This window comes from Corallococcus carmarthensis (assembly GCF_003611695.1).
Lineage (GTDB): Bacteria > Myxococcota > Myxococcia > Myxococcales > Myxococcaceae > Corallococcus > Corallococcus carmarthensis.
Genome location: NZ_RAWE01000068.1, coordinates 1 through 44,254, shown reverse-complemented (window position 1 = coordinate 44,254; position 44,254 = coordinate 1). Strand labels below are relative to the sequence as shown.

At 68.4% G+C, this 44,254-nt stretch carries 27 protein-coding genes; 7 read left to right on the top strand and 20 right to left on the bottom strand.

Annotated features, from left to right (window positions below; translation table 11 throughout):
• From D7X32_RS47565 to D7X32_RS19720, 3 genes are all read right to left on the bottom strand, one after another.
• Nucleotides 1-3,198 (bottom strand): GspE/PulE/PilB domain-containing protein (locus tag D7X32_RS47565; protein ID WP_208752479.1); only part of this gene is annotated, 3,198 nt, incomplete at its 3' end.
• A gap of 99 nt (nucleotides 3,199-3,297) precedes the next feature.
• The gene (locus D7X32_RS19725; protein WP_120604112.1) at nucleotides 3,298-4,692 is read right to left on the bottom strand and encodes an undecaprenyl-phosphate glucose phosphotransferase; all 1,395 of its coding nucleotides are present in this window, start codon (nucleotides 4,690-4,692) and stop codon (nucleotides 3,298-3,300) included.
• Nucleotides 4,693-4,910: 218 nt separating this feature from the next.
• Nucleotides 4,911-6,041: a glycosyltransferase gene (locus tag D7X32_RS19720; RefSeq protein WP_120604111.1), complete on the bottom strand. Its 1,131-nt coding sequence runs from the start codon at nucleotides 6,039-6,041 to the stop codon at nucleotides 4,911-4,913.
• Between the two features lie 95 nt (nucleotides 6,042-6,136).
• Between D7X32_RS19720 and D7X32_RS19715 the strand changes: the two genes are divergently transcribed.
• From D7X32_RS19715 to D7X32_RS19705, 3 genes are read left to right on the top strand one after another with little or no spacing between them, the layout of a single operon-like run.
• Nucleotides 6,137-7,207, top strand: coding sequence for a glycosyltransferase family 4 protein (locus D7X32_RS19715; protein ID WP_244239093.1), 1,071 nt, complete (start codon nucleotides 6,137-6,139; stop codon nucleotides 7,205-7,207).
• A complete protein-coding gene (locus D7X32_RS19710) occupies nucleotides 7,204-7,461 on the top strand; it encodes a hypothetical protein (RefSeq protein ID WP_120604109.1) in 258 nt (85 codons plus the stop codon). Before D7X32_RS19715 ends, D7X32_RS19710 begins: the two co-directional genes overlap by 4 nt.
• A gap of 41 nt (nucleotides 7,462-7,502) precedes the next feature.
• The gene (locus tag D7X32_RS19705; protein ID WP_120604108.1) at nucleotides 7,503-9,809 is read left to right on the top strand and encodes a patatin-like phospholipase family protein; all 2,307 of its coding nucleotides are present in this window, start codon (nucleotides 7,503-7,505) and stop codon (nucleotides 9,807-9,809) included.
• Nucleotides 9,810-10,332: 523 nt separating this feature from the next.
• Here the strand turns inward: D7X32_RS19705 and D7X32_RS19700 are convergent.
• On the bottom strand, nucleotides 10,333-14,430 hold the full coding sequence (locus tag D7X32_RS19700) for a CHAT domain-containing protein (RefSeq protein ID WP_120604118.1): 4,098 nt from the start codon (nucleotides 14,428-14,430) through the stop codon (nucleotides 10,333-10,335).
• Nucleotides 14,431-14,997: 567 nt separating this feature from the next.
• On the opposite strand from D7X32_RS19700, the gene D7X32_RS19695 reads away from it, so the two are divergent.
• Nucleotides 14,998-16,086 carry a hypothetical protein gene (locus D7X32_RS19695; protein ID WP_120604107.1) on the top strand — a complete coding sequence of 363 codons (1,089 nt, stop codon included), beginning with the start codon at nucleotides 14,998-15,000 and terminating at the stop codon, nucleotides 16,084-16,086.
• A gap of 40 nt (nucleotides 16,087-16,126) precedes the next feature.
• Here D7X32_RS19695 and D7X32_RS19690 read toward each other — a convergent pair whose 3' ends face one another.
• The 4 genes from D7X32_RS19690 to D7X32_RS19675 form a co-directional block, all read right to left on the bottom strand.
• The gene (locus D7X32_RS19690; RefSeq protein WP_120604106.1) at nucleotides 16,127-16,993 is read right to left on the bottom strand and encodes a GNAT family N-acetyltransferase; all 867 of its coding nucleotides are present in this window, start codon (nucleotides 16,991-16,993) and stop codon (nucleotides 16,127-16,129) included.
• Between the two features lie 44 nt (nucleotides 16,994-17,037).
• A complete protein-coding gene (locus D7X32_RS19685) occupies nucleotides 17,038-17,220 on the bottom strand; it encodes a hypothetical protein (protein ID WP_120604105.1) in 183 nt (60 codons plus the stop codon).
• A 72-nt stretch (nucleotides 17,221-17,292) separates the two neighbouring features.
• Nucleotides 17,293-18,222 carry a DUF4238 domain-containing protein gene (locus tag D7X32_RS19680; protein WP_158625718.1) on the bottom strand — a complete coding sequence of 310 codons (930 nt, stop codon included), beginning with the start codon at nucleotides 18,220-18,222 and terminating at the stop codon, nucleotides 17,293-17,295.
• A gap of 19 nt (nucleotides 18,223-18,241) precedes the next feature.
• Nucleotides 18,242-19,540, bottom strand: a complete 1,299-nt coding sequence (locus D7X32_RS19675) for an O-antigen ligase family protein (protein ID WP_120604103.1) — start codon at nucleotides 19,538-19,540, stop codon at nucleotides 18,242-18,244.
• Between the two features lie 180 nt (nucleotides 19,541-19,720).
• Here D7X32_RS19675 and D7X32_RS19670 point away from each other — a divergent pair, with 180 nt between their 5' ends.
• The gene (locus D7X32_RS19670) at nucleotides 19,721-21,190 is read left to right on the top strand and encodes an MDR family MFS transporter (protein WP_120604102.1); all 1,470 of its coding nucleotides are present in this window, start codon (nucleotides 19,721-19,723) and stop codon (nucleotides 21,188-21,190) included.
• A 56-nt stretch (nucleotides 21,191-21,246) separates the two neighbouring features.
• Here D7X32_RS19670 and D7X32_RS19665 read toward each other — a convergent pair whose 3' ends face one another.
• Entirely contained in the window at nucleotides 21,247-22,716 is a 1,470-nt protein-coding gene (locus D7X32_RS19665; RefSeq protein WP_120604101.1) for an ELWxxDGT repeat protein, read from the bottom strand.
• Nucleotides 22,717-22,940: 224 nt separating this feature from the next.
• On the opposite strand from D7X32_RS19665, the gene D7X32_RS19660 reads away from it, so the two are divergent.
• The gene (locus D7X32_RS19660) at nucleotides 22,941-25,304 is read left to right on the top strand and encodes a phosphoketolase family protein (RefSeq protein WP_244239092.1); all 2,364 of its coding nucleotides are present in this window, start codon (nucleotides 22,941-22,943) and stop codon (nucleotides 25,302-25,304) included.
• Nucleotides 25,301-26,476, top strand: coding sequence for an acetate/propionate family kinase (locus D7X32_RS19655; protein ID WP_120604117.1), 1,176 nt, complete (start codon nucleotides 25,301-25,303; stop codon nucleotides 26,474-26,476). The genes D7X32_RS19660 and D7X32_RS19655 overlap by 4 nt, the downstream gene beginning before the upstream one ends.
• Before the next feature lie 5 nt (nucleotides 26,477-26,481).
• Here D7X32_RS19655 and D7X32_RS19650 read toward each other — a convergent pair whose 3' ends face one another.
• From D7X32_RS19650 to D7X32_RS19600, 11 genes are all read right to left on the bottom strand, one after another.
• On the bottom strand, nucleotides 26,482-27,600 hold the full coding sequence (locus D7X32_RS19650; protein WP_120604099.1) for an LptF/LptG family permease: 1,119 nt from the start codon (nucleotides 27,598-27,600) through the stop codon (nucleotides 26,482-26,484).
• The gene (locus D7X32_RS19645) at nucleotides 27,597-28,709 is read right to left on the bottom strand and encodes an LptF/LptG family permease (RefSeq protein ID WP_120604098.1); all 1,113 of its coding nucleotides are present in this window, start codon (nucleotides 28,707-28,709) and stop codon (nucleotides 27,597-27,599) included. Before D7X32_RS19645 ends, D7X32_RS19650 begins: the two co-directional genes overlap by 4 nt.
• A complete protein-coding gene (gene purD, locus D7X32_RS19640) occupies nucleotides 28,706-29,965 on the bottom strand; it encodes a phosphoribosylamine--glycine ligase (protein WP_120604097.1) in 1,260 nt (419 codons plus the stop codon). Before purD ends, D7X32_RS19645 begins: the two co-directional genes overlap by 4 nt.
• A gap of 1 nt (nucleotide 29,966) precedes the next feature.
• Nucleotides 29,967-33,005 carry a zinc-ribbon domain-containing protein gene (locus tag D7X32_RS19635; RefSeq protein WP_120604096.1) on the bottom strand — a complete coding sequence of 1,013 codons (3,039 nt, stop codon included), beginning with the start codon at nucleotides 33,003-33,005 and terminating at the stop codon, nucleotides 29,967-29,969.
• Nucleotides 33,006-33,009: 4 nt separating this feature from the next.
• Nucleotides 33,010-34,554, bottom strand: coding sequence for a bifunctional phosphoribosylaminoimidazolecarboxamide formyltransferase/IMP cyclohydrolase (gene purH, locus D7X32_RS19630; RefSeq protein ID WP_120604095.1), 1,545 nt, complete (start codon nucleotides 34,552-34,554; stop codon nucleotides 33,010-33,012).
• A 106-nt stretch (nucleotides 34,555-34,660) separates the two neighbouring features.
• The gene (locus tag D7X32_RS19625) at nucleotides 34,661-35,152 is read right to left on the bottom strand and encodes a sigma factor-like helix-turn-helix DNA-binding protein (protein ID WP_120604094.1); all 492 of its coding nucleotides are present in this window, start codon (nucleotides 35,150-35,152) and stop codon (nucleotides 34,661-34,663) included.
• 57 nt (nucleotides 35,153-35,209) lie between these two features.
• Nucleotides 35,210-35,734: a MerR family transcriptional regulator gene (locus D7X32_RS19620; RefSeq protein WP_120525521.1), complete on the bottom strand. Its 525-nt coding sequence runs from the start codon at nucleotides 35,732-35,734 to the stop codon at nucleotides 35,210-35,212.
• A gap of 151 nt (nucleotides 35,735-35,885) precedes the next feature.
• Nucleotides 35,886-37,805, bottom strand: a complete 1,920-nt coding sequence (locus D7X32_RS19615) for a serine/threonine protein kinase (protein ID WP_244239091.1) — start codon at nucleotides 37,803-37,805, stop codon at nucleotides 35,886-35,888.
• 8 nt (nucleotides 37,806-37,813) lie between these two features.
• Entirely contained in the window at nucleotides 37,814-40,678 is a 2,865-nt protein-coding gene (locus D7X32_RS19610; protein WP_120604093.1) for a protein kinase domain-containing protein, read from the bottom strand.
• 102 nt (nucleotides 40,679-40,780) lie between these two features.
• Nucleotides 40,781-41,104 carry a hypothetical protein gene (locus D7X32_RS19605; RefSeq protein WP_120604115.1) on the bottom strand — a complete coding sequence of 108 codons (324 nt, stop codon included), beginning with the start codon at nucleotides 41,102-41,104 and terminating at the stop codon, nucleotides 40,781-40,783.
• Between the two features lie 190 nt (nucleotides 41,105-41,294).
• Nucleotides 41,295-44,249 (bottom strand): choice-of-anchor D domain-containing protein, encoded by a 2,955-nt coding sequence (locus tag D7X32_RS19600; protein WP_120604114.1) that lies wholly within the window; start codon nucleotides 44,247-44,249, stop codon nucleotides 41,295-41,297.
• Between the last annotated feature and the right edge of the window lie 5 nt (nucleotides 44,250-44,254).

The following is a 44,254-nucleotide window of genomic DNA, read 5'->3' as shown; positions in this document are numbered from 1 at the left end:
ACGCTCTTCGGTGGGCGCGGGGCTGGGCTCTTCCGCCGGAGGGGCGGGGGTCACGGCATCGGCCTTCGGCGCGGCGGCGATCTGCCAGGACTCGGCTTCGGGAGGAGGCGCGGAGGGCTTGGGCGAGTCTCCGGCCAGGCTGAATTCGAGCGCGTCCGCTTCCGCGTCCTGCGTGGCTGGGGCGACAATGACAGACGCCTCTGGAGCATCCGTCGAGTCGAGCCGCGCGGGTTGATCCGCTTCAGGCGGAGGCGCCGTGGTGACGGACGGCTCGGCGGGGAGGGTCTCCGGCTTCGCTGCTTCGACAGCGGCGGGCGCTTCCGGAAGGTCCTCGAACTCCATCGCCTCCAGCAGCCCTTCGTCCTTCGGGGCGTCAGCGACGGCGGGTGCCGGGACGGGCTCCGGCGGAGGGGCTTCCTTCGCTTCAGCCGTGATGGCGGGCGCGGCGTCCCAGACCGGTTCCGCCTCGGGAATCGGTTGGGCCTCGTGCGGCTCGGCGGACATCACGTCCACGTCTTCGAGGACGTCCGTGGCCTCGGATGCCTTGGCCGCTTCGTGCGGCTCGGCGGACATCACGTCCACGTCTTCCAGGACGTCCGTGGCCTCGGATGCCTTGGCCGCTTCGTGCGGCTCGGCGGACATCACGTCCACGTCTTCCAGGACGTCCGTGGCTTCGGCAGCGGCGGCCTTGGGCGGTGCCGCGGACACGGCATCCACGTCTTCGAGGATGTCGTCGTTGGAGAGATCATCTCCGGGCAGGACCGCCGCGGGCTCGGGGGCCGTCTCGGCTGCGGCTGCGACAGGCGCCGCGACGGGCGCGGAGTTGAACGACTCGGGGCTCAGGCTGACTTCTGCGTCTTCGGCGAACTCGGCGTCCAGGACCAGTTCGGACAACGAAGAGCTCTGGGCGGGCCGGGCGGCGGCGTCCTTCGCATTCGAAGGCGCTTCCGCGACGACAGCCGGAGCCGCCTGCTTCGCGGGCGGGGCGTCCGCGAAGGCGTCCGCCCACTCTCCTCCGAGCTCCGCCGCCAGTCCGCTGGCAACCGGGACGGCCACGGCCGAGGCGGCTGCGGGAGGCAGGCCTGGAGAGGCCGCCGTGATGGCTTGGGTGACCCCTGACGGACGTCGGGCCACGGGCGGCGGGGCTCCAGCGGAGGCCAGCTCGACGACAGGCTTTGAGGCCTCCGCCACCGTCGTCGCGGCCTTGGCAATCCCTACCACTGGCTCGGACGAAGCCTGGGCCAACGGCACGCTGTCTGGAGTGAGCCCCACGGCGGCATTCGTTCCAGCAGACAGGCCCTGGGGCACGCTGCCATGAGAGGCATTCGCCGTCCCGGCCGGGCCTTCAGCCATGGCGGGCGGCACGCTCCCGGGAACGGCGGTCGTGGGGGCAGGCTGCCCTTGGACAGACGTGGGCGGCACGCTTCCGGGCGCGGCATTCGTGGGGACAGGCTGCCCTTGGACAGACGCGGGAGGCAGGCTTCCCACCGGGGGATTCGCCGCAACATGGGGCATCGCGGCCGGGCTCGCCGACGGAGGCCCCGCGACGGGACGTGCCTGCGAAACGGGCGCCGGCCCCCCCGGAGGAGGCACGGCACCCGTTGCGCCGACGGCAACCGGCGGCACTGCTCCAGACGGAGGCCCCTGACGCAGCGGTGCGCCCGGAGGAGGCGGCTGGCCTCCCGCGACGACAGGCCTTCCCTGCGCGGCATTCGGCGGTACGGCGCCCGGCGCACCGGGAGGTCCCATGGGACGCGCACCCGGAGGAGCCCCGGCACCCGGAACCCCAGGAGCGGTCGGAGGACGCTGTCCCGGAGGCACAGGCCCCGCACCAGCAGGCGCCATCATCACGGGCGGGGGCATGCCCGGAGCGGGCCGAGGCACCGCGCCCGGAGGCATGCCCGGCGCTCCCGGCGGCGGTCCTGCGCGGACCATCCCCGGAGGCATCGGCGCCCCCGGCGGCCCCACCGGACGTGGCCCTGGCCCCGGCACACCGGGCGCACCAGGAGCACCCGGCATCCCCGGCGCCGCGGGACGCATGCCCGGAGGCGGCGTCTTCGGCACGGTGGGGATCCCCGTCCCTGAAGGCCGGCCCCCCGGCGGCACGGGCCCACCCCGCCCGATCATCCCAGGAGGCTGCGCTCCCGGAGCACCCGGCGGAGGCGCCGCGCGCGCAGGTACTCCCGCTTCAGGAGGAGGCACGCCAGGAGGCTGCGCTCCCGGAGCACCCGGAGGAGGCGCCGCGCGCACAGGCACTCCCGCTCCAGGAGGAGGCACGCCGGGCACAGCGCCCAACGGCGCGGGCATACCCGGAGCCACGGGCACACCCGCGGGCGGAGGCACGGTCCCGGGAGGCACCCCGCCCTGCCGGGCCACCATGCCCGGAGGCTGTGCCGCCATGGGCGACCGGGGCGGCGCGGCGGGAGGACTCCCACCGGGCCGAGCCATCTCAACGACAGGCGGAGCCCGCATCGGCTCGCCCATCACGATGTCCGGAAGCTCCTCGCCGACGATGGCCGCTTCAGCCAGGTCGTCGTCGGCATCCTGCTCCTCCGACTCATCACTGAGGAACTGGCCCGGCGCGAGCCCTCCGAACATCCCCGCCACCTCGGGCTCCGCGCGCACGGGCGCGGGCGGAGGAGGCGCGGCCGGAGGCGGCACCACTACCGGCGCCACCGGCGCCATCGAGGCGGCAGGCGCCACCGCCGCCATGGACACCGAGCGGCGCGCGGGCACGGGAATGGCCGCCTTCAAGGGACGCGTCGGCCGGTCGATGCCGTAGCGCAGGTTCAGGTAGTGGAACAGCCGCAGCTCCGGCACCACGTACGGGACGATGCGCATCCCGGTGATGAACCCGAGCGCATCCGTGGTCTGCAGGTCCAGCGGGTTGGCCATCGCGACCTTCAGCCGCCGGCCCTCCACCGCGAGCGGGAACGCCTGGTGCTTCTCCGCCTGATCGTCCGTCAGCAGCTTGAGCGTCGCCTCGGTGACGGCGTCGAAGTCCGCCTCCATCGCGACAGGCAGCCGGGTCAGCTCGCCCAGCACCATGCCCACCGTCTCGATGTCCAGGAACCCCAGCTCCACGAGCCGGGAGCCCAACCGGCCCCCATGCACGAGCTGCGCGCTCATGCCCTGGTCGAGCTGCGCCTGCGTCAGGAGGCCCTTTCGGACCAGCGTCAATCCCAGCTTGTCGGCCATGTCGGCCCGCAGTCTAGAAGACTTCGCGGTGCCAATGAGAGGGTGCGCATGAATACGACCTGCGCGCCCGTCCTGCCCGCCTGCCTGCCGCCGCCCGGCTCAGTACGCGTTCTTCGACAGGAAGCCGCCCAGCGCGGTGCGCAGGAGGATCTTCAGGTCCATCAGCAGCGACCAGTTCTCGATGTAGTAGAGGTCGTACTCGATGCGCTTCTGGATGGACGTCTGGCCGCGCAGGCCGTTGATCTGCGCCCAGCCGGTGATGCCCGCCTTCACCTTGTGGCGCAGGTGGTAGCGCGGAATCTGGCGCTTGAACTCCTCGATGAAGACGGGCCGCTCCGGACGCGGGCCCACGAGGCTCATGTCGCCCCGGAGCACGTTGAAGAACTGTGGCAGCTCATCCAGCGAGTACTTGCGCAGGAACGTCCCCACCGGCGTGCGGCGCGCATCCACCGCGCTGGCCATGGTGGCGCCCTGGACCTCCGCGTCCACGCGCATGGTGCGGAACTTGAGGATGGCGAAGGTCCGCCCATCCATGCCCATCCGCTCCTGGCGGTAGAGGATGGGGCCCTTGCTGGTGAGGCGCACGAGCAGGGCCGTGAACACCATCATCGGCGCGCTCACGGCGATGGCCACCAGCGAGAACAGCACGTCGAACACGCGCTTGGCCACGCGGCTCCAGCCGTCCATGGGGTCGCCCTGGAGGCTGATGATGGGCAGGCCGCCGAACTCCTCCAGGCCGCCGTACAGGGTGATGTACTGGTACAGGTCCGGCACCACCTTGACGTCCACGGTGCGCAGCGCCAGCTGTTCCATCAGCGGCTTCACGCGCGCTTGGTCCTCCAGCGGCACGGCGATGATGACCTGATCCACGGGGTGGGCATCCAGGTAGGACTCCACCTCGCCCACGTGGCCCACGACGCGCACGCCGCCCACCCACTGGCCGACCTTCTCCTCCTTCAGCGACAGGACGCCCATCACGCGGAAGCCCAGCTCGCGGTGGCTCTCCACGGTCTCGATGGTGCGCAGCCCCAGCTCCGCCTCGCCGATGACGAGGATGGACTTGAGGTTGTAGCCGCGCCGGCGCACCTCGCTGAGCAGGTGGCGCATGAACATGCGCGAGAACGCGATGAGCGTGAAGGCGTAGACGACGAAGATGGCCAGCGTGAGGCGCGAATAGCGCTCGCGGATGAAGTACGTCACCGCCACCAGGACCAGCGTCGCGGTGATGGTGGCCTTGAAGAGCTCGAACAGCTCCCCCATGTGCGAGCGCGCGCGGTTGGTCGCGTACAGCCGCGCCCGCTGGAACGTCACCGGGAAGATGACCAGCACCATCACCAGGGAGACGAAGGTCTCGGCCGGGGGCGGGATGCCCTCGGTGATGGGGAACACGCCGCTGAAGCGGGTGAAGTACGCGAGCACGAACGCCACCGCGAGCATCCCCGCGTCGGCGGCGACCTTGATGGACGTGTAGAAGCGCTGCAGGCGACCGAACACCGCGATGACTCCTGTCGGGGGACGAAGACGGTCCGTCGGATGCAAGACACGCACCCTTCGCCCCGGGCCCCGTCAGGCGCCCGGACCCCTCCCCCGGCGCGGGGTCCTAGCACGGGTTTTCCCGTGAATCCAACCGGTTGGACCGCAGGGCAGCCGACACAATCCGACACACCGAGCGGGCAGGCCTCGGGAAAGTGGGGAGGGGGCGGACAGCGCTGTCACACCGCTGGGGAGGCCGGGGACAGGCCCAAAAGGGCGTCCACTTCCGCCTGGATGGCCTGCTGGAAGCGGGCGCGGCCGAAGCGCTCGGCCTGGGCGCGGGCGTCCTCGGGGCGGAAGGAGGCCTCCCACGCGTCGAACTGGCGCACGGCGGCGGCGAGGGACGCGGGGGTCTGCTCCGGGAAGAAGAGGCCCGTCTTGGAAGTGACGGTCTCCAGGGCGCCGCCCTTGCCGAAGGCGATGACGGGGCGGCCGGTGGCCTGGGCCTCCAGGGGGGTGATGCCGAAGTCCTCCTCGGGGGTGAAGAGGAGCGCGCGCGCGTCGCGGTAGAGGGCGGGGAGCGCGCTGTCGGGCACGTTGCCGAGGAAGCGGATGTGGGGCGGGAGCGGGCCCGACGTGAGGCGCGCGGCCTCCTGTCCCGTGCCCACGACCCACAGCGGGGTGTCCAGGGTGCGGAAGGCCTCCAGGGCGACATCGAGGCGCTTGTAGGGGGCGAAGGCGCCGAGCCACAGGAAGTAGCCGCCCTGCCCTCCTCCTTCGAGCGGCACCTGGGTGAAGCGTTCCAGCTCCACGGGGGGCGGGACGACGGAGGCGTCACGGCCCCAGAAGCGGCGGATCTTCCCGGCGATGTGCTGGGAGTTGGCGACGATGCGGTCCACGCCGTCGGTGGAGGCGCGGTCCCAGTGCTGGAGGTAGGGGCGCACGGCGAGGGCGGCGGCGCGGACGGGGAGGCGCGTGCGGCCGGGGCCGAAGTACTCGTCGAACAGGTCCCACATGTACCGCATGGGAGCGTGGACGTAGCTCAGGTGGGGCACGCCGGGAGGGGCGTGGATGCCCTTGGCGACGCAGTGGCTGGAGGACAGGACCAGGTCGTAGTCGCCGGTGATGCGCAGGGCTTCGATGGCGCGGGGGAACAGCGGCAGGAAGTGCCGGTAGCGCGAGTGGATGCCGGGGATGTGCTGGAGGAACGACGTGGTGATGCGCCGGTCCTCGATGCGCGGGGGCTGGCTGCCCGGCTGGTGGATGAGGGTGTAGAGGTCCGCGCTGGGGAACAGTTCGCAGAGGGCGTCGAGGACGCGCTCTCCGCCGCGGTGGGTGACGAGCCAGTCGTGGACGAGGGCGACCTTCACGGGGAGGGCCTTGTAGCACCGAGGCGCGGCGGTGCGGGGGGAAGGCCGCGTGTGGTAGGCCAGGGAGCGTGCCTTCTGTCCTCCTCGACCTGAGAATGGTGCGCGGTCAGCTCCACGGCATCGCGAGGTACGCGCTGGAGCTGGCGCGCCGGCTGCCCGCCCTGGCCCCGGACCTGGAGTTCTCCGCGCTGGTCCCCGCGAAGGGGCTGCCGGACGACCTGGGTGAACTGACGCCGACGATTCCGATGCACCGTTCCCGGGCGGGGTACCTGTCCCCGACGGAGCAGCCGCTGCTGGCGTACGAGCTGACGAAGTTGAAGCCGGACCTGTTCCACGCGACGTCGTTCTCGTTGCCGCTGTTCTGGCCGGGGAAGCTGGTGGCGACGTTGCATGACGCGAACCACCTGGCGCTGGCGGACCAGTACACGCCGGTGCAGGCGATTTATTACAAGGCCGTGGTGGGTCCTCGGGCGCGGCTGGCGACTGCGCTGATCACGGTGTCTGACTTTTCCCGGGAGGAGCTGGGGAAGTATCTGAAGATGTCGCCGTACCGGTTCCAGGTGATCCACAACGGTGTGGATTCGCGGTTCCAGCCGCCCACGGCCAGTGAGGCGAAGGCATTCCGGGAGCGGCATGAGTTGCCAGAGCGGTATGTGGCGGTTGTCGGCAATGCCAAGCCGTTCAAGAACCTGGCGATGCTGGGGAAGTTCGCGCCGGACCTGCCGGTACCGCTGGTGCTGCTGGCGGGCAAGGGCGCGGTGGCGCATGAGACGGGCCTGCATGAGAACGTCATCGACCTGGAGCAACTGCCTGAGTCGGAAATGGCGTTGTTCTATGGGGCAGCTACGGCATTGCTCTTGCCGTCGAAGTACGAGGGGTTTGGATTGCCGGCGCTGGAAGCCATGGCGGCCGGGTGTCCCGTCATCGTCTCGGATGCGACAGCACTTCCGGAGGTCGTGGGCGATGCGGCGATGCGAGTCCCGCCCGACGATGCGAAGTCCTGGCATGAAACAACGCTGCGAGTTCTCAGGGACGAGAATCTGCGCCGGAGCCTGATTGAGTTGGGTCGAGAGCGAGCGGCCCGGTTCACCTGGGACCGATGCGCCCAACAGACCCTCGGCGTTTTCAGGCGAGCCCTCCAGGGAAGACAGCAGGTACGGCCGTGACACTGCGGCGCAAGGGGACGCGGCGCATCGTCGTCAGGGAGATGTCCTTCCGATGGACGGTCGCGCCCAACGATGAGCCAGGCCTCGCCATCGTCGTTGAGCATGAAGGGGCGCGCGGACGGCCCATGGTGACCTGGGTTGAGCACGGAACGATCATCGCGCCGGGCCTCGTCAAAGAAGTCATTCACCACGCGCTCGACGCAGGTTGGCAGCCAGATCAACCTGGGGTCGAGTGGGTCTTCCGGCGCAAATGACCCTGGCCTCCCATAGCCATCAGCAGAGTGAGAAGCGTTCCATGATCAGCACCGCGAAATCACGCGTCCGTGGACTGCTGACCCGCGCCTTCGCCTGCGTGCTGTTCCTGGTTGCTTCGACCGCGAGTGCCCAGGCGCTCGACTCGCTCCAGACCGCATCCCCGAAGGCCGTGTCGCTGACCGTGAGTGGAGGCGTGTCCCTGGGCACGTACGAGGCAGGGTTCCTGTACTACTCGGGGACGTCCTCCCAGGGAGAACGGGCCGTGGACCTCCGGCTCGTAACAGGCGCCTCCGCGGGAAGCCTCAACGCCCTGCTGGCGGTCATGGCCACCTGCGGCGTGGATGCCTCCACGCCGGCCCAATCGCTGTTCTGGGATATCTGGGTTCCCATTGGTTTCAACGACCTCTTCATCCCGTCCTCGACGACGCCGCTCGGTGTCTTCTCGCGGGAGTCACTGGAACGCCGCGCCGTCCACATTGAACAGGCTTGGAATCGAGGTCTGGATTCATCCTGCGACGTGGTGCTTGGAGTCTCGACAACGCGTGTCGCCCCCCGCGCGCTCCAGGCCGCGAATGGACGGCTCGACCTACCCCGGCTCGAAGAGAAGTTCGCCATCCGCATCCAGGGACGTGGGAAGGGACGGCCTCCCCGTGCGACCAACTACACCACTCGCGAGGGCCGGCGTCTGGAGCTGATGCTCGAGACGGACGAACACGGGGAGATCCCCTTCGCGAACCTGCGCGAGCTTCTCCTCGCGTCCATGTCCTTCCCCATCGCGTTCCCGCCACAGCCGCTGCGCACCTGCGCGGCGAATGCGTCCGCCAAGCCTGGGGTGTGCCTGCCAGCGGAGGCACGGCGCGAGCTCTTCATCGACGGCGGCGTCTTCGACAACACCCCACTCCGCCTGGCCGTAGGACTCGCTCGCGATGGTCTGCGCGAAACAGCGGATGGCAAGCTGGAGTGGCGCCCGGTTCCACAGCCCGACGCACGCACGACTCCCCCAGGCATCGCATTCGCGTTCATTGATCCAGACGCCACTGAGTACCCGGTAGCGCCACCGGCTCAAGCCAGCACTGGACCGGCCTCACTGCCGGGGACACTCGCGGAGATCCTGGCTGCCTTCGTGGACACGGCGCGCTCGAAAGAACTGGCCATGCTCCTGGAGGAAGAGCCGGAGATCGCCAAGCGGCTCACCCTTCCTCGACGGCACTTCCCCGCAGCCGGGGCCCCCCTCTTCGCGTTCCTGGGCTTCTTCGAGACCAGCTTCCGTGTCTTTGATTTCTATCTCGGCATGTATGACGCCCGCCGGATGATGGATGACGCATTCCGGGAAGGGCGGACGAAGTCGGAGGGGCCTCGCGCGGCAGCGATGGATGGACCCGGAGGATGGCAGCCCTTCGCCTGCATGAGCGCCGTCTACGACTCCTCGCCGGACGCGGACCAGAGCTGTCAGGGCGAAGCGCTGGCGGACTTCCGGGCGCTGTTGCAGATGTCTTTGGATCAGCTCTACGACGCATGCAACAAGTCCGCTGGGACGGCCCCCGCTGGTACCTGGCGCAACGCGCACTGTGACCGCGCCATCGCGGGGCAGTCTCCGCCGAGGGTCCCCGGCCTTCATCCCAGCGAGTGGCCGGACTGGAAGCGGAGCGACAAGGAATCAGAGCTGGCGTATTCGATGCGGCTGCTCGGTGCCTATGGCTTCGCGTTTCGAGACCTCGGCGTGCCGAAGGGCCGTGGCGATCTCGCCGTCCTGCGCATCCGCCATTCGCTCGGAGATGCAGCCCACCGGCTCGCGGCGGTGCAGCCCGCTTCCGACAAGCCCACGGTCCGCTTCGCCAGCAAGCTCGCGGTGGACAACATCAGCTACGAGCCCCAGCGCCTGTCGCTGCACATCACCATGGGGCCCACCGAGAGCGAGCTGGGCTTGAGCGTCGGGGCCTCCGAGATGCCGCTGACCTCCGGACTCCGGTTCGCCGGTGCGCTCGGGTTCCGCGGACTCGAGGACGTCCTTTCCTCCGGCAGCAGCAGCGATCCCTTTGGCGTGGCACTCACGGGAGGGCTGGAGTTCCAGCCTCGCGCAGAGCAGACCTTCCTCTCCCAGAGTCGCCTCGCGCTTCGCGCCGGCTGGTTGTTCAGCGCGAACGACGACTACGGGACGAACGTCTGCAGGGACGGAGGCGCCAGCCACGTGACCGCGTGCTCACGGCCCGTCGTCCAGGCGCTCGTAGGCATCACCTTCCTGGAGTTCCTCCGGGCCCAGGTCGTCGGTGAGTGGTTCCCGGGGAGCAGTTCCCGGAAGTCGCTTTGGTCCGTGGCCCCGGGCATTGGCTTGGAGCTGGGGCTCTAACGACTCCAATAGAAGAAGGAGGAGACGGGGTGAAGGCACATGCCGCAGTTGCCTAAGACTAGAGTTCCGGAGTGTGCGCTCCATCTTTGCCCTAGCTGCAGGGTCAAAGCAGCTGCGGCCGGTTCTTTCTGACAAGCACACCCCAACAACACCCTATGTTCATTGAACCGCAAACCAATCCACCGAACCTCTATTCGGAGGCGTAAGCTCTCATCGCATTTGTCATAGTCGGCCGAGGCGGAGGCAACAGGGGTGCCACGCGCTGCCAGAAGGCGTCGGGAACGAGTTCACGGACCATGCACTTCAACCTGAGGATGCACCTTGCCGACGACCAGTCCAGTCCTGACTTTCGTTAGGTGCCATTAGAGGCACAAAACTAACAAAACCAGGGCCGACGTATTGCACCTCACAACAACACATGGCCGGCAATCATATTCAAGCCGCTCCACATCTACTGTCGCACCTCAGAAATCGGAAACCGCACAAAGCCGGCCCGCCTAAAAGTCGAATTCTCATCTACAAATTAACTTCTCGCCTCCCTGCGCCTGACTGCCATCTGAAGGAACGGATCGCCGTACACATGCATTGCCACTTGGACGCTCGGATGCCAGCTCAAACGTGCACCCACTTCACGATTGGCAATAAAATTTGCCTGAATAATAGGCATCCCATCTTCCAGAGCCGTAAGGAACGCCGGCAGCCAACTCCGCATTACTCGCACATCCAGAGGCCAAGGCGGAGCAATCACCGCACGGCAACCATGATCAAGCAGAGCCCTAGCGAGCCCATAGGCCGCCCCACTATAGGGATCCACGTCATGCCTGCCAGAATTGCACACAGCAAGCACGACCACTCCGGCGCCTGAGCACTGCCGCGCAAGCGTCCTCGCAGACAGGCGAGTTTGCGCCTCATCAGAAACAACTCGGAAGTAGCGCCCTTCTTGACCAATGCCTCCATGTGCTCCCACAAAGGCGATATCTGCGTCCATCAACGACTCTGGAGGCTTGGCACCACCTTCGATTTGGAACCCGAAATCTTCCAGTTCCTGCCGAGTAAACTCACGCAACTGCGTTAGGGCTGAAACCACCCCTATTTCGACTACTGACTCCTCAGAAATCCACGCAACAAATCGCCCTGTTGATTGGCGCGGAATTGAATGAGCTGCGTGCACCCAAGTCAGCGATGGCGCCATAGCCACCGGCCTCAAGGTACCGACGAGACGCCCCTCAGTTAGCAATAGATTTCCCGGAAGGGTCTGAAGAGCCGCTTCCGGCAGAAGCAGCAGAGGCCTTTCGCAGGCTTCTGCCGACATCCCGATCCGTCGCATCACATGCTCCACGGCTTGCGCCCCAAATGGATCGCGTGAATCCATTAGCGAAAAGCCACTCGGGTACATCTTCGACCAAGCTTCCATTGCGCCGACATCAAAGACTTCAACAGACTCATCAACCGTCGCAACTTTCCCGTTCGAGAAGCACGCATGAACAAGCCGTCCTTGTTCACTCAATCCCAAGAGATGAACATCAATTCCTTGCACCCCCACCAATGCGAGTCGTCTGGCCGTCACAGCTGGATCGCCGGGAAGCTCAACCTGGCCGCCCTGCATTGTGCTTCCGAGGACATGACCCGTCCTGTCCAGTCGCTTCACCAAATCAACTAGCTGCTCCGGCCTCAATGCAATTCCCTGCCTTGATGCCCAAGCAATCAGCGCTGCATCGTCCTGCGAACCAAGTTCTTTCTTCCCCCCGGCATCATCACGAGGGATACGAACAGAATGATCACCAAGCCAATCCAGGAAGAAACAGACCTTCTCGGGCGACGGCAGTGGATTTTGGCTGATGGCTCTATGCGCAACAACCCTTCCCTCTGCAATATCGGTCCCTATATCCTGCGCAAACCGAGTTGAAGCAAGCGTTCGCGCCATACCACTTAGCGCCAACTGCCCCACGTCCGCGCCCATCAGCGCACGCACGCGCGTTTCGATACTTGGCCCCAGCGTCCGAGTCCCCTCTTCAAATACTTGCTGAACCGATGGGGCAAATGCCACGTGCAAATCGTGCCCCACAGCAAGAACTTGCGCCAAAACAATCAACAACGGCGACAATGGCGCATTGATCTCACGCGCACGCACCAGAAGGCGCTCCAAGTCCATTGCAAGCTTTTCGATCCGACTTGCGGCCTCATCATCTACTCCACGCCCCAGATCCGAAAAAACGGCTCGCATTTCAATTGTCGCGCGAAGCACTTCAATCTCAAGACCATTGATTCCAGTCCGCTGCTCTTCAGTCAAGAGCGCCTCGGCGCTAACCATACCCCGCTGAGCAAGAGAAATGAGACCAGCGTCGCGCGCCAATCGCACCACAAGATATGCATCAAAAAATACATCTCGGCGCCCACTAGGCAACGACTCCAACTTACTAACACAAGCCAAACCAAGCGCAGCATCATGAATACTTCGCACACGAAGATACACATCGGAAAAGAGATGCCACGCCGCCCGCAGAGTCTCAGAATCTTGGCATGAAGCGGCGACAACCAAGCCATGCTCGGCCAAATTTCGTGCTGGCTGCGACTCTCCCGACAACGCAAGCGCCATGGCACCTGTCCGAAGTAATCGATATTCCGCCAAAGAATCATTAATCCTGCGAGCAAGAGCAATACCCACTGGCAGCAACATGCTCACCATGGCCAATGTTTTCTTTGATTCGCTTTCTCTCTCGGATTCTTTCACTGCTCGATCAAGAAGAGCATCAACCGCCTCCAACAAATCCTCCGGCGTCGATGACACTTCTCGAAAATCAAGAGAGACAGCACCAAGAATCACGCCAGTTCGAGGCAACTGCCTTATTAAGACAGGCAAATCATTGAACGCCTTTTCCAAATCAACGGATCTCGACTCAACCACAGGCCGCATCTGCGCGCCGTCCCCTTGGGGCTCCATTGCGATTGCGTCCAACGCAAGCGAGAGCAATAGAGCAATTCCATACGTACCCGCCAACTCTGGCGAAACAAGTCGACTGAGTGCGCTTCTTGTATCCCCATCACCAGGATGCGTCGCAACATAACGCACCAGCCAATTCACTACCGCCGCTGTTTCAAGGTCACGATTGTGGACCTCTTGCTCCCTAAGCACGGAAGGAGCAAGCAGAATACGTTCGAGAATCTGCAACCCTAGTGACGCCGCATCCTCCATAAATTCCGGCAACACTGGTTGCCCAACAAGTAAATTAACCGATTCCGCATCAAGATGGCGTCGCAGCGTATCTCTTAGACTGTCCAACACAGCTTGCGAAGCCTGCGAGTCTCCCATCGCATTCCGAACATGCTGAATAAAGCGTCCGTAATCTGGAATTGGCTCTGGCGCGAAGGCCTCGGCGAGGAGAAGCAGGTACTGAGAGAGCGATGACGGATGACTTCGCAGCACGATGGGCCGAAGTCCATCGGCGACCTCAGCGTAACGCCCACCATTAAGCAGCGGCACGAATGTCGCGCGCACTGACTCATCAGACTGTGGATAGCGCGCAATAATAAGTTCGCGCGTCTTGGAGAAAAGGTCATCATGTCCCAAAAGGCGCGCAAGGTTGAGGGACGAACGGAGGCACTCAAGATCAGAATCCTCCGCATGAACGGCCCGATTGAGAAGAGCAACCGCATCCTCCCTCCGGCCTGCCTGCCGAGCCAAGCGTGCCGCAAGATGCGCGATATGCGCAGGGGCTTCCGACACGAGTTCCTCCCTAAATGGCAAAAGGAATTCAAATGCCAGTGGCCCTTGATCAGCCGCAAGCAAGCATTGAGCTTTGGCGAGGGCTGTATTTAACAAATTAAAACCAACACCGTCGATCTCGCAAAATGCTAGCGCCTCATCCCCGCCCTTAATCATTTCCACCCAACGACCGAACCCCGCCATGGAACTTTGCTCCCCCTTGGAGCTTTCGCCTATGACCAATCCCCCATTGCAATTGCGAATTGCATCAAGGTTCTCCGGACGCACGGGCGACTCCTGTGCGACCTGAATGACAACATAGAGGTTTTTTTCGGCCGCGACCTCACTTAATCGCCCATGGAGATGAATGACCTGCGGCACCCAAAAATCCTCCAACGTATTAATTCTCAGAACTTCATCTTCATACACCTGTGTCGCCATAAGCTCGACAGGCGGCAACACAGATGGCGAACTAAACTGATCGCTCTTCAAAACAAGAACACATGCATTTGTCGAAAGCGAATCCACAGCTGCCACAAGCGCATCAGTCTCACACTCCAGCACAGCAACAACACGAATTCGCGTTTTGACAAATCCTAAATACTCCTCAACGCGCCCACTCGCAACCACCCCCTCAAGCACTTCATGCAGTCGACTAACGAAATTAACCTCGAACAATGCGCCTTCCTCCGAACCAACAACCGGAACTAGTATTACAATCTCCGAGAAAAACAGAGACTGCGCTCCATCTTGGGCAAGACAAGTGACCACCCCAAATGCAGCAGAGTATCCACTCAAGTCTTTCACGGGAAAGATGTGGATATCCACACCGCCTCGAACAGGAGCACTCTGCGCAAACAGTCCCTGCCAACCATCCGCTGTCATTAAATCAACCACACACGCCTCCTCAAGCAGCATCAGAGTACGGAGCTTTACTTAACACAGCATCACATGGCGGCACTAGAGAGCTCGGGCAAGCAGACCTTCCAAGTCAGCCAAGTTGAAGGAAGGTCAGGATGGGGCAAGATCAATCAGCGAGTATTCCTAGAAAGGGTCGCAGCGCGGGGCAGCAGCAAAGAGCAACTGGCTAGGCGTCAAGTATGAGCCTTTCGTGAGAGCTGTAGATTCCGCACGAGCAGGCCGACCTCCGTGTCCTCGCTTCCCTCTGGTTGCGCCCAGGGTGGAAGGCGCAGTGGATGTCCCGCATGGTTCGGTTAGACAATCCGTGGATTCAGGCGCTCAGGTCGAAGGGCTACTTGGCGAAAACTTCGTCGAGGTAGTGTGTCTCTCCTTCGATTTCCGCGACCATCTAGGCCTCCGGGCCCAGGTCGTCGGTAAGTGGTTCCCGGGGAGTAGTTCCCGGAAGACGCTCTGGTCCGTGGCTCCGGGCATCGGCCTGGAGCTTGGACTCTGACGAGTCCTCGCGAAAAACCAGGGCGGCCCCCCTTTGAGATCCATGATGCAGGCGGAAAGTCACCTACCATCATGACATCCATTCGCTCCATCGCTCTGTCCTGCCTCGTGGTGCTCGGCCTCTTTGCTGCCTGCCGCGACGATCACCCTGACGACACCCCCGACGCGTCCGTGCCCGACGCATCCGTGGAGATGTGCCCCACCGAAGGCACCACACAGTGCGGCGACTCCTGCGTGAACACCGAAACCGACCTGGCCCACTGTGGCGGGTGCGGCCAGGCCTGCACGGCCTCCGAGGACTGTCAGAGCGGCGCCTGCGTCGCGGTCTGTCGGATCGGCAGTGAGCAGTTCGCGGCCGGGGCGGTGAACCCGGCGAATGCCTGCGAGCAGTGCGTACCCGCGACGTCCGCGAACACGTGGACGCCGCTCGCGGACGGGGCGACGTGTGGATCGGGACAGATTTGCTCGGCCAACGCGTGCAGCCCGAAGTGCCTGATCGACGGCACGTTCTACGACGAGGGGACACCGAACCCGGCGAATGCATGCGAGGTCTGCACGCCCGCGACGTCGACCACGACGTGGTCCCCCCGCGCGAGCATTCCGCTACTGGTCGGCGGCACCGATATCGTGGCGCAGGGCTGGACGACGTACACGCAGGCGCCGAACACGCTCACGTACGGCGAGGACTACGTCCGCCTCGCGACGTCGACGAACAGCGGTGGCCGAGCGAGCGGTCAGTTGCTGATCGCGCGGGCGAACACCGTTGACGGAACGCAGCCGTTCAAGCTCCGCGTGACGATGCAGGTCGAATCGGTGAACACGCACAATCAGCTCGACAGCGGCGCGGCCATCCTGGGGAGCTTCACCCCTTCGGTCGGCAACCAGACCGATCGCTCGCAGATGATCTACCTGGACAGCGCGAAGCTCGGCTGGGCGGATGACTCACAGTCCTCGGCGTTCGCCGTGACCGATGGCGCGTATCACGTCTACGAGCTCGCGGTGGATGCCGCGAAGGTGGCGACGGTGAGCGTCGACGGCGTCACGAAGCTCACGCGGAACAACTTCACGACGAACGGCATCATCGCCATCGGCGACCAGACCAACGACGCGAACGTCGACGGCGCGGTGCGGATCAAATCGGTCGAGAAGCTCTGCCAGTAGGGGCCCTCTTCTGTCCCCATGGATTGGCATGGGGACAGAATCAGGTGTGGGCCATGACCGGGAACCGATGGGCCTCTGGTGAGGGACGGAAGTTGCGCACGAACAGGTCCGCTTCCAGGTCCTCACCGGCCGTCACGGCCTCCGGCCAGTAGCGCTCCGGAGTGAACCCGAAGCGGATGGACCGGATGGGCTGGTCAATCAACCGGGGGATCCAGGCGCGCAGGTCGAAGGGCTCACGCGCGAAGACGTCGTCGAGGTACAGCGTGCCGCCCTCGACTCCTGCGAACACCCAGGCCTCCGAGCCCAGCTGACGCAAGGGCCTCGCAAAGCCATTGGCCACGGGCCAGCTCGCCACCGTCGCGTAGCTCCGCGCTCCGAAGCGCTCCGTGGAGGACAGCCCCTCGCTGGACAGCGTGGCGAGTCCCGCGCGCACTGCCGCGTCCTCCAGATTGAGCGTAGGCGCGGGTGGGCCTTCCGGCACGGCATCGTGCGTGGCGGCGAACAGTGTCTGCAGTTGTGGCTGGAACCCGAACCGCGGGTAGAACTGGCGCACCTTGGGGTTGGCGAAGAGCAGCACGGGCGCATCCCCACATGCCTCCAGCGCGGCGTTCATGACCACGCGCGCCAGCCCCCGGCCACGATGCGACGGCAGGCACCCCACGGCCCCCAGCTGATGGGCCGTCACCTCGCGCCCCTCCAACAGCAAGCGCATCCGCATCACGGAGGCATTGGCCACCACGCGCCCGGACTCCATCAGGCCGAACGCGCGGTAGTCGTCGTTCCATTCTCCCCAGGCGCGCCAACGGCGGAAGTCCGCACGTCGGAACACCTGTGGCACGTAGTCACAGAACAGCTCCTGCGACTGGATGTCGCCTGCCCCGATTTCGGTGACCGCGTGGGGATCCATCACACGACTCCAGTCCGTTGGGGCCACGTGCCCTGAGAGCAGGCTCAGTAGCCGTTGTAGTGCCGCATCCATTCACCATACACGCTGACGTTCGACGTGCACGGACCTGACCCGGTCGTGTTGTAGGGCGGCGGCGCGGTGAGCGTCCCGGCGTTCCCCTTCGGCGGCGCGAAGTAGACCGTGGACGACGTGAGCTGGGTCCAGTTCTCCGTGCCGGGCCGTACCACTCCACGAAGATGGTGGAAAATCCAGCTACGCCTGGAGTTATAGACTCATCCCCCACCAAGAACCCGGACTGTTCACTCTCCGCCAAATCCATCCACGACAATTCGACTCTCAAAAGGCGGAGGCAACTCGACATCCTTAAGAGGATCAATATCTGCTCTATGGAAAACCCTAAGATAGGCATTCGAAGCCACAGAGCGATTCAGCTCTTTGGCATGCAGATCCGTTCCCTGCAATACAACCTCGCCACTAGGGGCTTCTTGGGCCAGCACAAGAGCCGTGCGCATGTCCAATGGAATTCGGATCTCATCACACATCCCGAACCCTCCCATTGAAAATAGTCCACCCCTATTGCGGGAATGAACCCACGTCACGACCGGAGAATCCGACGTAAGGAGACAATCCTTGTCGAACTTAATAAGCTGCCAGACGCGAGCACAAGCAATACGTTGTAATCCAGGAGCCATCTTCAACAAACTCAGAACCAACTCATTGTGAGTTGGCTTCAATTGCTCAACACTGGCGCGCACAATCCGATCAACGGCCTCCTGGGTCTCTGTAACTGTCAAAGGACGCCCAAGCATTTTTTCTAGCGGCCTGACTGCTTCTTGCTCGGGAACAACCTTCGCAGCTCGCCTCGCGAGTTTATCGAACACATCGCTAAATGAGTCTCGCTGATCTCGACCTCGGAGCCATTGAAGCGCAACGAAAAAACCAACGGTCTCGCGGACCTGTACCGCAGGCGGGAATGAACTCGCAAGCAAGTCCGAAATTGCCTCTCGGCATTCACCCTCAATCTCACTTAACGTCTTCTCAAGCTGAAGAGAATCGCCCTCGGCAGTCTCCAGACGATAAAAGAGCCGTTCCGCCGCGACATCCTTTACATTTGAGACATACTTCCGACAGGGAGGCCTTCGCTCAACAACTTTAAGTTGACCTTTTGCATCTGCAAATCTCTTCAAGTAAAACTGCGGAACATAGTGATGTTTAATCGGCTCACCCATTAAATCCCCCGTCACACGTCTAGGTCTCGGACGTTCCACTCTGTTTAAGACGGCGTCCCTGAGCAGAGTAAACGCCATCTTCACACAACCCCAGCCCCCAGATGAGCATGAACGACAGGTGCACGCTGGGGTGGAACGGCAGGTAGTGCACCAGGGCCAGGACGTGGAAGCCCACGAAGGACAACAGCGCTCCCGTTGCGGGGATGGAACCCGCCCGGTGCCTTCGCACCAGCGCCCTCGCCAGCAGGAAGTGCATCGCCGCCAGCAACACCAAGCCCACCAGCCCCGTCTCCGCCCAGGCCGTCAGCCAGAGGTTGTGGGAGTCCGTGGCCAGCAGGTCCGTGATGCCCGTCTCCGCCTGCGTCGCCAGGGCCGCGGGTTTGTGATTGCCGAAACCCACGCCCACCCAGGTGTGCTCCCGCACCAGGCGCCAGCCCACGGACATCGCCAGCGAGCGCTCTCCGCTGCCGAAGAGGTTGTCCACCGCCTTGCCGAACCGCTCGCGCCACGCGGGCGTCAGCAGGACCGCGACCACCAGCGCCACCGCCACCCCGAGCCCCACCTTGCGCGGCGTCCCCCGCAGCAACAGCAACAGCGCCAGCACGCACACGCCCAGCGCCGCTCCCAGCGCCGCCCGCGCGAACGCGGCGTAGATGGACACCAGCAGCCCCAGCACCATCGCTCCCGCCAGCACCCGCCGCCGCGTCACCTTCGAGCGCCCGATGACAGCCAGCGCGGGTCCCAGCACGGCAATCGCTCCGTGCGCGAACCTCAACCGGTGGAAGAAGAAGCCTCCCGCCGCGTACCTGGGGTTCTCCTCCGTGCCGAAGTTCTCGTGCAGACGCGACAGGTTCAGCTTGGAGAACTTCGGCGGCTCCCAGGGCCACGGCACCCGGTGCTGGAAGAAGCCCAGCGCCGCCGCCGCCAGCCAGCCTCCCGCGACGATGCCTCCCAGCATCAGCCAGGGTACGCCCACCGTCCCGATGCACGCGACCGCCGCTCCCGCCACCGTGTCCAGCGCCTGGCCGTACCTCGCGCCCCGGGGCCACTTCGTCGCGGCTCCCGTCAGCAGCGCCACCGCCGGGGAGACCAGCTGCCAGACGCACAGGGCGACGCTCGCCAGCACGAACGCCCTCACGTCCTTCTCCAGCCGCAGCCGCTTCGTCACCGCCAGCGCCAGGGCCAGCGCCGTGGCCAGGATGGCTCCGGCCTGGAGCACCGCCTCCGCCAGCACCAGCCCCACCGCGTAGAGCCCCAATACCGCGGCGACCGCCGTCCGCCAGCGCCCTGAATCCACCGTCGTCGTCTCCGTGCCCATGCCGTGCGCCTCGAACCCGCGAGGCCGCTGGACCCTATCCCACCTCGCTCGCCCCTGCGCTTGCGGACTGGACCGGGAATCCCCGGCGAGGACGCCCATCTCCACATTTCACGCGCTTGACGTTGGCGGTCCGGACGGGCACGCGTTACCCAGGGTCCTTTCCCGGGCCCCCCTTCCGCCATGCGCACCACCCATCGACCGTTCACCACCCTGGCTCTGGCGCTGTGCCTCTTCGTGGCCGCGCTGGAGATGACCGTCGTCTCCACCGCCATGCCCACGGTGGTCAGCGACCTGGGCGGCATCCAGCACTACGCGTGGGTCTTCACCGCGTACATGCTGTCGTCCACCATCACCGTTCCCATCTACGGGAAGCTCGCCGACCTCTACGGCCGCAAGCCCATCATCCTCTTCGGCAGCACCCTGTTCCTCGCGGCCTCCATCGCGTGCGGCCTCTCCACGTCGATGAACATGCTCATCGCCTTCCGCGTCCTTCAGGGTCTGGGCGCCGGGGCCATGCAGCCCATCGCGCTCACCATCATCGGGGACATCTACACGCTGGAGCAGCGCGGGAAGGTCCAGGGCGCGTTCAGCGCCGTGTGGGGCATCGCCGGGCTCGCGGGCCCGCTCACCGGCGGCCTCATCGTGAAGTACCTCACCTGGCACTGGATCTTCTTCATCAACATCCCCATCGGCATCGCGTCCATGGTGCTGCTCGGCGCGTTCTTCCACGAGCAGCTCAAGCCCAAGGTGCGTGCCCGGCTGGACTACGCGGGCGCGGCGCTGCTGTCGTCGGGTGTCGTGGCGCTGCTGTTCGGCGTGCAGGGCTCCGGGCGGACCCTGCTGGCCCTGCCGCTGGCCGCCGTGCTGCTCACCGGCTTCGTGTTCGTGGAGCTTCGCGCCGCCGAGCCCATCATCCCGATGAGCATCTTCAAGATTCCCACCATCGCCATCTCCAACGTGGCGGGTGCGCTCTTCTCCGCCGCCCAGTTCGGCGCGACCACCTACGTGCCCCTGTACGTGCAGGGCGTGCTCGGCGGGTCGGCCACGATGGCGGGCGGGATGATCACCCCGATGATTGTCGGCTGGCCGCTGGCGAGCCTCATCGGCGGCAAGATCATGGTCCGCACCGGCTTCCGGCCCCTCATCGTCGGGGGGCTCGGACTGGCGACGATTGGCACCGCGCTGATGGCGCTGCTGCTCAAGCCCGGGGCTTCGATGCTCGTGCCGGAGATCGCCATGGGGTTGTTTGGCATTGGCCTGGGCTTCGCCGCCATGTCGACCATGGTGGCCGTGCAGACCACCGTGGGCTGGGAGCTTCGCGGCGTGGCCACGGCCAGCAGCATGTTCTTCCGCACCATCGGCGGGTCGCTGGGCGTGGGCGTCATGGGCGGCGTGCTGGTGTCGCAGCTCATGAAGGACCCGAACGTCCCCGTGAGCGCGGCCACGGAGCTGCTCGGCCCCGAGCACGGACGCGGGCTGGCTCCCGCCGTCCTCGAAACGCTCGGCAGCGCGCTGAACACCGGGCTGTCCATCAACTTCTGGATCATGTGCTCGGCGATGATCGCCGCGTTCACCGCGGGCCTGTTCTTCCCCAAGGTGAAGCGCGTCTCCACGCCCGTGAACATGTCCGACGTCCCCGCCTCCCACTGACACGCGGCGCCGGAAGCACGGCGCCACGTCATGCGGCTGTCACTTCGCGGAGGGTGCTACCGCGCGCTGGCGCTCAGCGGCGTGCAGGTCACGTTGGCGGGCACGGACCACAGCGCGTCCCCGTGGACGCCGGAGTACCCCCGGAAGAAGATCGTGTTGCCCACGCGCGTGAACTCCTCGGGCGCGTCAGCACCCGGGGTCGCGGTGGTGACGCGGCCCGTGCCCGCCACCGTGCCGTTCGTGACCTGCGGCTGAAGCCCCTGGTCGCCGTCCCCCGAGCTGAAGAGCAGCGTGCCGGCGCCCGTGTCGAAGAGGGGCGAGCTGCGGATATCGGACGTGGTGAGCTTCTGGCTGAGCTGCCGCGTCTCCGCCTCCGTGCCGTTCGTCACCCACAGGCTGACCTGGCGCGCCGCGGGGCCTGGAGAGCTGATCCCCATGGAGAAGTAGAGCTTCCCGCCCGCCTCCTGCGAATCCTGGATGTAGGGTTCGTTGAAGGGCTGGCCCGGGAAGGGGTTGGGCAGCGTCGTCACCGTCGTCTTCCCATCCCCCGTCAGCAGCAGGCGGGACAGCTTCATCCGCTCATTGTCCGCGGTGCGCCCGGCCACGACGACGTACGGCCCCGTCGATCCCAGCAGCGACACCGGGTTGCCGAAGGTGTCCAGGCGCACGGTGCCCACCGCCGTGCCGTCCGTCCGCCACACCTCCGTCCCGGAGGTGTCCTGCAAGGTGAACAGCCCCAGGCCGGTGTAGCTCGGCCGCGCCGCTGTCACGGGCGGCTGGCCCGCGTCCAGCCGCTTGACGACCCGGGTTCCCACCGCGGTGCCGTCCGTCCGCCACAGGCGCGTGCCGTGGACCGCGTCCTGGAGGAAGAACAGCAGCGCGCCGTGCGTCAGCAACGTGGGGTAGGCCATGGACTCCTCCGGTCCGAACGCCACCACGCGGTACGTCCCCGCCGCCGTGCCGTTCGAGCGCCACAGCTCCAACCCGCTCGCCGTCGTGAGGAAGAAGCTCAGCGCGCCCCCCAGGGAGGTGAGGTTCGACAGGGAGGAGCTCGCGCTCCCCGGCGTGATGTCCTTCACCAGCCGCGTCCCCACCGCCGTCCCGTCCGTCACCCACAGCTCATTGCCGACCACCGGGTCGTTCATCGTGAAGTAGAGGCGCGGGCCCACGGCGGTGAAGGAGGCGAAGTCGCGGAAGTTCAGCCCGTCGAAGGGGAACTCCTTGAAGGGCACGGTGCCCGCCGGGGTGCCGTCACTGCGCCACAAGGCCGCCGGCCCCTGGAACGGGTCCGCGGAGAAGTACAGCGTGCCCTGCACATTCGTCAGCCCCGTCGGAATCGGCCGGAACGGCGAAGGCAGGGGCGCGTCCGGGGGGAGCACGTCCTTCACCTTGGTGGCCGCCAGCGCGGGCGTGCACGCCTGGGCCTGGACCTGGCGCTCCTCCGCAGCGGCCGCCTCCGGGTCCTGCACTCCGCCACAGCCCCAAAGCCCCAGTGCCGCAAGGACATACCCGAATCGCAGACGCATCGCCCCACTCCTTGTCATTCCAAAGCCAGGGACGGTGGGACGCGAGCCGCCGGGCGCCAACGGGGCCGGGAGCCCAGGTCCCTGAGGGAAACCCAACGTTCGCGCCCGGGCCACACCGCTGTCGGAAAACCGACGCGCTTGTCTTTTTGCGCCAGAGCCATTGCGTGGCGTGCGAGGGCTGGAGTCTGGTCCCCCGGGATGCACGGCTTCACCTCGGGAGATGAATGATGGCGGGTCCGCTGAGTGACGAAGAGTTGGGGAAGATCGACGCCTACTGGCGCGCGGCGAACTACCTGTCCGTCGGGCAGATCTACCTCAAGGACAACCCGCTCCTGGAGCGGCCCCTCACGCGCGAGGACATCAAGCCGCGCCTGCTGGGACACTTCGGCACCACGCCCGGCCTCAACTTCATCTACGTGCACCTGAACCGCATCATCCGGAACCACCGGGCCAACATGATGTATCTCATTGGCCCCGGCCACGGCGCGCCCGGCATCATCGCCAACACGTTCCTCGAAGGCTCCTACACGGAGCTGTATCCGAACATCGAGCGCAACCGCGACGGCATGAAGCGCCTGTTCCGCCAGTTCTCCTGGCCCTACGGCGTCCCCAGCCACGACGCACCCGAAGTCCCCGGCTCCATCAGCGAGGGCGGCGAGCTGGGCTACTCGCTGCTGCACGCGTACGGCGCCGTGCTGGACAACCCGGACCTCATCGTCCCCTGCGTCGTCGGTGACGGCGAGGCGGAGACGGGTGCGCTCGCCGCGAGCTGGCACTCCAACAAGTTCATCAATCCCATCACCGACGGCGCCGTGCTGCCCATCCTGCACCTCAACGGGTACAAGATCGCCAACCCCACGGTGCTCGCCCGCATCGACCCCGACGAGCTGGACTCCCTCTTCAAGGGCTACGGCTACAAGCCCTACGTCCTGGAGGGCGACGACCCGAAGGACATGCACCAGCGGATGGCGGAGGTGCTCGATACCCTCTACGCCGAAATCCAGCGCATCCAGCGCCACGCCCGCGAGAAGAACGACCCCACCCGCCCCCGCTGGCCCATGCTCGTGCTGCGCACGCCCAAGGGGTGGACCGGCCCGAAGGTGGTGGATGGCAAGCCGGTGGAAGGCACCTGGCGCGCCCATCAGGTGCCGCTGGAGGCGGTGCGCGACAACCCCGAGCACCTGAAGATCCTCGAAGCGTGGCTCCACAGCTACCGGCCCCGCGAGCTGTTCGACGCGAATGGCACCTTCCGCGAGGAGCTGGCGGACATCGCGCCCAAGGGCCGGCTGCGCATGGGCGTCAACGTGCATGCGAATGGCGGCCAGCTGCTGGTGCCGCTCGTGCTGCCGGGCTTCCGCGACTACGCCATCGACCCAGGCGTCCCCGGCTCACGGCAGGTCAGCGCCACCAAGGTGCTGGGCGGCTACCTGCGGGACGTGATGCGCCACAACCTGGGCACGCGCAACTTCCGCATGTTCGCCCCGGACGAGAACGCGTCCAACCGGCTCCAGGACGTGTACGCCGTCAGCGGCAAAAGCTGGGACGCGAAGCAGGAGCCCACGGACGAGAACCTCTCCGTGGATGGCCGCGTGATGGAGGTGCTGAGCGAACACCTCTGCCAGGGCTGGCTGGAGGGCTACCTGCTCACCGGACGCCACGGCTTCTTCTCCTGCTACGAGGCGTTCATCCACATCATCGATTCGATGTTCAACCAGCACGCCAAGTGGATCAAATCCGCCCGGGAGCTGCCGTGGCGCAAGCCCATCGCGTCGCTGAACTACCTGCTCAGCTCGCACGTGTGGCGGCAGGACCACAACGGGTTCTCCCACCAGGACCCGGGCTTCATCGACCACGTGGCCAACAAGAAGGCGGACACGGTGCGCATCTACCTGCCGCCGGACGCGAACACGCTGCTGTCGGTGGCGGACCACTGCCTGCGCTCGAAGAACTACGTGAACCTCATCATCGCGGGGAAGCAGCTCGCGCCGGTGTGGCTGGACATGCCGAGCGCCGTGCGCCACTGCGCGGCGGGCATCGGCGCGTGGGACTGGGCCGGCAATGACGACGGCGACCCGGACGTGGTGATGGCCTGCGCGGGCGACGTGCCCACCCTGGAGACGCTGGCCGCGGTGACGCTGCTGCGCGAATGGGCTCCGGAGCTCAAGGTGCGCGTGGTCAACGTGGTGGATGTCTTCACGCTCGCGCCCGTGAGCGTCCATCCGCACGGGCTCAACGAGGAGGACTTCAACCGCCTGTTCACCACGGACAAGCCCGTGGTGTTCGCGTTCCATGGCTACCCGACGCTCGTGCACAAGCTCACGTACAACCGGGCCAACCACGCCAACATCCACGTGCACGGGTTCAAGGAGGAGGGCACCACGACGACGCCGTTCGACATGACGGTGCTCAACGACATGGACCGCTTCACGCTGGCGCTGGATGCCATCCGGCACTCGAAGGCCGTGCGCCACCGGCTGGAAGACGCGGAGCAGCGCTTCTCCGAGGTCCGCCAGCGGCACAAGCTCTACGTGTCGGAGCACGGCGAGGACATGCCCGAGGTGGCCGACTGGAAATGGAGCGCGCGATGAGCGACCCGGGCGCGGTGCTGGTCATCAACAGCGGCTCGTCGTCGCTGAAGTTCGGCCTCTACGTGGAGCAGGACGGGCAGGAGGTGGTGCGGTTCAAGGGCAGCGCCAGCCACATTGGCGCGGAGCAGGGCCGGCTCGTCGTGAAGGACGGCGCGGGCAAGCAGGTGCGCGCGGTGGACGTGCGGCATCCGTCGCAGGAGGACGCCCTCCGCGATGCGGTACAGCACCTGAGGGAGCTGGGCGGAGAGCGGCCCCAGGCCATCGGGCACCGGGTGGTGCATGGCGGTCCCCACCTGCGCCAGCACCAGGCCCTGACGCCGGAGGTGATGAAGGCGCTGGAGGAGGCGACGCACTTCGCGCCGCTGCACATTCCCGCCGCGCTCCGGCTCATCCGGGCCGCGGAGCGGGAGAGCCCGGGCGTGCCGCAGTTCGTCTGCTTCGACACGGCCTTCCACGCGACGATGCCGGAGGTCGCGTCGACGTTCCCCCTGCCCCGCTCCGTGAGGGAGCAGGGCGTGCAGCGGTATGGCTTCCATGGCCTGTCGTATGAGTCCATCGTCGCGAGGCTCGCGCCCCAGGTGCCCGCGCGCACCGTGGTGGCCCACCTGGGCAATGGCGCGAGCCTCGTGGCGCTCGAACATGGGCGCTCCGTCGACACGTCCATGGGCTTCACGCCCACGGCGGGCATTCCCAGTGGCACCCGCACGGGCGACGTGGATCCAGGCGTGCTGCTGTTCCTGATGCGCACGGGTGGAATGGGCGCGGATGCGCTGGAGACGCTGGTGAATCGCGACTCCGGCCTCCGGGGCCTGTCGGAGGGAACCAGCGACATGCAGGCCCTCACGCGCGACGCGGCGGCGGGCAACGCGGCGGCGGCGCTGGCGGTGGACGTCTTCACGCGGAGCATCGCGAAGACGGTGGGCGCCTACGCGGCGGTGCTCGGCGGGCTGGACCTGCTCGTGTTCACGGGCGGCATCGGGGAGAACAGCGCGAGGGTGCGGCAGGGCGTGTGCGCGATGCTGGGCCACCTGGGCATCCAGTTGGATGCGCAGCGGAACGAGGCGAGCGCGGAGCTCATCACGACCGAGGCGTCACCGCGTCCGGTTCGCGTGCTGCCCAGCGATGAAGAAGTGCAGATCGCCCGTCACACGCGCCGGCTTCTTCGCGGGTGAAGGCCCTACGCCTGCCGCGTGATGCTCCGGCGCGGCAGGTGCAGCAGTCCTTCGCGGCGCAGCCACAGGGCCGCCGCGACAATCGTCAGCAGCGTCGTGGGCATCCAGGCCGCCACCGCGGGCGCCAGGCGTTCGGTGAGCACCAGCGTGCGGGACACCACCATCAGGCCCCACATCGCCACGGCGATGAGCAGCCCCTCCACCACCGCCGCCGTCAGGTGTCCCCGCCGGTTCGTGCGCAGCGCCAGCCCCACCGCGAGCAGCGCCGCCGGCAGCCCCGCCAGCGGATACGCGAAGCGGTTGTGCCACGCGAGCTGGAAGGCCTTCGTCGCGAGCCCCACCTCCGCTCGCGCGGCAATCTGCTCGCCCAGCTCTCCCAGGCGCATCTGCTCCGGACGGCCCGGACGGATGCGGAACGTCGTCGCGCCCACGCCCAGCTCGTACTCCGCGGTGGGCCGCTGCGTCACCGACGTGCGCCCGTCCTCCGTGAACGTGCGCTCCACCACGTCCGTCAGCTCCCAGCGCGTGCCCTCCACCGAGCGCATCCGCCCCGCGTCCACGCGGCGGCGCAGCTTGAACTCCGGCGTCAGCGTGAAGATGGAGACGTTCTCGAAGCCCTCCTGCGCGTTGCCGCCCCGGAGGAAGAAGATGGCGTCGCCCCGCCGGAACCACTGCTTCGGCGTGTAATACATCCGCCAGTCGCCCCACCGGTTGAAGCGCTGCGTGGTGATTTCATCCACGCGGCGGCCCGCCCTCGCGGCCACCGTCTCATCGAACGCCACCAGCCCCACGCACGCCACCAGCGCGCACAGGCCCACCGGCAGGTACAGCGCCGCGGGCCCGAAGGTGAGCGCCCGCAGCGCCGTCACCTCGCCCTTCTTGCGCAGCGCCGACACCGTCGTGCCCGCCGCCAGCAGCAGCGCCGCCGGCCCCAGCTGCTGCACCGTCACCAGCGCCTTGTAGCCGTAGAGCTTGAGCACGTCCCACACCCAGCCGTCGCCCCCGTAGGCCTTCGCGCGGTCCACGAAGTCCACCACCAGGAACACCGCCACCACGCCCGCCAGGATGCCCAGCGTGTAGCGCACGTACGCGCGCACCACGTACTTGAAGAGGGTGCCCTTCACCGCACCGTCCCCGAACGCGTCACGCGGTACAGCGCGAACGCCCCCACCGCCATGAAGAGCACGTTGGCCAGCTGCCCCGCGACGAACACCGGCATCTGCCCCTTCTGGCCCATCTGCTCGAAGGCGCGGCTCAGCAGGTAGTAGAGGACGTAGCCGCCCAGCGTCAGCAGGTAGCCCCACGCGCGGCCCGCCTGCCTCCGGCCAATGGCCAGCGGCGTGCCCAGCAGCGCGAACGCCACCGGCGCCACCGCGTTGCCCATGCGGCTGTGCAGCGCCATCAAGAAGGGCCGCGCATCCTCACGCCGCTCCTCCGCGTCCTTCGCCGCCGCAATGAGCTCCACCGGCGTCAGCTCCTCCTTCGGCGAGCGGAACCGGTTGCGCCGCGACAGCGACCCGCCCAGCCCCACGTTGATCTCCGCCTTCTCGAAGGCGACGACGCTCGCGTCCACCGAGGAGCGGTTGGCGCGGTGCACCTCGCCCTCCCGCAATTCAATCCGCAGCGCCTCGCCCCGCTCGGACGTGCCCACGCTGCCCTTGTGCGCCAGCACCAGCAGCGGCGAGCTGGGGTCGCGGTCGTCGTGCAAGAGCACGTTCGTCCACCCGCCGCCCTTGGGCGCCACCTTCTGCGCGTACAGCGTCAGGTCGCTCAGGTCCTCGTAGAAGACGCCGGACTTCACGTCGCCCGCGACGTTCTTCTGGATGACCTCGCCCACCAGGTCCTTCACGCCCGTGAGGCCCCACGGCTCCACCGTGGATGTGAGCAGCACCATGAACGCGCTCAGCGCGATGCCCACGCCCAGCGGCGCGGCCAGCAGCTGGAGCGGGCTGATGCCCAGCGCCTGCAACGACGTGAGCTCCCGGTCCTCGCCCAGCCGCCCCAGGCCCAGCAGGATGGCCAGGAGGAACGCGATGGGCAGCGCCATCACCAGGAAGTGCGGCGCCAGGTACGCGATGAGCCGGCCCAGGTCGCCCAGCGTCACCGCCGAGCCCAGCAGCACGTCCGTGCCGCGAAGGAACTGCATCACGAACAGCAGCAGGAACATGAACGCCACCCAGACGCCCAGGGGGACGAGCAGTTCCTTGAGCAGGTAGCGCGCCAGCAGCTTCACGGCCGCGCCCGCAGCCCCCGCGCGCCAATGTCCCGGCGGAAGTGCTTGCCCTCGAAGCGCACGGCGTCCGCCGCCGCCAGGGCCCGCTCGCGCGCCGTCGCCAGGCTGTCGCCCCGCGCGCACACCGTCAGCACCCGGCCGCCCGCCGTCACCAGCGCGCCGTCCTGCTTCGCCACGCCCGCCAGGAACACCGGCGCGTGCGACGGCACCGCGTCCAGCCCTTCAATGCGCTGGCCCTTCTTCGGCGCGTCCGGATAGCCCTCCGCCGCCAGCACCACGCCCACCGACGCGCCCGGGAACTGCTTCAGCGGCCGGGGCGCCAGCGTCCCCTTCGCGCACGCGTCCAAGAGCGGCAGCAGGTCCTCGTCCACCTGCATCATCAGGACCTGCGTCTCCGGGTCCCCGAAGCGCGCGTTGAACTCCAGCACCTTCGGGCCCGACGCCGTGAGCATCAGCCCCGCGTACAGCACCCCGCGCAGGGGCGTGCCGCGCTTCTTCAGCACCGCCAGCGTCGGCGCGATGACCTGCTCGCCCACCTTCGCCAGCTGGTCCGGCGTGAGGAACGGCGCCGGGCAGTACGCGCCCATGCCGCCGGTGTTGGGGCCCGTGTCGCCCTCGCCCACGCGCTTGTGGTCCTGCGACAGCGGCAGGAGCACGTAGCGCTCGCCGTCGCAGAGGGCCATCAGCGACACCTCTTCGCCCTCCAGCAGCTCCTCCAGCACCATCCGCTGGCCCGCCTGCCCCATCTGGGCCACGGCGCGCACCGCTTCGCGCGCGGCGTTCGCGTCCGGCGCGACGATGACGCCCTTGCCCGCAGCCAGGCCGTCCGCCTTCACCACGATGCGGCCCTGCGCGACGGCGTACGCCTCCGCCTCCGCCGCGTCCGTGAAGACGCGGAAGGCCGCGGTGGGCACGCCCGCCTCGTCCATCACTTCCTTGGCGAACGCCTTGGAGCCTTCGATGCGAGCGGCCGCCGCGACGGGGCCGAAGCACGGGATGTCCACCTGCGCCAGCGCGTCCGCGACGCCCGCGACGAGCGGCGCCTCCGGGCCCACCACCACCAGGTCCACGCCCTCGCGGCGCGCCAGCGACACCACCGCCTCCGGCGAGTCCGCCTGCAGGGGCACGTTGGTGCCCCACCGCGCCGTGCCCGGATTGCCCGGGCCCACCAGGAGCCGCGAGAGACGAGGACTCTGGGCCAGCTTCCACGCGAGCGCGTGCTCACGGCCGCCCGACCCCAGCAACAGGACCTTCACGTCAACCTCGCTCGTCGAGTTTGAAGAGCAGCTTCTTCGCCGGGAAGTAGGACGGATCCAACCCCACCACCTTCTCCAGCACCGCGCGCGCGTCCTTCGGCTTCGTCGCCACCAGCAGCTCCGCCAGCTTCGTCTGGGCGGACAGCATCTTCGGCGCCACGTCCAACGCGGACTGCAGCGTGCGCATCGCCACCGCCACGTCCCCGGCCGCCGCCTGCGCCAACCCCAACGACAGGCGCGATACCGGCAGGCCCCGCTCGGCGCCCACCGCGCGCTCCGCGAACCCGCGCGCCTGCGGCGCCTTCGTGTCCAGCGCGATGAGCGCCCGGTACGCCTGCGCCGCGCCGCTGTTCGCGTTCACCTCCACCACGGATTGCAGCAGCCGCTCCGCGGTCTGCCGGTCGCCCTGATGGAAGCGCACCAGCGCCTCGTAGAGCAGGGGCTGCACGTCTTCCGGACGGTCGCTCAGCGCCTTCACCACGTTGTCCACGCCCACCAGCGTGTCGCCCGGCCGCAGCCAGAAGCGCGACAGCGCGGGACGGGGCGCCAGCCGCAGCGGATCCCAGTCGCGCGCCTCCAGCACCGGGTAGAACAGGCGGTAGGCCTCGTCGCGCTTCTTCGCGCTCGCCGCCGCCACGCCCTCCAGCAGCTTCGCGTCCATGCGGCGGTCGTCCAAGCGCACCGCCTGCTGGAAGCGCTCCTGGGCCCCGGCCACGTCGCCCTCCAGGAGGTGCACGCGCCCTTCCAGCACCTTCTCCAGCGCCGCGTCCTCCAGCCGGCCCTGGAAGCCCTTCAGGTGCTCGCGGGCCACGGCCGCGTCCTTCTGCGCCAGCGCCACCAGGAACCACTGCAGGTGGGCCTCCGGCATCGCCGGCGCCACCTTCAGGGCCTCCGTCGCCGCCTTCACCGCGCCGGCGTCGTTGCCCGCGGTGCGCTCGGCCGCGGCCAGGTGGCTCCAGATTTCGGAGGCGTCGCGAGGGCCGTAGCGGGACGCGTTCTTCGTCAGGTCCTTCAGCGCGCGCACCGCGTCGCGAGCGTTGCCCTCCGCCTGGTAGCGCAGCTCCGCCAGCGCCAGCAAGGCGCTCACGTCGCCCGCCTTCGCCTTCAGCCGGTCCTCGTACAGCTTGCGCGCGCGGCCGGTCTCCCCGACCTCCACGTAGATGCGGGCGGCGGCCTCCAGGCTGTTCCAGTCCTGGGGATCCAGCTCCATCCGGCGGGAGAGCTGCTTCAGCGCCAGGCCGTACTGGCCGGCCTGTTCGTGGGCGAGCGCGCTGTAGTAGTCCACGCGCTTGAGGTTCGGTGCCAGCGTCCGAGCGGCGTCGAACTCCTGGTTCGCCAGTTCGCGCGACGTGGCCACCTGCGCGCGTCCCAGCACCAGGTGCGCCTCCGCCTTGTGGGCGTCGCTGGCCACCGGCTGCGCCAGCACCGACGTCGCGAGCTGCGCCGCCTCTTCCAGATTGCCGGCCTGACGCGAGCGCGCCAGCAGCAGGTTCGCGTGCGCGACGAGCAGCGCGGGCGTCTTCCCGGCCATGTCCTGCGCGGCCTGGATGAGCTCGCGCGCCTCCTGGAAGGAGGTGTCGTCCATGCCCGGACCCCGCCCCAACGCCAGCGCCTGCACGTACCCGGCGATGGCGTCCGCGCTGTGGGGGTCGAGCAACAGGGCCTGCTGGAAGGACTCCTCGGCCTCCGTGTACGCGACGCGTTGGTCCATCCCGAGCTGCTTCTGGCCCGCGGCCAGGTGCTCCGCGCTGGTGCCGTCCAGCTCCAGGAACTGGAGCCTCCAGCTGTCCACCGCGGCCAGCACCGCCGGAGGGATCGCGGCCGGAGCCGCGGGCTGCGCGGCCAGGACCGCCTTCTCCTGCTGGGGCTTGAAGACGAGGAAGTAGTAGCCCGCGCCGCCGGCCCCGAGGACCGCCAACGCGAGCAGGCCCACGACCCCGGCACGGCTGCCGCCCCCGCCGCCGCCGCGTTGGGCGCTGCGGGCCGGCGCGGCCGTGATGTGCGAGGTGCGCGCGGGCTTCACCGAGCTCACGCGCGAGTCCGGCGACAGCGCCGTGGCTCCCGCGGACCGGAGCTCGCCCCCGGACACGTCCTCACCGGAGGACGCGGAGGCGGGGTCCAGGCTGCTCATCATCGGCAGCTCCAGGTCGCCACCCGCGGGCGCGGGCGCCGCCACATCCGGCGCGACCACCACCGACGCGGACTCCCGGGCGCCAGCGGGATCCCGCTGCTTGCAGTCGTCGCAGACGCCCATGGCCTGGTCGAAGGGGTCCGTCAGGTCCTTGCCGCACGAGCGGCAGTTCGTGTGCGTCTCCTGCTTCACGGCGGGCGCGGGAGCGCGGGCGGACATGCGGCCCAGCGACACCGCCCCGGCGGGAGGCGAGGAGGCGCCCCGCGCGGGGGCCCGCGGCGCTTCCGGCTGCAGGTCCCCGGGCGGCGGCCCCAGGAAGTCGAGCAGCGGATCTTCCGGGACGGCCGGAGCCGATGCAGCCGCGGGAGCCGCGATCCCGGGCGCGTCAGGCACCGGCGGGCCGGGCCTCGCGGCGGGGCTCCCCTTGTTGGGAGCGGACGGCGGAACCGGCGGGCCCAGGTTCGCGAACGGGTCCGCGGGCAGGCCCCCGGGGGCTTTCGACTCGGGCGGGCCCAGGTTCGCGAACGGATCCACGCTCCCTGGTGGCCCCAGCTCCGGCATCTCACCGAAGTCCCCGAAGAGGTCCGACGCCGCCTTCGGCGCGGCCTGGGCTTCCAGGGGCTTCGCCGCGACGGGGGCGTTCCGGGGCGCCGCCTGCGCTGGAGCCGCGGCCGGATTGCTCCGGGGCTCGCGCGCGACGGGTGGCGCTGGCGCGGCCGCGGGAGGCTTCGGCTCGGCGGCGGGAGGTGCGGCTCCTTCAGGGGGAGCCGTCACGGACGCAGCAGAGGCCTCCCGCTTCACGAGCTGGAGGTGACGGCAGCGGGGACACTGCGCGCGGACGCCCTTGGTCGTGATCAACCGGTCGTCGATCGCGTAGGCCGCCGCGCATTTCTGGCAGACGATGCGCATGAAGTTAGTGGCGGAAGTGTCGCACTCCCGTCACCACCATGGCCATCCCATGTTCATCCGCGGCGGCGATCACCTCCGCATCCCGGACAGAACCGCCTGGCTGGATGACCGCCGTCGCCCCCGCCCGGGCCGCCTCGTCCAGCCCGTCCCGGAAGGGGAAGAAGGCATCCGAGGCCACCGCGCTGCCCTTGAGGGCCTCGCCACCCCGCGTCATCGCGATGCGCACGGAGTCCACCCGGTTCGTCTGCCCGCCGCCCTGGGCCAGGAGCTGGGCCGGCGCCGCGAAGACGATGGCGTTGCTCTTCACGTGCTTGCACACCTTCCAGGCGAAGCGCAGGGCCCGCTCCTCCTCCGGGGTGGGGGCGCGCTTGGACACCACCTTCCACTCCAGGGGCGGCTCCACCGCGTCGCGGTCCATGAGCAGCATGCCCCCGGACACGCTGCGCGCGTCCACCTGGGGCCGGGGCTTCACCGTGGGGGACGCCAGCGCGGGGCCCGCCTCCAGCAGGCGCAGGTTCTTCTTGCCCGCCAGCACCTGGAGCGCCGCGGCCGAGTACGACGGCGCGATGACCGCCTCCAGGAACGTCTCCGCCATGGCCTTGGCCACGGCCTCGTCCACCTCGCGGTTGAAGGCGACGATGCCGCCGAAGGCGCTCACCTCGTCCACCGCCCGGGCGGTGCGGTAGGCCTTCTCCAGCACGTCATCCACCGCCACGCCGCACGGGGTGTTGTGCTTGATGACCACCGCGCAGGGCTTCTCCGGGAACTCCAGGACGAGCCCCAGGGCCGCGTCCAGGTCCAGGATGTTGTTGTACGAAAGCTCCTTGCCCTGGAGCACCTTGGCGAAGGCGACGGACGGCTCCTTCGGCGCGGCGTACTCCCGGTAGAAGGCGCCGCGCTGGTGCGGGTTCTCCCCGTAGCGCAGCCCCTGCACCTTCTGGAACGCGAGCGACAGCTCCTGCGGGAAGGGCTCCTGGGCCTCGCCGGCCAGCCACCCGGAGATGGACGCGTCGTAGGCCGCCGTGTGCGCGAACGCCTTGCGCATCAGCCGGCGCCGCGTCTCCAGGCCCACCGCCTTGTGGCCTTCGATTTCGGCCAGCACCGGCGCGTAGTCGTCCGGGTCCACCACGATGGCCACGTGCTTGAAGTTCTTCGCGGACGCGCGGACCATCGCCGGCCCGCCGATGTCGATGTTCTCGATGACGTCATCCTCGCCCGCGCCGGACGCCACCGTCTGGCGGAACGGGTAGAGGTTCACCACCACCAGCGAGATGGGCTCGATGCGGTTCGCCGCCATCTCCGCCTGGTCGCTCGCCAGGTCGGGGCGGCCGAGGATGCCGCCGTGGATGCGGGGGTGGAGCGTCTTCACGCGGCCGCCCAGGATTTCGGGGCTCTGCGTGTGCTCGGACACCTGGGTGGCGGGGATGCTGGCGGCCTTGAGGGCCTCCAGGGTGCCGCCCGTGGAGAGCAGCCGGTAGCCCAGCCGGACAAGGCCCTGGGCAAAGGGAACCAGACCGCGCTTGTCGGAAACGCTCAGGAGAGCCAGCACGTGTGCGCCTCGCAATGGGTGGGGGTGGCGCGGGTCCTAGCAACCACCCCCTGGGGTGTCAACGCAACACGTCACCCCAGGCCCGGCGCGAAACAGTGCCCTGCCCTCAAGGCTTGCGGGCGGACACGGGAGGCTCGGCCTCCGTGGCCTCACGCAGCTTCATCAGGCCGCGCGTCTCCACCTGACGGATGCGCTCGCGGGTGAGGTTCATGATCTCCCCCACCTCCTCCAGCGTGATGCCGCCCTTCTCCGCCACGTCCAGGGCGCAGGTGTGCTCCAGCTCCGTGATTTCCTTGTCCGGGAAGTTGAGCTTGATGGAGCCCGTCTCCGGGTTCACGTCCAGGTAGAGGTTGTGCTTGCAGGACACGAAGAGGCACGGGCGCGGGCCGTTGATGCAGTCCGCGCGGGTGCGCGGCCGCTGCTCGTCCACGAGCTTGAGGGTCTCCGCCTCTTCCGGGTCCAGCTGGCCGGCGAGCCTGCGCCGGCGCAGGTCGCGCGCCATCTCCTTGCGCGACATCGTCTTGGAGCGCCGGCGTTCCGCGGGCTGCTCCTCCTCAGTCCCCCCCTCGCCCTCCTGCAGCTGCTTCACTTCCGACATGTTTCGTCCTCCAGATGTGTGGAGTCTATCCGGTTCAACAGGACCCGGGGGGGCATCCTATTGCGGCCGGAGCGTTTCGTCTTCGCGCGCCGTGACGGCGCTGCCCAACCGGGCGACATCCCGGACCAGATCCTGCGCCCGTTGCCTGAGCGTTGCCAACTGGGCTTCGAGTGACCTCCTGCGTTCTCCTCCCAGGGGCCGCCCTCCCAGCTCCTCCTGGAACCCGTCGAGCACCTCCGACAGGTCCCGCTGGAGCTGGTCGATGTGGTTCCGGTGGAACACGAAGGAGCGGCGGATGTCCTCCAGGGTGTGTCCTTCGGCCATCATCTTCTTGATGACGTTGATGCGCCGCACCGCTTCCACCGGGTAGAGGCCCAGGCTGCCCTGGTGCTTCCCCTTGCGGCCCACACGGCGGCTGCGGGGAAGCAGACCAGCCTGGACGTACTTCCGGAACGTCGCCTCCGAGAGCCTCACGCCCCGGGGCCGGAAGATTTCCAGGATCGCGTTCGCGGGCAACCCCCCCGCGTTCTCGCGCTCGATGCGCTCGAGTTCATCGGGCGCGAGCAGGTCCATCGATTCCATTGAATAGAGACTACTGAATGGATGCCATAGGTGCCAGATTCGCGCGTCACTCGTCAAGGATGACGAGCAGGCGCGCGAGCGCACGTCGTCCGGCCGACGCTCCGCGCCGGCATCCGGTGGCTTCAGGGGATGGGAGGAGGACGGCGGGGCTTCAGCGGCCGCGGGGCGCGCGGAACTCCTGCGTCGCGGTGCCGTTGGCGGGGACGATGACGGTGAACGTCTTCGAGCCGAACGGGTGCTGGAAGGTCAGGGAGTAGGTGCCCGCCGGGACCTTGTAGGTCGCGCGGCCCTGCACGTCTCCCAGCCGCTTCGCGCCCAGGTACACCGTGGCGTACGGGTTGGCCTTCACCTGGAGCGAGCCCATGGCCTTCGCCGTGTCCGCGGCGGGCGGCGCCGAGGCGGTGTCCGCCGTGGGGTTCGTGGCGGGCGCGGCCGGTCCGGTGGACGGAGGCGGGGTCAGGGCGGCTTCGCGCCGCTGCCCTTCGAGCTCCGTGTCGATGGCCTCCGCGGCCGGCGTGCGGGCGGGTTCGGCCGGGGGCACGGCGGTGGTCGCCACGGGCGGGTTCGTCGCCGGGGCGGTGACCTGGGGAGCAGGCGGGCTCCCCTGCCCCGCGTCCTGGGCTCCCGTGTGCGAGCGGGCCACGGCGAGGACACCCACGAGGCCCGCGAGCCCCACCGCCGCGACTCCGGCCCACAGGGCGCGCTTGCGGCCGGGCGCCTCGGGCGGCCCGGGTTCGGTGGCGGAGATCGTGTCGTCGGCTTCGCGGTCGCCGGCGCCGGCCAGGGGCGCGACACGGCGCGCGGAGGCGGTCTCGCTGGCGGCGGGGACCTCACGGGATCCGGTGCGCCTGCTGGACGGCGTGAGCGGCGCGTCCCGCCCCATCGACTGCAACGGCATCTGCGGCGTGGGCTGCGGGGGACGTCCGTTCGCGGCGTCGGCGGCGCGGTCGTCTTGCGACAACACCAGCGTCGTCCCGTGGCGGTCGTCGTCCGGAGAGGCGGCCCGCTTCGCGCCCGAGGCGTGTTCGCGCGAGGGCATCACCGCCGTGGGCTCGCGGGGCGGCGGTGGCGCGCCAGCCAGGGCCCCGTCCTCCAGGGCCGTGCGCTCCGGGAGCGCGGGCAGCGCCTGGTTGCTGGCGGCGATGGGGAACAGCTTCCGGACGAACTCGCCCACGTCGGTGTCGTCGACGGAGCGGACGTGGTTCAGCACGCACTGAGCCAGCGCGCGCTCCAGCTCCCCCGCCGTCTGGAAGCGCTTCGACAGGTCGCGCTCCAGCGCGCGGCAGATGGCGGCGTCCAGGTCCGGAGGGATCTCCGGGTTCAGGCGCGCGGGCGGCACGATGGTGCTCTCCTGCACCGCGCGAAGGACGGCGATCTCCGAATCCCCCTGGAACAGGCGCCCGCCGGTGAGCAGCTCCCACAGCACCACGCCCAGCGCGAAGACGTCGGTGCGCACATCCACGCTTTCGCCCCGGGCCTGCTCGGGCGACATGTACGCGAACTTGCCCTTGAGCACGCCGGGGTTCGTCAGCTTGTTGCCCGCCTTCGCGATGCCGAAGTCGGTGAGCTTCACCGCGCCGTCGTAGGACACGAGCACGTTGTGCGGCGTGACGTCCCGGTGCACCAGGTTCAGCAGCTCGCCGTTCACCCGCAGGCGGTGGGCGTAGTGCAGCCCGCGCGCGACCTCCGCGCCGATGTGCGCCACCAGCATGGGCGGCATCGGAGACATGGCCTCCTTGCTCCGCTTGCGCAGCTCCCACAGCGAGCAGCCGCGCACGTACTCCATCGCCAGGTAGTAGGTGTCCTCGTGCTTGTCGAAGTCGAAGATCTGCACCACGTTGGCGTGGTTGAGCCGCGAGGCCAGCCGCGCCTCCGCGATGAACATCTGCACGAAGTCCGGGTCGCTCGCGAGGAACGCCCGCACGCGCTTGATGACGACCTCCTTCTCGAAGCCCTCCGGCCCGCGCGCGGTGCACAGGAAGATCTCCGCCATGCCCCCTTCGGCGAGCTTGCGGCGCACGACGTACTTGCCGACGTGGGTGCCTGCCTCGAGCGTTGCGGAAGGGTCCAAGGCCGCGCCTACTCGAACTTGACCGTCACCACATTGAGGTCGATGGGACGCACCTCGATGCGACGGCTGAGGGTGCGCTTCAGTTCGGGGTTCGTGAACTTGCAGTCATACGAACCCACCCCCAGCTCCACCGGCTGGAACGGCGTCTCACCCAGCTTGCGGCCGTTGCACGTCACCTCGGCCCACGGCGTCACCACGAAGCTCACGGACGCGGACCGCGCCGGGGCCCGGGGAGGCTCGCGCACGTCCGCCGCGGGCACCACCGCGGCCGCCGCGGCGGCGGGCGCCTTCACCACCGGCGCGGGAGCCTGGGCGGGCGGAGCCTCCTGGGCCTGCTTCGCTTCCGGGGCCGTGGTGTCGTCCGGCGTGCGTGGGGCTGCCACGCCGGAAGGTCCGACGCCGGGCTCGGGCGGGGTCGCGGCCGGAGGCGCCGGGGCAGGCGGCTCCGTGGCGGGCTTGCCGGACGACGGCATCGGCACGAGCTTCAACGGCCCCACTTCGAGCTGGCCGGAGGGCGGGATGACGATCTGCGTGCGCAGTTCGCGGTAGCCCTCCTTCACCAGCACGACCCAGTAGCGGCCGGGCTTCACCGTCGGCAGCGTCAGCGGCGTGCGCTCCGGGAGCACGCGGTCCTCGAACACGACGCGCGCACCGGCGGGGTCGGACTCCACGTGCACACCGCTCGCGCCCGGACCCAGGCTCCACACGATGCCGACGCCCACCAGGATCGCGACGAGCACGATGGCTCCATACAGGAGCCCGCGGCGCTTCGGCGGCTCCACCGCGGACTGCTCGGTGACCGTGCCGGTGCGGGCTGGCGGCACCCAGGCGTTCGGCATGGGCGCGCGGGACGAGGAGCGCGGCGCGGTGGACGCGGTCATCTCCTCGATGGTCGCGTGGGGCGCGGGCACGGGGAGCCGCGGCCCGCGGTGTTCGCCGGACGGGGCCGGGCTGCCCGTACGGGGGACCGGAATCTCCGAGCGCGGCACGGCGCGCATGTCCTGCGTGGGGCCTTCGTCCACGTCCGCGCGGGAGATGGAGAGCATGTCCAGGGTCGAGTCGTCCTCGTCCTCCTGGGCCCGCGTCGCCAGGAAGCGCTGATCCAACGTGGGCGCGTCCTCCTCCACCTGGAACGCGCCGGACAGCTTCCCCTGCGTGTCCACCATCGCGAGCGTGGGCGCGTCCTCCTCCACCTGGAACCCGCCGGACAGCTTCCCCTGCGTGTCCACCATCGCGAGCGTGGGACCGTCTTCCTCCGTCACGGTCGGGAGGGAGGGCTCCTCCAGGCGCACCGGCCGGATGCTCCGTGAGGGCGGTGACTCCAGGGCCCGCCGCGTCCCCGTCGTCCCCCGGGGTTCCGGCCGGGATTCAGTGGCGCGAGCCTCGGCCCGGGGGTCGGCGTGGCGCATCTCCGAGCGCGGCTCGGGGCGGCTGTCGACGTGGCGGATCTCCGAGCGCGGCTCGGGGCGGCTGTCGGCGTTGCGCACCTCCGAACGGGGCTCGGGGCGGCTGTCGGCGTTGCGCACCTCCGAACGGGGCTCGGGGCGGCCGTCGGCGTTGCGGACCTCCGAACGGGGCTCGGGACGGCTGTCGGCGTTGCGGATCTCCGAGCGCGGCTCGGGGCGGCTGTCGGCGTGGCGCCCTTCCGCGTGCCGGCCCTCGGCGCGCACGTCCACCCGCGCCTCCGCGTTGCGGCCTTCCGCACGGGTGTCCGGGCCACGCACCTCGGAGCGCCCGCTGTCCGCCTCCGCGTCGTCGCGGCGCGCCTCCATCTTCCCACTGGGACGGTTCGACCGGTTCGGGCGCAGCGTGGTGGTGGGCTCGTTCTCCGCGCGCCCCGGCGCCGTCGCGGGCCGCATCACCGACCGGCGCGGCGCGGGCGCCGGCGGAGACACCCCGGCCTCCTCGTCCGTCACCACCACCTCGCCAGAGCGCGCCTCCTCCGTCAGCCGGTCCGCGTACAGCTCCCGCATGAACGCGGCCAGGTCCGCCGTCGTGCCACACGGCTGCGGCTGCGAGGCCAGCCACCCCTCCAGCGCGCGCTGCAGCTCCTGCGCATGCTGGAAGCGCGCGTCCGGCTCCTTCGCGAGCGCCTTGAGCACGATGGCGTCCAGCTCCGCCGGCACCCGGGGCGCCACCTGCGACGGCACCGGCACGTGGCACTCCGCCACCGCCGACAGCGTCAGCATGTCGCTGGGGCGCTTGAAGAGCCGTCCCCCCGTCAGCAGCTCATGCAGCACCACGCCCAGCGCGAACACGTCCGAGCGCCGGTCCACGCGCTGCCCGGCGGCCTGCTCCGGCGACATGTACGAATACTTGCCCTTGAGCACCCCGGAGCGCGTCACGGTGGCCTGGTCCGCCGCCTTCGCGATGCCGAAGTCCACCACCTTCACGCCACCGTCGAACGTCACCAGGATGTTCTGCGGCGACACGTCCCGGTGCACGATGTCCAGCGGGCGCCCCGTCGCGTCCGTCTTCTTGTGCGCGTAGTCCAGCCCCGCGCACGCCTCCAGCAGGATGCGGCACACCAGCGGCACCGGCAGCGGACGCCCCGCCGTCTCCGAGCGCTTCCAGAGCCGGCGCGCGTCCACGCCATGGATGTACTCCATGGCGATGAAGAAGGTGTCCCCCTCCGCCCCCAGGTCGTAGATCTGCACCACGTTGGGGTGCGCGAGCCGGGCCGCGATCCGCGCCTCGTCCAGGAACATCCGGACGAACTCGTCGTTCTCCGACAGGTGCGGGAGGATGCGCTTGAGCACCAGCAGCTTGTCCGGAGCATCCGAACCCGGCCGGCGCGCGAGGTAGATCTGCGCCATGCCGCCCGTGGCGAGGCGCTTCAGGAGCTGGTAGCTGCCGTAGGTTTCGATGGACACGGCCGGACGCGTAGAGGCGGACCCCAAGCGTAAGCGGCCGGGCCAGGGGAATCAAACATCGAATCCCCTTGAGGTTTTTCCCGGTTCCACCGCCGGTGCGCCCTAGCGGCGGGCGGCCCGGACCTCGCGGGTCTCGCGCATCAGGGCTTCCAGTTCGTCCAGGTGCCGCTTGAGCACCGGCATCAGCACCGGCGCCGCGTCCACCCGGTCGAACAGGTCCAGCACCCGGTCCACCTTGCGCTCGATCTCCTGCGCCCTCGCGGGGCTGATGCGCCGCAGGAGCATGTCCGCCCCCGCCTCCATCAGCACCCGGGCCACCGCGTCCCGGGACGCCAGCGGTTCCTGCTTGCGCTGACCCTCTCCACGGATGACCCGCAGTCCCGGCGCACCGGCGCGCGGAGAGGACTTCAGGGGCTCATCGGGCATCCAGGTGCTCACAGCGCCTCCAGGGCAACAGCGTGCAGACGCTCCGCAGGGTACACACCGAGGGAGCGCCTCCAATTTTCTGGTCATCCGCACAGGCAGATGCAGTGCTGTAGCACCGGGGTCTGACACCCCCGTTCGGGGCCGGATGGCCGGCCCGTCACGGGGTCCACACCCACAGCTTTCCCACCGTTCAGTCGTTGGCGCAGGCGCGGCGGTAGGTGATGGCCACCTTCGAGCCCGGCGGCGGCACCGTGGTGAACACCACGCTGTTGGACGCCGCGTCGTAGGTCCACCCGCTGGTCGTCGCGGTGCCGTTGACGCTCACCACCACCGTGCCCGCGTCGGGCTCCTCGCTCAGCGGGAAGCGGTCCTGCGCGCTGAACGCCTTGTTGGCCACCTGCTTGAGGAGCGGCGCGTAGTCACCCGCGCAGACGTTGAGGACCTCGCCGCCCGTCTGCGCCGCCGCGTCCGCGTACCGGGTGCCGGTGCCGCCCGCCGTGGCGCAGGACGTCTTCGTGGGCGCGATGGCGAAGAACGTGGCCCGCTGCGGCTGGTTCTCCCCCTTGCGCTGCTGCGCCCACTGCACGTACGTGGAGACCGCGTCCGGCGAGTGGTCGTCCTCGTCGCCCACGAACACCACCACCAGCGCCGCGGAGTCCCGCAGGAAGCCCGCGTTGCCGTCGTTGGCCAGCGCCGTGCGCGGATCATCCACGTTGTTCACCAGCGGCGAGGTGAGCGCGCGGCGCATCGCCTCGAAGCCCTGCTCCACCTGGGCGCACTGGCCCACCTGCACGTTCTGCTGGAGCACCTGCGTCACGTTGGGCGTGCCCAGCGTGAGGATGCGCGCGCGGCTGTTGTCCGCCGGGAAGAAGCGGCCGGCCTCACCGCCCAGCGCGCCGCCCGGGCACGCGCCGGACACCGCGGAGATGCCCGTCGTCGTCACCGCCATGTTCACGTCCACCGCCTTGCTGCGCGCGGCGTTCACGAACTCGGGGATGGCGGACACGAGCTTCGGGTGCTCCTCCACCATGGACGCCGTGTTGTCCACGACGAAGAGCACGTCGACCTTGCTCACGTCCTGCTGCACGAAGGTGTCCGTCTTGTCCGTCTTCTTCGACGACTCACCGATGAGCGGCACCATCAGCGGGATGGGCAGGTCGCTGGAGTCCACGTACAGCGGCGACAGGTTCATGCCCGTCACCTGCGCCAGGTAGTCCACGCCCACCGTGAAGGACTCGCCCGGTTGGAGCTGGAACGCGGGCGGCGCCGGGTGATCCAACAGCGCGAACTCCGTGTCCGTCGTGCCCGGCCCGATGAAGACGTTGGACACCGTGATGGGCGTGGTGCACGCGTTGAGGTAGTTCACCTCGCGCGGCGCCGGACGGCAGTCCTTGCGGCCCAGGCCGAAGTCCAGGTACCAGGGCGACGCCACCAGGCACGTCTCCTGCGAGTTCGCCAGCAGCGGCACCTGCAACACCGGCGTCGCCGGGTTGTACTGCTCCACCTGCAGCTCACCCGTGAAGCCGCCGCCGGTGAAGGGCGCCTGGAAGGCCACCTGGAAGCTGAACCAGTCCCCCGGGTAGATGATGCCGCCGAAGAGCTCGCCGCCGGGCATCTTGAACACGCCGCCGCCGTCATTGGCGATGCGGATGTTCTTCACGGGGCACAGGTCCGTGCCCTTGTTCTCCAGCTTCACGCCCAGCACCGCGCCGCGGCCCGGCGGGATGGTGCCGAAGTCCACCAGCTGCGGGGTGACGGTCAAATCACACGGCGCGTGCGCCTTCGCGCTGCCGAAGAAGTCCAGCTGCACGGTGGCCGCGGAGAACGCGCTCGTGGTCATCACCAGCGCGCCGGACGCGCTGCCCTCGCGCATGGGCTCGTAGAAGATCTCCAGGTTCAGCTCGCCGTTGGCCGGCAGGGTGAACGGCAGGGCCACCGGCTTGTGGTTGAACTGGAGCTGGGCGCCCGTCGCGTCCGGCGTCCAGTCCAGCGTGTTGATGGTGAGCGGCCCCGCGTTGTCCGTGCCGCAGTTCTTCACGTTCACCACGACGCGGACCTTGGAGCCCAGCGGCTGCTCGCCGAAGTCGTACATCATGGGCGACACGCAGAGCTCGGACGCGCCACCGAAGCCGCGCAGCGGCACGGGCAGCGTGGGGTGGCGCCTGCTCACCACGGAGTAGACGGCGCGGTCCGTCGCCGCGCCCATGTGGCCGGGGCTGTAGCGGATCTCGAAGGCGCGCACCTCGCCCGGCTGGAGCACCAGCGGCAGGCCCGTGTTGGACTGGCTGAAGGACGCGTCCGTGCCATCCAGCATGAGCGACGTCACCGTCACCGGCTCCGTGCTGATGTTGCGCAGGCTGGAGGCCTTGATGGCGTCGCGGTCCACCGGCACCGCGCCGAAGTCCACCACCTCCGGCTCCGCCACCACCGCGCGCTCCAGCGCCTCCGCGGCCACCGTCACCGTCACGTCCGCGCACCCGACGCAGGGCGAGATGGCCAGGGCAACCTGCTTCTTGCCCACCCGCACCGGGTTGAACGTGAGGGGCAGCTCCACGCGCTCGCCCGGGTTCACCGTGAGGGGCGCCGCGACGAACTCGTCCTTGTCCGCGCCCACCAGCTTGGGCGTCACCATCACCGGCAGCTCGGTGGGGTTGTCCAGCGTCACACCCAGCGTCTTGGTGGAGTCCGCCTCGATGCGGCCGAAGTCCAGCGCGCGCGGCGTCACCCGGGCCCACGCGTCCACGCCGGCGCCGTTGAGCGGGATGCGCATCAACGGTTCGATGCGCGTGTCCGAGCGCACCACCAGCACCGCGGGCAGCCCGCCCTGCGCCAGCGGCGCGAAGCGCACCTTCAGCGTGCACTCGCTGCCCGGCACCAGGCTGTGCGGCCCTTCATGGGTGAACTCCGCCTTGTAGGCGCCTTCCGGCCCCTCCACCCAGGCCTCGTCCACCGTGATGCGCGCGCGGCCCACGTTGCGCAGCGTCACCGTGGATTCACGGGCGTCGAAGACCGCCACCCGCGCGAAGTCGACGCCGCCTGGCGTCGCCGTCAGCCGGCCATCCGCGAGCGATGAACGCTCCCGGTCCGCGCAGCCCGACAGAAGTCCCACCACCACCAACCCCAGCAGGCCCCAGCGCCCCGTCATGGCAC

Excerpts from the sequence above, each read along its gene's own strand:
- D7X32_RS19715 (WP_244239093.1), top strand. The coding sequence starts at position 6,137 with ATGGTGCGCGGTCAGCTCCACGGCATCGCGAGGTACGCGCTGGAGCTG.
- D7X32_RS19705 (WP_120604108.1), top strand. The coding sequence starts at position 7,503 with ATGATCAGCACCGCGAAATCACGCGTCCGTGGACTGCTGACCCGCGCC.
- D7X32_RS19700 (WP_120604118.1), bottom strand. The coding sequence starts at position 14,430 with ATGCTGCTTGAGGAGGCGTGTGTGGTTGATTTAATGACAGCGGATGGT.
- D7X32_RS19695 (WP_120604107.1), top strand. The coding sequence starts at position 14,998 with ATGACATCCATTCGCTCCATCGCTCTGTCCTGCCTCGTGGTGCTCGGC.
- D7X32_RS19690 (WP_120604106.1), bottom strand. The coding sequence starts at position 16,993 with ATGGATCCCCACGCGGTCACCGAAATCGGGGCAGGCGACATCCAGTCG.
- D7X32_RS19680 (WP_158625718.1), bottom strand. The coding sequence starts at position 18,222 with ATGGGTGAGCCGATTAAACATCACTATGTTCCGCAGTTTTACTTGAAG.
- D7X32_RS19675 (WP_120604103.1), bottom strand. The coding sequence starts at position 19,540 with ATGGGCACGGAGACGACGACGGTGGATTCAGGGCGCTGGCGGACGGCG.
- D7X32_RS19670 (WP_120604102.1), top strand. The coding sequence starts at position 19,721 with ATGCGCACCACCCATCGACCGTTCACCACCCTGGCTCTGGCGCTGTGC.
- D7X32_RS19665 (WP_120604101.1), bottom strand. The coding sequence starts at position 22,716 with ATGCGTCTGCGATTCGGGTATGTCCTTGCGGCACTGGGGCTTTGGGGC.
- D7X32_RS19660 (WP_244239092.1), top strand. The coding sequence starts at position 22,941 with ATGATGGCGGGTCCGCTGAGTGACGAAGAGTTGGGGAAGATCGACGCC.
- D7X32_RS19655 (WP_120604117.1), top strand. The coding sequence starts at position 25,301 with ATGAGCGACCCGGGCGCGGTGCTGGTCATCAACAGCGGCTCGTCGTCG.
- D7X32_RS19635 (WP_120604096.1), bottom strand. The coding sequence starts at position 33,005 with ATGCGCATCGTCTGCCAGAAATGCGCGGCGGCCTACGCGATCGACGAC.
- D7X32_RS19625 (WP_120604094.1), bottom strand. The coding sequence starts at position 35,152 with ATGTCGGAAGTGAAGCAGCTGCAGGAGGGCGAGGGGGGGACTGAGGAG.
- D7X32_RS19620 (WP_120525521.1), bottom strand. The coding sequence starts at position 35,734 with ATGGAATCGATGGACCTGCTCGCGCCCGATGAACTCGAGCGCATCGAG.
- D7X32_RS19605 (WP_120604115.1), bottom strand. The coding sequence starts at position 41,104 with ATGCCCGATGAGCCCCTGAAGTCCTCTCCGCGCGCCGGTGCGCCGGGA.
- D7X32_RS19600 (WP_120604114.1), bottom strand. The coding sequence starts at position 44,249 with ATGACGGGGCGCTGGGGCCTGCTGGGGTTGGTGGTGGTGGGACTTCTG.